Here is a 57,671-nt window from a genome sequence, read left to right as displayed (position 1 = left end):
CCTGCGCGCCGAGGGCCGTCAGGGTCTCGATCAGCACCGCGGTCTGCACCGTCATGTGGAGGGAGCCGGCGATGCGCGCCCCGGCGAGCGGCCGGGTGGCGCCGTAGCGCTCCCGGAGTGCCATCAAGCCGGGCATCTCCTGCTCGGCGAGGCGGATCTGGTGCCGCCCGGCCTCGGCGAGATCCAGGTCGGCGACCCGGTACTCGAGGGTCGGACTGTCGGGCTCCGTATCGAGGGACGTCTCCAGAAGACTCATGCGCTCGATTCTTCCATCCGCTGGCGACGCCGCTGTTGCGCATCCGCACCTCGCGGGGTGCACCGCCCGACCGCTGCGCGAACGACGGAGTTCCTGCGCCGAACCGGCCCGGGTCCGCACGGCCCGGTCCGCCAAGAACGGTTTCTCCGTCGATTGCGCAGTGACAGCAGCGAGGCGGAGGGGCGTCAGAGCCCGAAGAGGGTGCCCTTGCTGCGCTCGGGTTCGGGCGCCGGGGCGTCGTCCTCGTCGTCGGGCGCGGAGATCCGCATCACGGACCAGCCGTTCGGCGCCGAGAGCCGGTCGGCGTGGTCGCTGCAGAGGTCGTAGCTGTGCGGCTCGGCCTTCAGGCTGAGCGGCCCGAGCACGGCCATCGAGTCGGCGTAGACGTAGGTCAAGGTGGCGACGGCCGGCTTCTGGCAGGTCACCCGCGAGCAGAGCCGTTTCGTTGCCATGGCGCGGTCATGGTAGGCACGCCGCGCGCTCCCGGCCCCTCGACCCGCCCGGCGCGTCCCGGATCCTCAGCCTCAGCGGCTTCGCGTCGCGATTCGAGCCGCTTCGCGCGATCGGATGCGGCAGGAGTCGCGACACGACGGGATGCGGAGCCGCGCGGGTACCATTCCGGGATGGCTCGCTCGCGTCGCGTGTCGCACGCGCCGTCCGCTCGCGGCGGCTTCCGGAACCGCCACGGTCGCGGTCTGCGCTCCTCGGTCACCGGGCCGCACCTGCCCGTGCTGCGCACCCGTGCGGAGGCGTTCGAGTCGGTGGTCGCCGAGACAGCCGACTACCTGCGCGGGCTCTGGCCCGACGACCTCGGCGACGTCTCGTTCGAGATCGCCGGCATCCCGCGGTCCGTGACGCCGAGCGGCCTCGACCGCTGGTGGGTCGACAGCGGCGCCCGCCGCGTCGTGCTCTACCGGCTGCCGATCGAGCGGCTCTCCCACCTGCACGTGGACGACGAGGCGCACCAGCGGATGTACGTGGAGAGCTGCGTCTTCAAGGCCGTCGCCGAGCTGCTCGGCAAGGACCCGTGGGACCTCGCTCCCGACCGGTTCCACCACTTCTGATGCCGCCGCGCCTGCCCAGGACGCGCGGATGGCGGGCCCCCGTCGCCGAGGGCCCGCCATCCGGGTGATCAACCGAGGTTCAGCTCGAGGATCCGGTTGCCCCAGTTCTCGTTGCCGTCACCGTTGTTCGGGATGTACTGCGTCGCGAGCCACAGCGTGTTCGTCCCGGGGATGATCTGCCCGTTCGAGTAGTCACCCCAGCGCGCCACCCCGCCGAAGGGCGCGGTCCCGACGAACCCGTTGTCCGGCGCGACGCCGGCTCCGGCGAGATGCACGGACCCGAATCCGGCACCTGGCGCTGCCGCCGCGTACGCGGCCGACATGTAGGTGCTCGGGCCGCCGAGTCCGAAGACCACGGCCATCGCACCGTTCGGCGTCATGTTGATGTGCGGGAACAGCAGGTACTCGCCCTGCTGCGCGATGTAGCCCTGCCGCACCACGTGTGTGGCCGAGGACACGACGCCGCCGCTCACCGAGGGCTTCACCACGAACCACGCCACGCCGGCTCGCGCGCCGGCGTCGCCGGCCACGTTCACCGAGGTGTCCAGCGCACCGACGAGCTGGCCGTTGATGTACTGCACCTCCTGCATCGCGTCGTCGTTCGCCGAGACGACGCCGGTCGTGGGCTCGCCGCCGGCGGCGCAGATGTCACCGGTGCAGCGGCCCGCGGGCGTCCGCGCGTTCGGCGGCGGCGCGTACGCCTGCGAGGAGACGATCCGTGCCGACAGGTTCGGGATACCGCCGCGCGCGACCGCCGACGGGTTCGTCAGAGCCCAGACCGCGATCCGGTTGTCGTAGGTGCCGTTCGGGTCGAGCGAGCTCATCAGGTACTCGACCCCAGGGCTGCCGTACGTGTTCGCCGGCTGCACGTGGTAGCCGAGGACACCACCCGACGAGAGGTTCTCGTAGTCGACCATCCTCGGGCTCGAGGACCCGGCGATGAGCTGCGACTTCGCGATGGCGTACAGCTGTGCGCCGTTGAAGGTCGAGCTGTCCGCCGTGAACTCGTTCGTCGACACGTAGACGTTCGAGGCGTCGATGCCGAGGATCGGGTAGTCCGCGAGGCACGGGCAGCCGGCGTGGGTGCGGTTCGTGGTGTCGAACTTGTAGACGCTCCAGGCACCTCGCGGGTCGCTGGTGCGGCTCGTCGCGACGTCGACGTGCGACTCCGTGAAGAAGAGGTTCGAGTCGACCTGGTACTCCAGGATCGTCGCGAACCAGCGGTGCGACGAGGCGTCGTAGAAGACGCGCGGGTCGGACGTGTGCGCGGCGGCGGTCTCGCGGAAGAACGTGTTCAGGTAGAACGGCCTCACGAGGCGCGTACCCGACGTGCTCTGGATCAGACCGGTGACGTTGACGAAGTTGACGACGTAGCCGTTGCCCGCGGCGAGCCCCTCGTCCGGCGGCTCGAGATCGAATCCGGATGCGGCCCTGTTGTCGATGGCGTTGACGCCGTCGAAGGCGCGAACCGGCGAGGAGGCCACCCTCGGGCTCGAGGCGACGTGCGGTAGGGAGCCCGTCGCCGTGCGCGCTTGCGCGGCTGGGCGGGCGCCATGGCGGCCCAGGACGGGCAACGTGTATCGGTGCGCCACGGCCCCCTTGGCGGCCGGCACGGCGGATGCGGTGCTGCTGCCGACGTAGGTCACGTGGCCTGCGTGGACGGCGGACGCCGGTGTTGCGGCGACGGCCGGCACGGCGGACGCGGTCGCGCCGGCGGTCGCCAGCGTCACCGCCGTCACGAGGGTGAGGAGGCGCGCTCGTCGCGACGCCTTCCTGGAGAACGGCATGGATCTACTCCTTGAACGTCATCGATCAATCGGAGGGTGGGGCGACCGGCCGGTCTCGGATCGGCGCATCGAGTTATGAGGAACCTGAGCGCCGTGGTCGAACAGTACGGCCGGGCGCCGACCACGCGCCAGGGCGCGAACCTGAGAGATTGCAGACATACGTATATCTCGGGGGCCGCGATCGTGCCCGGCGGATGGGATATGCCGCGAGCCCGATGACGACGAGCGTCGTCAGCGGGCTCGCCTGCGGGGTCAGTGCGTGACGCGGACCGGGTGCGCGGCCTGATCGGCGGGCGCGACCGGGTAGGCCGACAGTGCATCGGCGCCGGCGTAGCTCACGGCGGCGCGGAGGCCGTTCGCCCCGCTGATCGTGCCGATGCCGGCCTTCACGGTCGTCGCTGCGGTGCCGCGCGCCGGCACCTTCACCGTCGAGCCGCTCACGCGGGCGAGCCGCACAGACACCTCGTGGTCCGTCGGGTTGGCGAAGGAGAGCGTCGCTCCGGGACCGCTCGCGACCGCCACCGTGGCGCTGCTGCCGAGCGGATCCCCCGCGGCGATCCAGGCCAGGTCGATCCCGCGGGCGGTCGCGGTCGTTGCGCCGGAGCCGCTTATGCCGCTCGAGGCATTCGTCGTGGTTCCGCCGGTGCCGAGCAACCCGGAGTCGGTGCCGGTGGATGTGCCGCCGGCCACGCTTCCGTCTGTCGCGCCGGTGGTGCCGCCCGTCGCGGTTCCGGCGGTGCCAGTGCCGGTGGTCGTCGTGCCGGTGCCGGTGCCGTTGCCGGTGTCCGTGGTGGAGCCCGACGCATCCGTCACCGTCGCGACCCGCGCACCGGCGACGACCGGGCGGCTGCTCCTGACGTCGAGCGAGTAGGTGCCGTCGGTGAGGCCGGGCAGGGTGATGTCGGTCACCTTGCCGCCCTCGATCCGGTGCGTGAGCACCCGCTTGCCGGAACCCGTCGTCCCGGTGATGCTGATGCGCACATCGGCGGCCGTCGTGCCGGGGGCGAGCAGGCGGAGCACCGGCTGGAGGTCCGCGTAGCCGGTTGCGGCCGACGCGGCGGCGACCGCCGAGGCGTTCGCGATGCGCAGGCCGGTGAGGACCTGCTCGGTCGCGGGCGCCGACGTGGGGCCGGTGAGGTCGAGGCCGCCGGACTCGAGCCCGCGCACCACGCGCTGCTCGAGTGCGACGCCGAGCTGACCGCCGGTGCTGACCACCCGCAGCGCCGTGCCGGCCGCGCCCGGGGCGACGCTCGCGAGCGACACCGCGAGCCGGCTGTGCGCACCGACGAGCAGCTGGCCGGGGCCCACCGCCGCGACGGGGCCGTTCTCGGTCCAGACGTCGAGCTCGACCTGTGCGGGCACGCTCGATGCGTTCGCGAGGGTGAGCACGCTGGTGCGGCCGGTGGTCGTGGCGCCGGCGGCGATCCACGCGATGTTGACCGGCACGGTGCAGGCGGTCGCGGTGAGGCCGGCCGCGTCGCCGGTGGTGACCACCTGGGACTCCGCACCCGCGATGGCCCCGTGCTTCGCATCCGCGGCCGGTGCCGTGAGGAGCCGGGGACGAGTGCCGCTGCCAGCCTTCACGGCGCCTCCGCCGAGCGTGGTGGTGGCCACCCGGCCGGCGGGCGAGACACCCACCTGGCGCGACGGGGATCCGTCGGCGGAGAGCGTGCTCGCCTTCTGCCCCGCCGCGCCGGCTGCGACCGGCGAGCCCGGGCACACGAGGCGCTGCGCCGCGGAGGCGGGCGTGGCGACGATGGCGTGGTCCTCGGCGCCGAGCGCCGGGATCTGGCCGAACACGGCGGCGGCGACGACGCCGACGATGACGACACCGGACGCGCCGAGGAGGCGGGAGGTCAGCGCCATGCGGGCACCTCCTCGCGCGGCTTCGGCCGTTCGATCGCGGATGCGGGGATCGCGCCGGTGCGCACCAGCTCCCGGGCCATCCGCTGCTCCGGCGTGAGCGCTCCCGCGGGAGCGCCGGTCCTGCGCGAGCCGATGCTCGCGACATCCGCGCGGGGTGCGCGCTGCAGCGGCTCGGGCCGGAGCCGCACCGCGAGGCGACGGGTCGGCAGCGCGAGCAGCGCGAAGGCGCCGAGCACGACGAGCTGGAGCAGGAGCACCGCGACGCCGATGGGGCGGGCCGTGTTCGATGGGCCGATGAAGTCGGGGGTGCGGCCGGCATCCGCAGGCAGGTCGACGTAGCGGTAGAGCGTGCCGGCGCTCGACCGCGACACCGCCGAGAACAGCGGGTTGCCGCCGAGGGCCGCGCGCGCATCCGTCGCGGCCGACACGCTCGAGGCGTCCCCCGCGCCGGGGCTGAGCAGGATGTAGCCGATCGCGAGGTGGTCGAGACGGGGGCGGAGGTTCTCGCCGTTCGGCTGCACGAGCGCGGCGGACAGGGCCGCGAGCTGCTCGCCCTCGCCGAAGTCCGCGGTGCTGTGCAGGGTGCTCTGCTGCTCGAGCGTCTGCCCCTGACCGCGGGAGAGCCGCTCGCGCACGCCGCCGTCGGGCTGCGGCGTGAGGGTCAGCAGCCCGAGGCCGGGTGCGGAGGCGGCCTCGGCGGCGACGAGCGCGGGCGCGGTGGCCGTACCGCTCGCCTGGACGGACGAGGTGCCGAGCAGCGTGCCGACCATCAGCGGAGAGACGGCGGCGGCGATCGCGGCGACCGCCGTGAGGCCGATCACGGCGGCGGATGCGGCACGGGCGTGAACGAGCAGCCGGGCGACCCGGTCGTTCACCGGCAGCTCCCCGGCGGCCGCGAGCCGGTCGAGCCCGCAGACGGCGGCTTCGAGCAGCCCGAGCCACGCGATGCTGAGCCCCGCGCCGGCCCAGCCGGGCACCGGCGTCGCGCCGCTCGCGGCGACCTCGATCCGGGTGGCGATCACGGCGGCGAGCAGCCCACCGACGCCGGCGATGCCGACCCGGATCGGCATGCTGCGGCGCGGCCAGAACAGGCCGACGGCGCCGAGCAGCAGGAGCGGGAGGCAGAGGGCGAGCACGAGGAGCGCGGAGCCCGTGGGGCCGAGACCGAGGGGCTGCGCGAGCGCTTCCCAGTCGGCGGCGTGCCAGTCGGGCCAGCCCGCGGCGAGCTGCAGCACGGCGGAGAGCGAGGACGGCAGCCCGAGCAGGCTGGGCGCGGCCGCGGACAGCTGCGGCAGCCCGGGATCGGCGAGCACGCCGAGCGGGTTCCCGTAGCGCAGCTGCTCGTAGGCGAGCGGCAGGAACAGCACGATCGTGGGCAGCGGGAGCGGGAGGATCCGGGTCAGGCGATGCTTCGCATCCGGGGTGCGGCGCACGGCCGCGACGACGATCGCGGCGACCCAGCCGGCCGCCAGCAGCGGCAGCAGCGACGGCGAGCAGGCCGCCATCAGCGCGCCGAGCAGGGCGAGCGACGCGGATGCGGACCACGACCGCCGCACCTGGAAGGCGGCGAGCAGCGCGAAGGGCGCCGCGAGGTGCACGAGCACGGGCCCGATGCGGCCGGTGTCGAGCGCCGCGAGGAAGGTCGGGGCGACGGTCCAGAGCAGTCCGCCGACGATGCGGAGGCTGCGCCGCCGCGTGAACCGTGTGGTGGCCAGCCATCCGCCGGCCGCGGCGACCGGCAGCGCGACGAGCCAGAGGCCGACGACCGCGGCGGACGGATGCCAGAAGGTCAGGGTGCCGAGCACGGCGAGCACGAGCGCGAACGGATCCGCGGGGCCCTCGAAGCCCTGCCCGAGGGCGTGCGGCCCCCAGCCGATCGCGCGCCAGAGGTCGTGGAGCCCGCCGAGGGGCAGCAGGCCGCCGCCCGACAGCGCGGTCGCGCCGATGAGCGGGAAGAAGAGGATCGCACCGACCGCCGCGACGGCGATCGTCAGGGCCAGTCCCCCGCTGCTGGCGAAGTGCACCGGCTCGCGCCTCGGGCCCCGGCCGTTGTCGCGGAGCAGGGCGCGGCGGTGCCGCACCTCCTTCCACGGCAGCCGGAGCGGCGCGATCGACGCCCAGCCGACCGTCCGAATCCGGGCGATGCGGGAGCGGGCGCGGATGACGCCGGGGAAGCACGTGAGGACCACGACGAGCGCGGCGAGCAGCTCGGCCGGCGCGGAACCGGGCCGCTTGCGGAGCAGCTGGCCGATCGCCCGCATCCCCCCGAGCGGCAGGATCGACAGCCAGTGCACCGGCACGAGCAGCAGGGGCGCGTAGGTGAGCCGCCGGTGCAGCTGGGCCTCGCGGCGGAGCCGCACGCGACGGGCCTCGGTGGTCGACGCCCCGAGCAGCCGGGTGCCGGGCGCCTCGATGCCGGCGGATCGCACGCGCGCCTTCGGCACGAGCTGCACGCGGTGGCCCGCGAGCCGGGTGCGGATGCAGAAGTCGAGCGCGTCGTCGACGGCGGGCAGCGCGGCGTCGAAGCCGCCGAGCTGTCGCCACAAGGTCTCGCGCACGAACATGCCGCCGGCCGCGACGGCCATGACGTCGCTGTGCCGGTCGTACTGCGCCTGGTCGAGCTCGGGCTCGGCGAGCTCGACGGCCGTGCCGAACGGCGTCATGGTCTCGCCGTAGGAGTGGAGGTAGTCGGGGGCGTCCCACTGCATCTGCTTGGGTCCCGCGACCGCGACCGACGGGGCGGCCTCGACGGCCTGGAGCAGCCGCTCGAGCGCGCGCGGCTCGGGGGCGTTGTCGGATGCCAGCAGCCAGAGCCACTCGTCGTCCGACGACTCGATGCCGGCCGATTTCACGCCGGTGGCGACCGCGAGGCCGAAGCCGGCGCGCGCGCTGACGTGCGCGTGGACGGTCGGCTCCACCGCCGCGATGATGTTGGCGGTCACGGGGCTGTTCCCGAGCTGCACCACCACCAACCGGTCGGGAAGGCGGCTCTGCAGCGTGATCGCGTCGAGCGTCTCACGGAGGTAGTCCGCACCGTCCGCCGCGACGAGGATCGCAGTGACAGAGAGCGGCACCGGATCACGGTAGGTGCGCGCCAGGCGACACGCCGTCCCGACCCGCCGGAGGCTCTCACCTTCATAAGGAGGACGGTTCAGCCGCCCCGCGTGCCATCCGCCGTTTTCAGGATCCGCCACCCGTATTCAGGACGATCGGCCCTCCGCGCCGGCGTGGCGCCGGAGAAGTCCTGAAAACGGCGGATGAGCCAGTCAGGCGGATGGGAAGGCCCGGGCAGCACGAAGGCCGCGCCCCTCGCGGGTGCGCGGCCTTCCGTGATGTGCGTGCTCGGCGGCTCAGCCGACCTTGCGGAGCTTCCGACGCTCGCGCTCGGAGAGCCCGCCCCAGATCCCGAAGCGCTCGTCGTTCGACAGTGCGTACTCGAGGCACTGGGACTTGACCTCGCAGGAGGCGCAGATCTTCTTCGCCTCGCGCGTCGATCCACCCTTCTCAGGGAAGAAGGCCTCAGGATCGGTCTGCGCGCAGAGCGAGTCGGCCTGCCAAGCCAGCGGGTCGTCGGTGTCCTCGGTGACACGACGCACGCTGGGAACGCCCAGGTTGATGGGGTCGACGAACCAGTCGCCGGGCACCGATGCCTGGTAGGGGGAAACGGTCATGACTGATCGTCCTCTCGAATGCATCCAGGGCCCCGCGCCCCGAAAGCGTGGGGTTAATTACACAGATGTGCTTCCGCCCCGTCAAGGCCGCGAACCTTGCCACCGCGTGTCGCATCCGACCGGATGGACGCGCCGAGGGATCGGGCTCCCGAGGGCAGATCGAAGGTTGAGAGGACCTGTGCGAACGCTGGTCGCCGCGGCGCTGACCAGGGATTCCATGATCATGTCGTCACAGGGATCGCGGCCCCGTCCTTAACTCTCAACCATGGGTCGAATGCTGACGACACGCCGATAACGACAGTCGCTGTGTAACATGTTGTTCACAAACCGGGTCGGAAAGATTTTTTCGAGCGTGGATGCGCGTTCGAATTCGTGTTCGAATCCTGCGAATTGCCGCACGGTTTCCCACCCCCCTGAACGAGGGGTACAGGAAATGCCGGCGACCCCTATTCGGGGGTATGGCTGATATCACAAGCAGATAACGCGTGTCCAATCGGACACGCCGATGGCGGCGTGCGCAGGCGACACCGCCCGGAGCGGCGTCGGCCGGGCCTGTCGAGCCGGTTCAGTCGCCCTTGGCGGCGGCGCGAGCGCGCCACGCGCTCGCCACCATGTCCCGCAGCGAGTGGCGCATCGCCCACTCGAGGTCCCGGGCCGCGAGGTCGCCGGAGGCGACGATGCGCGCGGGGTCGCCGGGCCGGCGCGGGGCGGCCTCCGGCGTGAAGTCGATGCCGGTGACCTCGCCGATCGCGCGCATGATCTCGCCCACGCTCACCCCGTCGCCCGACCCGAGGTTGTACACGGGCTCGAGCGGCTCGCCTGCCGCGAGCCGCTGCGCGGCGACGACATGGGAGTGGGCGAGGTCGGACACGTGCAGGTAGTCGCGCACGCAGGTGCCGTCGGGGGTCGGGTAGTCGGTCCCGTTGATCTGCGGCGTGCGGCCCTCGAGCAGCGCGTCGAAGACGAGGGGGAAGAGGTTGTGGGGGCTGGTGTCGTAGAGGTCGTCGCTGCCGGAGCCGACCACGTTGAAGTAGCGCAGCGACGTGTGGTGCAGGCCGACCGCCCGGGCCTGGTCGGCGAGCAGCCACTCGCCGATCAGCTTCGACTCCCCGTACGGGGACTCGGGGTGCTTCGGCGTCGTCTCGGTGACGAGGTCGACATCCGGCGTGCCGTAGACCGCGGCGGATGAGGAGAAGACGATCTTGTCGACGCCCGCGTCCGCCATCGCGCCGAGCAGGGTCGCGGTGCCCGTGACGTTCTGCGCGTAGGTGTGCAGGGGCCGCTGCACGGAGACGCCGGCGTACTTGAAGCCGGCGATGTGCATCACGCCTTCGACTTCGTGGCGCTGGAGGACGTCGGCGAGCAGCTCGCCGGAGAGGATGGAGCCCCGGACGAGCTCGACGTCCGACGGGACGAAGCCGCGGTGCCCGCTGGACAGATCGTCGATCACGACCGGGTCGAGGCCCGCCTGCTGGAGGGCGCGGACCACGTGCGCGCCGATGTAGCCGGCGCCGCCGGTGACCAACCACGTCATGGGGCCGAGCCTATGGCCGCGCCCCCTCGGGCGACCTTCGACAGGGCCGGGCACCGGCTCAGAACAGGAGCAGCTGGTACGCGCCGAGCATCGTGGCCGCGGCGACGGAGACCGTGGCGACGAAGGCGAGCGCGCCCCACGAGCGGGCCCGTCGCGCGGCGGCGCGAGCGGCGGAGCACTGCTTGCTCACCGCGCCCATGGCCTGCTCGAGGGAGCAGTAGGACCCGATCGGTTCCCCATCGGCGTCGGTGGCGACGTAGCGGCGGCCGTGCTCGACGGTGCCGAGGTGTCGGCCGTCGCGGCGGGCCACCCAGAGGTCCTTCTGCGTCGCGCGCCACTGCACCGCGGGGTCACCGAGGGGCGCGGAGGCGTACGCGGCGGGGAGGCTCGTCATGGGGCCCTCCTTCGCGAGTGCATTCGTCAGGGGTGCGGGAACGGACTGGTCGTCGCGGCCGCGGGCACCCGGGGTGGTGGTGCCGAGCGCTTCGCCTGATGGAGGCACGGTACCGCCCGTGTACCCCGCCGGAACAGCCCCTTGCGAAATGAACGACAGGTGAATACAGGGTTGGGCGGGGGACGAACCGACCGGTTGTACCCCGTTTCTCCCTACCTCCTCTTCTCTCTCCTGCTCATCCGGCGATCGCGGCAGGATGAGGGACATGTGCGGTCGCTACGTCGTCACCAAGGCCGTGAACGACCTCCTGCCCGATCTGCTCGGCGGCTTCGATCCGCTGCCCGACGACTTCAACGTCGCGCCGACCGCGCTCGTGCCGGTCGTGCGCGAGCGCGACGGCGAGCGCCGGATGCCCGAGGTGCAGTGGGGCTTCCTGCCGTCCTGGGCCAAGGACCTCAAGGCGAAGCCGCAGCCGATCAACGCGCGGATCGAGACGGTCGCGACGTCCGGCATGTTCCGGCGCGCGTTCGCCCAGGCCCGCTGCCTCGTGCCGGCGCTCGGCTACTACGAGTGGGTGGTGACCCCGACCGGGAAGCAGCCGCACTTCATCCACGACCCGGACACGGCGCTCGCGATGGCCGGCCTCGTGAGCGCGTGGGCGGATCCGTCCCGCGACCGCGACGACCCGGACCGCTGGCACCTGACCATGGCCGTCATCACCCGCGACGCCCACGTGGCGCCCGGGGAGGTGCACGACCGGATGCCCGCCTGCCTGACGCCCGCGGCGTACGACGACTGGCTGTCGGACCGCCTCGGGCCGGACGAGTTGGTGCGGCTGCTCGACCGGGAGTCGCTCGACGTGGCGCACGAGCTCACGCACTACGAGGTGAGCCGCGACGCCAACAGCGTGCGGAACAACGGGCCGGAGCTGATCCGGCCGCTGCCGGAGCCGGGCTCGACCCGCGGATGATCCCGGGCGACCGACACACTCCCCGAGGCCACCCTCGAGCGGGCGCCTCTCCCCCGACTGGCCCGCGCGTATCCGATACCCGGACGCGCTTCCCATCCGCCGTTTTCAGGATCGGCTGCAGGTATTCAGGACGATGAGGGTGCGAGCGCCGCGTGTCGGCGCAGAAGTCCTGAAAACGGCGGATGAAGGACGGACGGGGCGGGACCGGAGGGCGGCTCAGCGGAGGGCGGCCACCAGGTCGTTGATGACGCCGGCCGTCTCCTCCCAGCCGGTCACGGCCCGAGTCGGCACGCCGAGCGCCTTCACCGGGTAGTCGTTGCCATCCGGATCGAGCCGGTCACCGAGGAACAGCATCTCGTCGAACGGGACCGCGGTGAGCTGCGCGAGGCGCCGCATGCCGTACGCCTTGTCGATGCCCTTGCGGGTGATGTCGACGGACGTCGAGCCGCCGCTGCGCACCTCGAGGTCGGGGAGCTCGTCCTGCACGGCGGCGCGCAGACGGTTCTTCTTCTCCCCCGTCGGGTCCCAGGCCTTCTTCTCGTCGAGCGGCGCGGCCTGCCCGAGCGCGGAGAAGGTGATCTGCGACCCGCGGTCCTCGAGGGCCGGCCCCCACGTGCGCTCGGCCCAGAGGCCGAGGCGCTTCGCCTGCTCCTCGACCGCGCGCATCGCGCGCTGCTTCTCGTTGTCCGAGAGCTCCTCGGCGTACATGCAGGTGAGTCCGTCGCTCGTCAGCCGCCAGTACTGGGTGCCGCACGTGGGCATGAGGTGCAGGCGCACGGCCAGGGCGTCGGGCAGCGCGCCGAGCCGGTCGACGACCTGCGTGCGGAACTGCGCCACCTGGCCGCCGGAGATGATGCAGACCTCGGCGACGGCGAGGAGCTCTCGGAGCGCGTCGCGGACGGGATCGGGCAGGGGCGCCTTCGACGGGGCGAGGGTGTCGTCGAGGTCGAAGGCGACGAGGCGCGGACGTGCGGGCACGGGTGGGGTGTCCATGGTCGGACACGCTAAAGCAGGAGCGCCCCGGGCGACGAAGCGACGGTCGAAGCGGGGGCGAGACGCCGGCGCGCGAGTGATGCCGGACGGGCGATCAGCGTGCGGTGGGCCCATACTCCGGGAAGCATCGGTCTTGCCTCAGACTCGCCGACTCCTCTTGCCTGAGATTCCCTGGGAATTACAATCAGGTAACGAGCCACCTCAAACCGGCTTCCCCCTGAATCCCTGGTTGTGCTGCCGGTTCCCGGCCGCCCACGATGGGACCACCCCGAGCCTTGTAACGACGCCTGCGCTCTTCCACGCCACGCCGTCCCCACGGCACCCGAGCGACGAAGGAACCATGGAATCAGGCGCCCTCGGCGACGCCCTGCCCGACGGCAGGCTGAGCGGCAGCACGCCCTTCGCGTCGCTCTCCGCGATCGACCTCACCGTGCCGGTGCAGCGGATCGGCTGGCGGACGGGCTACCGACTGGCGCTCCTCGGCACCGACGCCGCGGTCATCGGGGGCGCCGTGCTGTTCGCCTACAACGCGAGGTTCGACCAGTCGCTCCCGTACGGCCTGCGGACGTTCGCGGCGAACAGCCTCATCGCCGCCGTGCTCGGCGTCCTGTGGCTCGCTTCGCTCGTCGCGTTCCGGTCGAGCGAGATCCGGCATCTCGGCGCCGGGAACACCGAGTACCAGCGCGTCGCGAAGGCGACGTTCGCCGCGTTCGGCCTCCTCGCGGTCGTCGCCGTGCTCTTCAACGTCCTCCCGTCCCGCGTGTACCTGCTCATCGCTCTGCCCGTCGGGCTGGTCGCCCTGCTCGCCGAGCGGTTCTTCTGGCGCTCGTGGCTGATCGCCCGGCGCCGCGAGGGCCTGTGCCTCACGAGCGCTTTCGTGGTCGGCAGCCACCTCGACGCCACGCGCGTCACGCACGAGCTGCTCAAGCACCACCACGCCGGGTACCGGCCCGCGGGCGTCGCCTTCACCGACGGTGCCTTCTCCGCTGCGGCGGCCACCGTGGACGGCACCACCGTTCCGCTCGTCGACTTCGCCCGCCTCGCCGACACCGTGCGCGCGACCCACACCAGGGCGGTCATCGTCGCCGGCGAGCTCCCCGGCGGCCGCGGGCAGATCCAGGACCTCGGCTGGCAGCTCGAGAACTCGAAGACCGAGCTGATCCTGGTCTCCCGACTCACCGACGTGGCCGGCCCGCGCATCCACATGCGTCCCGTCGAGGGGCTGCCGATGCTGCACGTCGACCTCCCGCAGTACGCGGGCGTCAACCACACGATCAAGCGCGGCCTCGACATCGGGCTGGCGGGCCTCGCGTTCCTGCTGCTCTCCCCGGTGCTGGCCCTCGTGGCGCTGGCGGTCCGGATCGACTCCCCAGGCCCCGTGCTGTTCCGGCAGGAGCGCATCGGCCTCGCCGGCGCCACCTTCACGATGTTCAAGTTCCGCAGCATGGTGGTCGACGCGGAGGCGCGGCTCGCGCAGCTGCAGCGGGCGAACGAGGGATCGGGCCTGCTGTTCAAGATGCGCGACGATCCGCGCATCACCCGCGTCGGCGCCTTCATCCGCCGCTACTCGCTCGACGAGCTCCCCCAGCTGTTCAACGTGCTGAACGGGAGCATGAGCCTCATCGGCCCTCGCCCGCCCCTGCCTCGGGAGGTGGCCGCATACGAGGGCCGTGTCAACCGGCGCCTGCTCATCAAACCGGGCATCACGGGGCTCTGGCAGGTGAGCGGCCGGTCCAACCTGTCGTGGGAGGAGAGCGTGAAGCTCGACCTCTACTACGTGGAGAACTGGTCGGTCACGACGGACTTCGTGATCCTCGCGAAGACCGTCCGGGCGGTGCTCAAGAAGGACGGGGCGTACTAGCCGTCTCGTCCGGCTCCTCGCGGGGCTCGTCGGACAGCATCGGCCTTCCTGTGCCGAAGAGCGGAAGCGCCGACGGCCGCGCCCGGTACGCGCCCGCCGCGAGCAGCACGCCCGCGAGCGCGATCACCAGGGCGGTCCAGCGACCGAGCGGCTGCCACGCCAGCACCGCGGCGACCCCGGTGACGAGCAGCACGGCGACGACGACGACGTCCCGGATGTGCGCTCGCATGACCGCTCCCCTGGCGGGGTCGGCATCCGGTCCCATACGGCAGCCTCGCCCGACGGGACAAGCGTGGGCCCGGACGGCTCGACGACTGCGCGACACGCGGCGAACCGTTATCGAATCTCGATAGCACGGGATACAGCGGTCGGCTGACCGGGGAGGCGACGACCTCGAACCCCTCGATGCCCCGGGTTCCGAGGGTCTTCGACAACGATCCTCTGGCAATTCCCGTGTCGGCATGTCAAGCCCTCCACGCCGCGGATCAGGATGCTGGCAGACGTTCGATACCCTTCGGACAGCATCCACCCCTTCAAGGGCGAGGAGTTCCCGCTTGTCACCCGCATCGATCAGCCCGCTTCGTGTGGGCCTCGTCGACGACCACGAGGTCATCGCCACCGCCGTCCGCGCAGCGCTGCGCACGACCAGGGAGCTGGAGCTCGTCGCCTCGGCGCCGACCGTCGACGGCCTCTTCGCGCGCGCCGCAGGCCGCCTGCATCTCGTGGTGCTCGACCTCCGGCTCGCAGACGGCTCGTCGCCCGCGAACAACGTGCAGCGGCTCACCGCCGCCGGCTGCAACGTGATCGCGTTCACGAGCGGCGAGAGCCCGTACCTGCTCCGCGCCGTGGCTCGCACGCCCGTGCTCGGCATCGTCCGCAAGAGCGAGCCGCTCCAGGCGCTCACGAGCGCGCTGCTCCGCGCTGCGTACGGCCAGCCGGTGATGACCGCCGAATGGGCCTCGACCGTGGAGAACGACCCGCTGATCTCGGATGCGAAGCTGAGCCGGCAGGAGCAGCGGATGCTCGCGCTCTTCGCCAACGGCAACACCGCGCAGACGGTGGCAGAGGAGGCCGGCATCGCGGTGAGCACGATCGAGGACTACGTGCGCCGCATCCGGGCGAAGTACGCGCGCGCCGGGCGCCCTGCCGTGACGAAGGTCGACCTGTACAAGCGGGCCGTCGAGGACGGCTTCCTGCCCGCGCCGAACGAGCAGTGACCGCCGAGGCCGAGGGCCCCCTCGGCACTCGGCCCGCGCCCGCCGCGCTGCCGCGGCAGCTGCGCATCCTGCGCCCCCTCGCCGATCGGACCGGCGAGGAGCGCGTGCTGCGGGTCACCGCGCTCGGGTTCCTGCCCGCCACGGTGATCTTCGGCCTGCTCGCCGTCGGCGACATCCGGACCCAGTCGCCTCACTACCCGGTCTGGTGGACGACGGCCGTCATCGCCGGTGTGCTCGCCGCCCCGATGGTGATGGGCGCGATCTCGTTCGCCGCGCCGATCCGGGTGCTGCGTCGCCTGGCGGCCGTCAGCGCTGCGACAGCACTGCTCGCCCAGCTCACGCTGCCGCTCTTCGACGGCGGGATGACCGTGCCGGGCGGCGGGGCACCGTGGATCGACGACGTCGCGTCGATGGCGGTGATCCTGTCCCTGCTCGCGGTGCGGCCGGTCTGGGCGGTGCTCATCGCCTTCTGCGCCGCCGGCCTGACCGTCGTCGACCGCTGGGCCGTGACGCCCGGTCATGGCCTGCTCACCGGCGTGCAGAACGGCCTCTATGTCTTCCTCTTCTGCATCACGTTCATCGCGCTCGGCGTGATGACCTTCCACGGCGTCCGTGAGGCGGACCTGGCGGAGGCTGCTGCCGCTGAAGCGGCCAGCAACGCTGCCGCCGATGCCGCCCGGGAACGCGAGCGGGGCCGCATCAACGCCCTCGTGCACGACCGGGTGCTGGCGACGCTCCTCGCGGCGGCCAGGTCGGTCCCGGGCAGCGAGACGCTGCGCCGCGCCGACGCTGCCCGCGCGCTCGAGGGGCTGCAGCGACTGCTGGTCGCCGGCGACGAGCCCGGCGACGAGCTCGACGGGGAGGCCTTCGCCTGGTCCATCCAGGCGACCACGACGGAGCTCGCCCCCGACGCCGTGTTCGGGTACGAGGTGAGCGGCACGCCGCTCATCCCCGCGGCCGCGGTCGAGGCCCTCACCGCCGCCACCGAGGAGGCGCTGCGCAACTCCGTCCGGCACGCGCGCGCCGGCAACTGCACGGTGCACGTGCAGGTCGGCGAGGGCGGCGCCCGGATCGACGTGCTCGACGACGGCGTCGGCTTCGAACCGGACCGCGTCCCGCCCTCCCGCCTCGGGATCTCTGAGAGCATCCGGGGCCGGATGGAGGCGCTTCCGGGCGGCTCGGCCGTCGTGGTCTCCACCCCCGGGGTCGGCACGAGGGTCCAGCTGCGCTACCGCCCGGAGGAGCGCTGATGGCCGCGGCGCCGGGCACGTGGCACCTGCCGGACGGCCGCTGGGGCCGGTTCCTGCGCTCGCTGCTGGACGGCCGACTCGCCTACTTCTCCCTGTTCGTGATCGTGCACGCCGTGCTCGCCTGCACCACGGCGGGCATGACCGGGCTGGACTTCGTCGAGCTCGCGCTGATCTGCGCCCCGCAAGGCGTGCTCGCACTGCATCGCACGATGTCCACGGCGACCCTGACGGTCTCGAGTGCGGCGCTCGTCCTCGCGGCTGCACTCGGCATCACCGCGCTGCCCACCGACGGCTCGCCTCCCGGGTACGAGGCGTGGCAGCTGGGAGCGATCACGATCAGCCTGCTGGGCTTCGCCCTGATCCGCCGCTACCTCGCCGCCTGGCTCTCCCTGCTCGCCATCGCCACCATCGCTGTGTGCTGGTCCGTCTTCACCGGACAGGGGTGGGTGCCTGGGGTCGCACTCGTCGACCGGCACGTGGGCACGCTGCTCGTCGGCACGGTCTTCGCCTGGAGCCTCGCCCGCGCGACCGCCACCTTCACGGCCTACCAGGCGCTCGAGCGCCGCACCCGGGCACAGGAGCGGGCAGCGAGCGCACGGGCCGGCGCCCGGCGCGCCGCAGCGGAAGCGGTGCTCGAGCAGGCCGGCCCGATGCTCCACGCGATCGCGGAGGGACACCCGCTCACGGACGCCGACCGACGCGAGCTGCTCGTGATCGAGGGAGCGCTGCGGGACCAGATCCGTGCACCGAACCTGGCCAAGCCGCCGCTGCTGGAGGCGATCGCCGATGCGCGGCGGCGCGGGGTGAACGTGCTGCTGCTCGACGAGGTCGACGGGCCCGCGCATCCCCGGATGCATGAGCAGGCCGCGGTCTGGCTGGCCGAGCGGGTGGCTGCGAGCCACGGCGAGCGATTCGTCGGTCGTGTCCGCAGCGCGGACGGCGGCCTCGCCGTGAGCGCGGTGACGGGTTCGGTGAGCGACTCGACCACCATCCCCGCGCTCGCGACCCGCTCCACGGTGCCGGCGGGAGCGGGCGACGTGGGCGTCCCCTCATGACCCCGGAGCCGCTTCCCCCGATCACCCGGCGCGCTGCCGTCACGGCGATCGCGCTCGGTGTCGGCGGGCTCGCCGGCTGCTCCCTCCTGCCCGGGCGCTCCGCGCCCGGGTCCCCGCGGCCGCAACCCGCTCCCGCGCCCATACCGACGCTGTCAGCAGCACCGGTGACATCGATCGTCGAGGGTGTGCGGATCCCGGGGTACTGGCGTCCGACCGCCGCGGGCCGCCCGTCCGGCTCCGGGGTCGTGCCGTACGAGCGCCTCGCCGTCCACGGACCGCTCCGGTCGGCCCTGGAGCTCGCGGACCGGCAGCAGGTGTCGTTCCTCCCCGGCCGGTACACGTTCCGGGACTTCGTGTCCGCGGGCTACACGAAGAACGGCCTCGATCTCGACGCCCAGGTCGGCGGGCTGCGGGGCAGCGGGGTCGGGCGCACCGTCTTCGCGATGGTCCCCCACACGTCGACCCACGCCGGCGACATCCCGCACGGGTTCCCGAACACGAACGCCCTCTCGCTGCTGCGACTCACGGGTGACGGCCTGCGTCTGAGCGGCTTCACCCTCGAGGGCACGGACCAGGGGCACCTCTACAACGGCATCCAGCTGCAGCGCTCGAGGAACCTCCGGATGAGCGACGTCCGAGTCGTCGCGGTCCCCGGCGACGACAGCAAGCCGCCCGGGGAGACCTTCGGCATCAACGACTACCTGACCGCCGGGTCGGTGTACGAGCGGGTCGAGGTCGACGGCGCGCACGTCGGCGCGACAGGCTTCGGTGCGAACGACTCCGTCGAGCTGACGCTGCAGCACTGCTGGTTCCACGACCAGCGCTTCAGCATGGGGGCCGCGTTCTGGCAGGTGCGCGACGTGACGATCATCGACTCCATCGCCACCGGCAACGGCGGCGCCGGGTTCAACTTCGAACGCGTCGACGGGACGGTCCGCCTGATGCGGCCGGTGACCGCCGGCAACAGATGGGCGGACATCCGCATCGCATCCGATCTCGGCTCGGTGTCGTGCACGATCATCGATCCCGTCTACGCCGGTCCGAAGCTCACGATCGCCGTGCCGCCGACCTACTACGGCCGGCGGAACCAGCAGCTCCTGACGGACGTCCGCGTGATGGTGCGCGGGGTCGACCGCACCGAGCAGGTCGTCCGCTTCCTGCAGTGACCCTCATCTGCTCTCAGAAGAAGCGAAGGCTGCTCACAGGTCACGTTTCAGAGGGCGCGGTTGTGTGATCGTCATGGTGCTCGCGATCGTGCTGACCGTCCTCACGCTGTGGGTGCTCGCGGCGCTCGTGCTCGCGTTCGTCACCGGCAGCGTCATCCATGAGCGTGAGGAGCACGACCGTCCGTTCGGCGGTGGCCGCTACAGCGAGCGCGCTGTGCGCAGGCACGTCCTCAACTGAGCCGAGTCGGCCGGGCGTCGCCTCACCCCGCGGTGGCTACTTCGACCTGACGTGCAGCACGACGGGACCGACGTCGGTGGTGTCGCCGTCTCGGAGGGGGAAACTGCCGGTCGGAGGCGCGAACCACCAGGGTCCGTCGCCCGTCGGGGCGAGCCCGATGAACGACTCCGCCGTGTACGTGTAGGTGCCGGGGCGAAGCCCGTCGACCGTGACGTGGCCCTTGCGACCCGGAGGAGTGATCTGCATGACGCCGCCGTCCGTGGAGGCAGCGGAGCCGACCACGCGAGGGATGCCGGCGCCGGATGAGATGAACCAGGCCTTGTAGGTGGCCGGCTTGGGGCCGGGCTGCAGGTCCTGGTCCTTCGACGTCGTCACGTCGACGGCGACGGGGGTCGAGGCGAGCCGTCCGGGGGACGTGACCGTGACGGGATACGCGGCGGGCACCAGGCCGCCGATCGTGTATCCACCGGTCGAATCGGCGACGGCGTTGCGAAGCAGGGTGGCCGAGTCGCCGACGATGACCGAACCCCCGGTCGCCCCGCTGATGCTGCCGGTGAGGGTCAATGCGGGGGTGGCGAGGGTCAGTGCGATCTTCGTACCGCCCTGCGTCGCGATGCCGGCGCCGGCGGCGTAGGTCGCCACCGCGGGATCCGAAGGCCGGCTGACCGCGTAGACCAGGTAGTTCGTCCCCGGCTCCAGTCCGCCGATCGAGTAGGACCCGGTGCTCGACGCAGCGGTGCTGCGGAGGATCTGCCGCGTGGTGGCGTCCTCGGCCACGACCTGCACCGGGATCTCCGAGCCCACGCCGCTCACGGTGCCGGTGATCCGTCCGGCCGCCTGCAGGGCGGCGTCGACCTCGACGGTGCCGAGCGTGTCCGGCATGTACGCCTGGGAGGTCGTCGGCAGGAACTCCTCCGAGGTCCTCGGAATGGGCTGGAGGGCGACGGTACCGCCGCCGGCCACCGAGGTGGTCGGGGACGGCGAGGACACCGGCGTCGGCGAGGCGGAGGGTGTGGTGCTCGGGGTCGCGCCTGGGCCGCCGATCGGGATCGGCTGCGCGGTGACCGACCGCGTGCTGCCGGAGTCCGGGTACCGGCCGATCGTCACCGTGTAGGTGCCGCTCGCGATCGCTCCGAAGGAGTACACGCCTGTCCTGGTCGAGGTCGTCGTGGCGAGCTGCTCCCCGTCCCGGCTGAGGATCACGGGGACCGGCTCGGTCACCGGCTTGCCCTCGGCGATGAGCACGCCGCGGATCGTGCCGCCGCGCTGCGGGCCGGGGACCGTCACGGTGGTGGTGGACGCGCCCGTGACGACGGCCTGCACCGCCTCGGGCAGATACGGCGCCTTCGGCACGACCGCGACCGCGTAGGTCCCCGGGGCCACCGGTCCGGACGTGAACCGGCCGGCCGAGTCGGGATGCAGCGTCTGCACCACCGACCCGTCGAGGCGGCGGAGCTGCGCGGCCTGGAGCGCCGAACCGTGCAGCGGGGTCGTACCGGTGATGCGCCCGGGCGCCTCCAGCAGGAAGTGGAGGTCCTTGCCCCCGCCGAGGCTCTTGCCGGTGGCAGCCGTCCGGCCCTGGTAGAGCGGCGCCGAGACGGGGGTGTCGACCGTCGCGCCGATCACCCCCCGCACGTAGTCGGCCCCGCCGACCTCGTCGATGACCTGGTAGGAGTCGGGGGCGCTGCCGGCGTACGCGTAGCCGTCCACGTTGGAGGGCACCTCGAGCGTGAATCGGCCGTTGGAGTCGGTGGCGGTCGTCGAGATGACGCCGTTCTGCGGCGACCAGAACCCGACGGTGATGAAGGAGACCGGGCGCGAGGACGCCGACACGTCACCGCGGATGGTCTCGGTGCCCCCGACGTTCGCCGTGATCGCGGGCACGAGGGCTGCGGCCACGACGACGAACCCGATCGCCAGCATCGCGATGAGGTCGAACGGCCGGCGCGCGCGGAAGCTCCGCCAGGCCGACCTGTTCCCGCTCACCGTACCTCTTCCCGGCGCACCCGATCCCCCGTCGAATGCGCGCCGGATGAGCAGTCAAGCAGGTTCGGCCGAGGGACGCGGATGGCGGACCTGAGGATCCGGTAGGGGTCAGCCCAGAAGTGCGGCCGCGAGCAGCGGCATCATCCTCGTCGCGACCGCGGCCTGACCCGCCGCGGTGAGATGCGCGGCGTCGGACACCGACGACGTGGGGCCGACGATCAGCACCGCGGCGTCGGGCGACTGCACCCTCAGGGTCCGGACCTCCTTCCCGACCGCCTGGACGAGGGCGATCCTGCGCGCGGCGGGGTCGGCACCGCCGGCGACGAGCACGACCACGTGGGCGCTCGACGGCACCTGAGCGAGGGCGGTCTGCGCGGAGGTGGGCTGCCGCCGATCGTGGCGCGGTGGGAGTATCCGAGGCCACCCGGGGCGATCCCCCACACCGACGGCAGCACGACCGCTGCCGGCGGCGTGATCGCACTTCCGCAGCGACGCCGGTCCCGACGCCGGACCGCGCGAGAACGCGCACACCGACGTGTCGCTTCCGGCTGCGGGGGCGGAGGTCCACTAGACAGATGGCATGACGTGGATCGCTCTGACGGCCGCCGTGATCCTGGGCTGGATCGTGCTGTCCGTCGCGGTGGCCGTGGCATTCGGTCAGGCGGTCCGGATCGCGAACCAGCGACGCCCCCGCCGTCCGTCGCCGAATCGGCGACGGCTCGCCACCTTCGACCGGGTGGTGGAGATCGCGACGGGCGCCATCCCGATCATCCGTCCCCGCGTCGTCGACGCGGTCACGGGCGCCATCCCGATCATCCGGCCGCGCGTCGACTGATCGGACAAGGGCCGCCGCCGGCGTTCACCGCTGAAGCGGCTCCACCGTCAGCTTCAGCTTCACCCGCGTGCCGAGGCCGAGGGTCGACTCCGGCGGCAGCCGCGACGGGCCCTGCAGCGGGCGGCCGTCGAGCAGCGTGCCGTTCTTCGCCTCCCGGGGTACCACCCACCAGCCGTCGCCCCGCAGCTCGAGGAGCGCGTGGTCCCGGGAGACGCCCGGTCGGTCGATGATCAGGTCCGAGTGCGAGGCGCGGCCGATGGTCGCGCGACCCTTCTCCCGGGGCACCATCCGCACGTCCGTGCCGTGGACGACGATCAGGTCGCCGTCGCCGAGCACCTCCGTGCGCGAGGCGGGGGGCGCCGCCAGGCCGTCGAGCACCTCGGTGCGGTCGGCCGGCAGCGCCTCGGTCGCGCCCGTGAACGGCCGCTCCTCCGGCTCGGGCACGGAGGGGAGCACATCGGTGCGCTGCTCGTCGACCGGCTGGGGCCGGCTCCGCGCCTCGGCCTCGCGCAGCTCCCCGGCCCGCAGGTCCTCGGTGACGGGATCGTCCTCCTGGTCGGGCGGATGCACCGTCCGCTGCGCATACGCCTGCCGGGCGCGCAACGAGATGTCACGCTTCAAGGTGATCACCGGATCGGCGACGAGGTGCCACTGGTTGTCGCGAGCGTGGGACACGTAGAAGTCCGTCAGGTCGCTCACGGCGGCCTCCGTGCCGATCGACGAGGTGATCAGCCTGAAGTCCTCCGGGCTCACGTGGATGTCGATCGCTGCAGCGGCCACTCGACGTCCGGACGCCATCACGGAGTAGGACTCCTTCAAGAGCTTGGCCAGGGATCGCTGCACGGCGATCCCGTCGTGCCGGGTGCCCGGCAGCAGCCCCGACCAGACGAAGCGGCCCAGCCCTCGGATGCTCGTGGTGTTCGTGACCCGCATCAGCGAGCGCCCGAGCGCGAAGGCGACGATCCCCGCGAGCACGAGCCCGATCAGGAACCCGAGCACTCCGCCGCCGGTCGCCCCCATGCGCCGACGATACCCAGGAGCGGCCCCGAGACCCCCGGACTCAGGACCTCCATACCCGCCGCGCAGGAAGCGCCCCCGCTTTCCTGGGGGAACGGGGCCCGAACGCGTCAGATCCCTGCACCTGTCCAAGGAGTTCTGGCAACGTCGGGGGTGAGCGACGTCGCTCGAGTCCCGAACCACGGCTCCGATGGCCGGTTCTTCCGTCCTCCAGCCCCAGGAGTCGCTCTGCTTCCCGCCCTGATCGTGGTCGTCGCCCTGCTCGTCGTCATCGTGGCGATGGTCGTCGCGAAGGTGCGTTCCACGCGGCGGAACAGGCCGGACGACGGGCGACGGGACTTCTCCGACCGGGGATGAGGAGTGGCTGCGCCGGCCGTCCACCACAGCCGACCGGTCGCGCCACGTCCACCATCACCGCCGCGGATGCTCCACCACGACCATCCGACGACCACCACCGACGGTAGCGATTCCTGCCCCCCGGCCGCGTCCCCCGCAGGATCACGATCCGGACACCGCCTCTGTGGAACCGGTCGCGTGACCCACTCAGGGCGCCCCTCGCACACCCCGTTCGGGGGCTGAACCCGAGGGGTGCCACGCCGTTATCGTGCGAGCACCCTGTCCCGTCGTACCCCGTCGGATCACCCAATCCGATCGGCGGGAGCTTTCCACCACCCCCGAAGGTGCCCTTCCTTGCCGACCCACCCCCGGCGACTGCGCGTGCTCGCGTTGCTCGCGACCTCGACCACCCTCTGCGCCGCGCTCGCGGTGCCGGCCGCGGCTTCCGCGGACAGCGCTCCGATCTCCGCGTCGACGCCCACCACAGTGACCGCTGACGCCCTGCCGACCGTGCAGGTCGACGGCGTCGTCTGGACCCAGGCGGTCTCCCGTGGCGTCGTGTTCGCGGGCGGCGCGTTCCAGAAGGCCTACCCCGCGGGCGTCAGCGTGAAGGCGGGCGCCGGCGGCACGCCGCGCAGCGACCTGCTCGCCTACGACCTCGCGACCGGCGAGCTGCAGCCGGGGTTCGCCCCGCGGCTCAACGGACAGGTGCGGGCGATCGCGACCTCGGCCGACGGATCGACCGTGTACGTGGGCGGTGAGTTCACCCAGGTGAACGGCCGCGCCGAGAGCCGCGTCGTCGCGCTCGATGCTGCGACCGGTGAGGTGCGCACCGCCTTCACCGCCCGCGCCAGCACCACCGTGAACGCGCTCGCCCTCAGCGGATCGACGCTCTACATCGGTGGCTCCTTCACCTCGGTGAACGGCACCGCGCGCAGCCGGGTCGCCGCGGTCGACGCGGCCACCGGCAAGGTGAAGTCCTGGAGGCCCACGATCAGCGACGGCCGGGTGGCGGCCCTCGCGATCTCGCCCGACGCGAAGAAGCTCGTGCTCGGCGGCAGCTTCTCGAAGGTCGACGGCACCCAGCAGCGCGGGCTCGCGATGGTCGACACGACCACGGGCGCCAAGGCGCTCCCGTTCGCGGTCAACGCCGTCGTGCAGGACTACGGGGTGAACGCCTCCATCCTGAGCCTCACCGGCACCAGCACCGGCGTGTACGGCACGGGGTACACCTACGGGAGCCCCGGCAACTTCGAGGGCACCTTCCGGGCGAGCTGGACGGACGGGAGGATCACCTGGCTCGAGGACTGCCACGGCGACACCTACTCGGTCGCGGTCGCGGGCGATGTCGCCTACACGGCCTCGCACGCCCACTACTGCGGGGACGTGCCGGGGGGCTTCCCGCAGTCGCGCCGCGATGGGAACCTCAGCATCCATCAGCGGGCACTCGCGTTCTCGAGCGCCGCGGCTGGGACCCTGTCGAAGAATCCGTTCGGCTCATACGCCGACTTCAGCGGGAGGCCTGCACCGAAGCTGCTCGCCTGGTACCCCGACCTGCAAGCCGGCGCGATCACCGGCATGAGCCAGGCCGCATGGTCGGTCACCGCTGCGGGCGCGTACGTGCTCTACGGCGGAGAGTTCCCGCGCGTGAACGGCAAGCGACAGGCCGGACTCGTCCGGTTCGCGCTCCCGTCGGTCGCCACGAATGCTCAGGGCCCGCAGGTGCGCGCCGACTGGGCGCCGACCGCGGTCTCGACGACCGACGCCGGCGTGCGGGTCGGCTGGGAGACCGCATGGGACAGCGACAACGAGACGCTCACCTACCGGGTGTACCGGGACGGCGACACGAGCCCCGTCTACACGACCTCCACGGCCTCCGACGGCTGGTGGAACCGGCCGTACCTCGGCTTCGTCGACTCGGGCCTGCCGGTGGGCAGCACCCCGAGCTATGTCGTCACGGTGACGGATCCGTTCGGCAACCACGTGACGAGCGCCCCGGTCTCGACCGTGGTCGGCGCCGCGGGCCCCTCTGCCTATGCGAAGGCCGTGCTGGCCGCGGGTGCCTCCCACTTCTGGCGGTTCGGCGAGCCCGAAGGCAACGGCCCGACGTACGACTGGGCCGGTTGGGTGCCCGGAACCGCCGGCACAGGCGTGAGGACCGGGACCGTCGGCGCCGTACCCGGTGACCGGAACGGCGCTGCGACGTTCAGCGGTGATCCGACCGGCATGGTGGTGCTCGACGGGTACACGCCTGGTCCGAACACGTACTCGGCACAGGCCTGGTTCAAGACGACCTCGAAGAAGGGCGGCTCGATCCTCGGCTTCAGCAACCTCACGACCGGGGATTCCGAGTGGTTCGACCGCGGCGTCTACATGGACACGACGGGCCAGGTGCACTTCGGCGTCTGGAACGGCGGGAAGCGGATCATCGGCAGTCCGAAGGCGTACAACGACGGCCGGTGGCATGAGGTGGTGTCCTCGCTCGGTTCGACCGGCATGAGGCTGTACATCGACGGCGCGCTCGTCGCCTCGAACACCGCGATCACCTCCGGCCAGAAGCTCTCGGGCTACTGGCATGTGGGCGGGAGCCCTGCATGGAACGGGACGGAGTACTTCGCCGGGTCGATCGACGAGGTCGCGCTCTACCCCACCGCGCTTCCCGCCGCGTCGATCGCGACCCAGTACAAGGTCGGCAAGACGGGCGTCGCGGCGGCTGCGGCCAAGTAGCCGCGGATGAGGAAGCGGCCCCCGGAACCTTCCGGGGGCAGCTTCCTCCTCACCGGTCGGCCGCCTACAGTGCCAGGACGACCGGCGCCGGCCGGTGGAAGGAGCGACCATGGCCCACCGTCCCCACTCACCCGCCCGCTGCGGGATCGTGCCGCCCTACATCCTCGAGGCCCTCGCGCAGCACGACGACGCCGTCGTCCGCGAGGCCGCCCACAGCACCCTCGCGCTGACCGCCGGATTCGGCGCGAGCCGGGCCGCCACCACGCCGCAGCCCTCCCCCGAGGGCGCCGCCGCGCCGCGGGAGCACCGCAGCGTCTACGACGCCCGCAACGCCGAGAACCTTCCCGGCCACCTCGTGCGCGATGAAGGAACGGCCGCGGCGCAGGACGTCGCGGTGAACGAGGCCTACGACGGGCTCGGCGACACGTGGACGCTCTACCAGGACGTCTACGGACGGAACTCGATCGACGACAACGGGCTCACCCTCATCGGCTCGGTGCACTTCGGGCAGCGCTACGACAACGCCTACTGGGACGGCCGGCAGATGGTCTTCGGCGACGGGGACGGGGTGCTGTTCAACCGCTTCACCATCTCGGTCGACGTGATCGGCCACGAGCTCACCCACGGCGTGACCGGTGCGACGGCGAACCTCGCCTACCAGGGCCAGTCGGGTGCGCTGAACGAGTCCGTCTCCGACGTGTTCGGCTCGATCGTGAAGCAGTACACCCTCAAGCAGACCGCCGAGGAGGCGGACTGGCTCATCGGCGCAGGACTGCTCGCGGCCGACATCAACGGGGTCGCGCTGCGCTCGATGAAGGCCCCGGGAACCGCGTACGACGATCCGCAGCTCGGCGGCAAGGACCCTCAGCCGGGCACCATGTCGGGCTATGTGCACACGACCGGCGACAACGGCGGCGTGCACACGAACTCGGGCATCCCCAACCACGCGTTCTACCTCGCCGCGGTCGGACTCGGGGGCAACAGCTGGGACAAGGCCGGGCACATCTGGTACGCCACGCTCACCGGCGGCGAGCTGCGCACGAGCGCGACGTTCTCTGAGTTCGCAGCCGTCACCGTGTCGACGGCGGCCCGGCTCTACGGAAGCGCGGAGCAGCAGGCGGTGACCGACGCATGGACGCAGGTGGGCGTCACCCTGCCGTGACCCGCATCGTCGTGACGCGCACCGGGGGCTTCGCCGGGATCGCCCGCACCACCGAGGTGACGGATGCGGATGCGGTGGAGCGGATCCTCGGCACGTTGCGGGGTCAGCCGGCCGCTGCCGCTCCCGCTCCCCCACGCCCGGACGGCTTCGTCTACGACTTCACCGTCGAGGGCGAAGCGGCCGCGGCGGAGACGTACACGGTTCCGGAGTCGGCGCTGCCGCCCGCGGTGCGGGCGCTGCTGGGCTGAGCTGCGCGGCCCGCTCTGAACAGCGGATCGTCGAGAAGGGCGGCTCGACGTCCTCTGCCCGCGTCGCATCGCCCCTTTCCGGGGCCTTGGATCGCGTCGGAATACGGCGCTATCGGACCATGCACCGACCGCGTATCGAATTCGTCATGCCGCAGTGGCGTGCGATTTGGCGTTCACCTGAGCACGGCTGACACCGGCGTGGGCGCACCGCTGCTTCTCGGTCCAAATGGTGCGCAGCACCCGAAAGCCGTCGGAGACGGCATTGAGATTGCTCCTGCCGTAGATCCGCATCCGCTCGACACTGCCGACCTCGATCACGCGCAATCCCGCGGATGCGATTCGACAGTTCAAGACCGTCTCGATCTCGAATCCGTCGCCCCACAGCATCTGCCCGCCGAGCCGCATCGGGGCATCGACCGCCGGCAGCTGCAGCAGCGGGAGGATGTCCGCCCAGAAGGCGTTGTAGCCGTAGCAGAGATCGGTGTACGTCGTCCCGAGGAGGAGGTTCGTCACGAAGTTCAGACCCGAGTTGCCGACCGACCGCAGGCGCGTGATGTCCTCACTGCCCCCACCCGGCGCGAACCGGGTCCCCTTGGCGACATCGGCACCCGCGACCAGAGCCGAGACGAACGCCGGGATCTCGAGCGGGTCCGCGGAGCCATCCGCGTCCAGCATGACGACGATGTCCCCTGTCACCTCGGCGAACCCGCAGGCCAGGGCGTTGCCCTTCCCCCGCCGGGTCTGCTGGACCACGTGGATCGAGGGCATCAACCGCACCGCCGTCTCCACCGTCCCATCGACCGAATGCCCGTCGACGAGGATCACCTCGTGCACCTCGGGCAGCTGAGGGAGGACCACCTCCAGATTGCGAGCCTCGTTCCTCGCCGGAACGACGATCGACACCTTGGGCTGAGCGACGGCACGCACCGACATAGCTCACTCTTCCTTGAGTAAGGCGGACACCTGAGGGAGACCGAAAGGTCGGACGCTCCAGAACGGGTCCAGATTCTGGAGGATGGAGTGATCGGGAAGGCCGGGATCAACTGGTCGTCAGCATAGGGGGTCCCCCGAAAGGGGGACAAGAGGCTTCACCCTTTTCGGAAGCCGCGCCTCGCATCCGAGAATGCTCGACCGGCCGTCTGTGTCGTCGGATCGCGAACGGCTGAGCACTGCCGCTGCAATGCGACTCACCCCATCGCTCCTTCCCCTGCACGTCGAGCTCGGCTGCTGATAGACCAGCGGCATGCTCCCGCTCACGCCTCGGCTCGGCATCGCGCTGACGGTCGCGCCCGCGCTGCTGACGGGCGTCGTGGTCGCCTGCGACGCCCTCATCCCCCTGGCGAAGCCGAACATCCCGCTGACCGCGATGCTCGACGAGCCCGCCCACCTCGCGACGTCGGCGCTCGTCCTCACCACGTTCGCCCCGGCGTCGTCATGGGGCCTCCTGCCGGGAACGATCGCGCTCGCCTCCTCCGTCCTCATCGATGTCGATCACGTCCCGCTGTATCTCGGCCTCACGGCCGTCGCGCCCTCCGGTAGGCCGGTCACGCATTCGGCGGTCGCCCCCCTCGCGCTGATGACCCTCGCGGCGCTGCTGCCACGACCAGCGCGACGTGCCGTGCGGTCCGCCGCGCTGGGAGTCGGCCTGCACCTCATCCGTGACCTCGCGACCGGCCCGGGGGTCAGCCTGTTCTGGCCCCTCGACGCGCGCAGCGTGCTCCTGCCGTACTCCTGGTACGCCGGCGCGGTGGCACTGCTGGGCGCCACGGGGACCATCCGGCTCGCCCTCCGGAGCTCGGGATGGAGGCGCCGGCAGTGAGGCGGCCCCGCCGCGGTTCCTCCACCCGCCGGCGGCGGTGCAGAGCTGTACCCATGCCCCCCGAAGGTTCAGGGGCGATACTCGCCGCGGACGGCTCCCTCTCCGACGAACGGTGAGCGGCACCGGCCACGGAGACGGAAGCAGCGGTCCGCGATCGCCGTCGGCGACAACGACGACGGGCGGGCCGTCCTCGAGGCGACGGATCTCGGCTCCGGCTACCGCCGGCTGGGCGCGCACGGCGCGTCGATCGGGATCATGCGGTCCGCCCCAGCGGTGCAGCGCACCGGTGGACGGCGACGCGGAGAGGAGGCTGGGGTGATGAGGAGCACGACGAGGTTCTTCGCGCTCGCGATCGCGGGACTGGTGGCCGTCGAGCTCGGCCGACTGGTCTGGGATCGGCTGGCAGCCCGGTCCGAACGCGGCTATCAGCAGTGGCGGGAACGCTGGCACTGAGCCCGCCGGCGCTCGGTGCTGACCGCAGGGCCCCCTCCTGATCGACTAGGCCCCGCGTCGGGCCGAGCGCCGCCGCATCACGAGCACGCTCACGACGTAGAGCACGGGGCCGGCGGCGATGCCGAGGCGCTCGCGCCGGGTGAGGTCCTTCGGGAAGTCGTTCCGCTTGCCGCGGTTCTTCCGGGACCCGGGACCGAACACGTGCCGGACTCCCGCAGGGAGACGCAGGGCGATCGCGACGGCGGTCGCCGGATCGCGGATGCACCACCGTGTGACCGTCGCGGACAGGCCGGCGCCGTACCGGTACATCTTCCGGCGCAGCGTCGGGTAGTCGGCGGGATGCTGATGCCAGACGAGCGCGGCCGGCTGGTAGACGAGCTGCAGCCCGGAGATGACGATCCGCCCCAGCATCTCCAGGTCCTCGCCGCTCCCCGCGGGCGTGCCGCCGCCCAGTTCCATCGCGAAGGGACCGATCGCCTTCAGGCGTCCCCGCCGGATGGACATGTTCGCTCCCGACCCGAACTGGCCCGCGTCATACGGATACAGCGGGGTGGGGCGAGCGTGCTCGTGCCGGTCGAAGACCTGTTCTGCGAAGCCCTTGTTGTAGCCGCCGTACTGCTCCAACCAGGCCTGGGCCGGAGTCTGCGTCGCGAACGGCAGGATGGCACCGGTCACGCAGGCGGCCTCGGGGTGCTCCGTGAACGTGCGCACGATCGCGGGGATCCAGGTCGGGTCCGGGATCACGTCGTCGTCGGTGAAGACGACGATCTCGCCGCGCGCCTCACGCGCCCCTCGGTTCCGCGCGAACGACACACCGGGCTGCGGCTCGTGGAAGTATCGAACGGGCCGGCCGGGGAACTCCGCGACCAGGGCGGATTCGAGGCCGCCGGCCCGGCGCGCGTTCTCCACGACGACGACCTCGAGGTTCGTGTACGGGCTGTCGAGGACGCGCCGCACGGTCTCCACGGTGTGCGCGACGGCGCCGATCGTGGGCAACGTCACGGTGACGAGGGGCCGGGGCCCCTCGTGCGCGTCCAGGGGGCGCCGGCAGGCCAGGGTGGAGGCCAGTGTGAGCAGGTCCTCGCCTTCGGTGGGGCCGTCCCCGGACAGGTGCTCGAGCAGCTCCTGGCGCAGGTGCGCTGACGCGAACTCCCGCGCCGACTCGAGCAGCTGCGCGCCGCCCCCGGCGTCGGCCCGGAACATGCCGATCGGGTACCCGTGGACCCTGAGGAGCACCTGGAGCGCTCCGTCCGGCAGAACCGGCTCGACGCCGCCCGGCCAGAACATCGTCCCGCTTCCGAGTTCCACCGAGACCGCGCTCGAGGGCGTCACGTCCCCGGAGCTCATCGATCGGCCTCCTGGACAGGATGCGGACCGTTGCCGGGGCCTGCCGGGGTCGTGGTTCGGGCCGCGGACGCGCGCCTCTCCGCGATGTGCGGTGAATCGCCCACAGTTTCCCCTCGCCTCACCCCTGCCGACGTGCCCCCGGTTACGATATGGCCATCTTGGCTGAATTCGAGGGGATCGAGAGCCGCGGAAGCCGCCTGCCGAACCGGGGCGTGCACGATCGCGGCGGAGGGCCCCTCCGGTCGGCGAGGTTCCAGCCGGCCGAAGCCCGGCGGGCGTCGGTGCCGCACCGTCGACGTGCGATGTGACGGGGGCACGGGGTCTCACGGGCCCGTTCCGGCGATGGCTGGACGAACCGCTGCTGCGGAACGGCTACGCCCTGGTCCTGAACGTCGGCCTGACCACCCTGCTCGGCGTCGCCTTCTGGGTCGTCGCGGCCCGGCTGTACCGCACCGAGGACGTGGGCCTCGGGTCCGCCCTGGTCTCGGCGCTCCTGCTCATCTCGTCCTTCGGCCAGCTCGGGATCGGACTGGGCCTGCCGCGATACCTCCCCGTCGCGGGGGCGCGGGCCGGCGGCATGCTGGCCCGCGCCTACCTCGTGACGGGGCTGGTCGCCGCGGTGGCCGGGCTCGCCTTCGCGTTCCTGGCGCCCGGCCTCTCCCCCGAGTTCGCCTTTCTGGGGCGCTCGCCGTGGTTCGTGCCGGCCTTCTGCGGCGCCGCCGTCGTCTGGACCGTGTTCGCCCTGCAGGACTCCGCGATCATCGGGCTGCGCCGCTCGGTGTGGATCCCCCTGGAGAACAGCGCGTACGGCGTGCTCAAGCTCGCGCTCATCGTGCCCTTCGCACTCGTGCTGCCGCAGCTGGGGGTCTTCGCCGGTTGGGTCCTCGCGGCGGCGGTGGTATCGATCCCCGTCAACATCGCCCTGTTCCGGCGCTGGGCACCGGCGCAGGTTCGCGTCGGCGTGGCGGAAGGCACGGGCGTGAGCGGTCTCTGGGAGATGCGGCGCTTCCTCGCCTTCAACTACGGCGGCCAGGTCTGCTACATCGCAAGCACCACCGTGCTTCCGCTGATCGTCGCGGCCCAGCTCGGCGCCACGGAGAACGGCTACTTCTACATCGTCTGGACGACCGCCACCTCGGCCGATCTCGTGTCGATCAACCTCGCGCAGGCGCTCACCGTCGAATCCGCGGTCGACTCCCGCCGCCTCGCCGAGCACCTGCGCCGTGTGGTGCCGCAGGTGCTGGCGTTGCAGGGCGCTGCGGCGCTGGTGGTGCTCGTGTTCGCCCACCTGCTGCTGTCGATCTACGGCCCCGCCTATGCGGACCACGCGGCCATGTGCATGCGCCTCGTGATGATCTCGCTGCTGCCGCGCGCCGTCATCGTCCTGAGCATCGCCGTCGCCCGGGTCCGCAACCGGCTCGGCCACATCCTCGTCGTCCAGGCGGTGTGCACGGCGGGGACGCTGGGTCTCGCGATCGTCGTCGCCCGCCCCTGGGGGCTCACCGGGGTCGCGCTGGCCTGGCTGGTGACGCAGTCGGTGGTGGCCGCCGTCCTGCTGCCGGGCCTCTTCCGCTCGATGCGCCTCCCCCGGCGTCGCGGACTCCGGTCAGGGCCGCAGTCGGACGTCGTCTAGCGTCGCCGGCCGGATCAGTCCCTGAACCGGAGAACCCGCTTCACCGCTCCCCGCAGCGCGGCGTCGGCACGGGCGAGCGGAAGGCGTTCGTGGCCGAGCGTGCCGTACGCGACCGGCACGGCCCCGAGCGACTCCTTGAAGCGCGCGAGCCCGCTGCCCGGCGCGCTGTCGCCGAGGTGGTACAGCCGCGCACCGTCGGCGATGGCCCACTCGATCGCCGTGCGATGGAGCAGCTCGTTCGCGCGCACCGGGGTGGCGCGATCCTTGTCCATGGCGCCGCGCCAGTAGACGACGTGCTCACCCAGCTGGAGCGTCACGATGCCCGCGACCGGCTCAGCACCGTCACGGGCGATCCAGAACCGGCAGGCGTCGCCCAGGAGCGCCGCGACGGTCGCGAACTTGCGCGCCGGGTCCCGGCGTCGGGCCCGGACCTGCGCCAGCCACACGGGCTCGTGCTGCTGCCCCGCCCATCGCTCGACCGAGCGCCGGTAGAGGTGGTCGAACTCGCCCACCAGTCGTCCGGTGGTGTCGCACTCGATCGTCACCGCCGCGTGCTCGGCCTTGCGGATCGCTCGGCGGGTCTTGCTCGTGAAGCGCTGCTCCCAGACCGTCTCGAGCCCGCCCGCGAGGTCGAGCACGTGAGCGGTGTGCGGGCTCACCACCCAGCCGTCGGCGGCGGTTCCAGCCCAGACCCGACCTCGTCGTGGTGTCGGATGCACCGAGAGCGACAGCGCGGGAAGGGTGACGAGATCGGCGAGCACCGCCGCCGCGTCGCCGTCGGTCTGCTCCCCCGCGGCGACGAGGCCGCCTGCGCCCCAGCCGTAGGGCTGGGACAGCAGCGCGAGGAACGCGCCCCCCGGGAGGCGGGTCGCGGGACGCGCGACGGCCGGGAGCACGGCGTGCCGCCCACCGGGCAGCTCGTACAGCCGGCTGGCGTCCCGTCCACCGGAGACGGCGATCGCGGCGTCCGTCCAGCTCGGATGCTGGAAGGGCAGCGCCTCCGGGTCGTGCTGGAGGAGGTCGAGCCACTCGCCTCGCGGCGCCGGCGTCGCGAGGAGCCGGGCTCGAGGAACGACGTCGGCTGCGATCGCTGTCATAGCGCGAGCAGCACCTGGGCGATGTTCCGCCAGCGCCAGACGAGCCGTGAGTGATCCATGTAGTCGCGCTGCTGGGCGGCGATCAGCCCGACGTGACGCAGCCAGTAGAGCAGCAGCAGGTCCTCGTCCTCGACGTCGCCCCATGCCGCCCGCTGGGGAGCGATGGCCGCCTCCACCTCCGACGGCCAGCGGTGGGTGCGCAGCACCTCGACGATCACCGTGCCGAGGTCGACGCCGCGATCGACGGCGAGCCCGTAGAGGACCAGGTGCAGCAGATCGTGGGCCGGCAGCTGCCGGGGTGCGGCGCAGTCCCAGTCGATGAGGCCGGTGACCGCGCCGGTCGCCGGGTCGACCCGCAGGTTCCCGCGCCAGAGGTCGCCGTGGGCCCAGCCGACGCGCACCTCGCGCCCGGCGAGTCCCCGCCGCAGCCGCACCTGGAGCGCGGCGAGGCGGTCCGCGGCACGCGGCACCGGCAAGCGCACCGACTGGAGCAGCTCGACGTGCTGGTCGACCCAGTCGTGCAGCTCGGCATCCCCGACCTGGATGGGGACCGCCGTGGCGCGGTGCAACATGGCGGCCGCTGCTGCGCCCGACCGCAGGACGGGCGCACGCAGCCGTGGGTCGACGGCGAGGGCGGTCGCCGCGTCGACGCCCTCGAGCCAGCTGTCGAGGCACCACCACCACCCGCCGTGCCAGCCCTCGGACCATCGGACGGGCAGGATGCGATCGAGGTCCTGCGCCGCCGCCGTCCGCCGGAGCTCCGCCACCACCGCGCCCTCGCTGCGCAGCCGGGCTGCGCCGGTCACCGACAGGCGCAGCAGGGCGCGCGGTGGCCCCTCCTGCGGCCCCACCGGCACGATCGCCACGCCGGTGGCGGTCCACCATCCCGGGCGCGCCGACCAGGCGCCGGCCTCAGCGGGTGCACCGTCCGAGGCGGCGGCACTGAGCGCCGGACCCGAGGCGGCGGTGGCCGAGGCGAGGAGTGTGGGGCGCGCGCCGGAGCGCCGCCTCGGCAGCCCGCGCCTCACCGCGCTCGGGTTCATCGCACGCATCAGGGCCGGGGCTCGACGGGCTCGCGAGCCGGGGCGGGAAGCTCCACCCTCGCGAAGCGGCTGCGGTACGCGCGCCACACCACCGCGAGCGCCTGACCGCGCACCTCGGCGGCAGGGCGAGACGCGTCGAGCACGTGCAGCGGCAGCTGCGCGCGCAGGGCGAGGTACTCCGTCCTCTCCACCTCGGTCTCCGCGAGGCTGTTCTCCGCCTTGCGGCCGTGCGCCACCGCAGCCGGCAGGTCGAGCAGCAGGCTCACGTCGGGCCGGGGCACGGCGCGTGAGAGCAGCCAGAAGTAGATGCGCTTGACGGCCCTCAGCGGGGGTGCGGCGGGGCGCCGGGCATCGTCCACATACCGGTCGAACACCACGAGGTGCCCTTGTGCCTGGTGCCCCATGGCGCGGGCCAGGCGCCCCCAGGCGCGGAACGGTCGCGCTGCGGCGTCGGCGAGCTGCCGCAGCGCCGTGGGTTCCGAGGCGCCGGTCTTCCACAACCCCATGTAGATCTGGGCGACCGGCAGCGGGAAGCTCTCGCCGATGCCGTGCGCGAGCGTGGACTTGCCGGCGCCGTTCGGCCCCAGCAGCGCGACCGTGATGCCCCGCCGACGGGGCAGCAGCGCGGGGCGGCCGAGCACCCGTCGCAGCCGCCTCCATCGCTGCGCGGCGCGCTCCATCCGGGGCACGGAGTGCGTCCAGGCGGCAGCCAGAGGGGCCGCCTGGGCGAGCAGCGCGGACCAGTCGCCCCGGGCTGCCGCCGAGCGCAGCGCATCCACGTCCACCTGGATCGCGGCCAGGAACTTCGGCAGCGCCGAGTCCGTGCTCGCGCTCCGCGCGCCGGCCTCCAGCCGATCCCTGTAGTGATCAGGAACGGTGCCCTTGTCGAGCAGGCAGTGCAGCAGGAGCAGCCAGAACTCGTCGTCCGGAGCCGGCCGGAACGCGTCACCGTCGGGCACCCGGCGGTCGAGGACGCCCGCGGCGACGGATGTGGGGTACTGGTCCCGGGCACCGAAGACGACGCGATCCGCGACATCGAGCACCACGAAGCGGCCGGCGTCCTCGTCCAGCGCGAAGTAGAGCAGGGACGGCGGCGCGTCCCAGCCGGGAAGGGCCACGAAGCCGGCGTCCCGGGCGACGGCGTCGAACGCCGTCAGGTCCTCCGGCCGGACGAGCAGATCCACGTCCCCGGGCGGCAGCTCGGGATTCCGGGGAACCCGGAGCAGCGTCCACACGACGCCGTGGCCGCTGAGTGCGGCGAAGAGGGCGATCAGGCGCGGATGCACGGCTGCCGGCCGGCCGTCGGCGCGGACCGAGGTCCGCTTGCGCTCAGGGGCACGGCACCAACCTTTCCGGGGATCGGCGGAGAGCACCCGGAAGGGACCGCGGAACGCCCGTCTCTCGCATCATCGTGAGGAATGTGTTGGACGGTTCCGGACGAAGAACGGGTCCCGATTCGGAGAATTCGAGCCCGTTCACCATTCAGTGCCGCTCATGGTAATGGGCCCGGCGAATCCGGGACAAGACCCGGCGAGCGGGGCTTCGAGGCGGGTACGGCACGCGTCCACCTCAGCCGACGGCCTGTGGAGGCGCACCCGGTGCGGTGTCCTGCACGCTGAGGCCCGAGGTCAGGGACCAGCTGATCCTCGATCCGGCCGTCGCGAGGGACCATCGCGATCCAGCCCGATCGGTCGACATCGTGATGCTCCTCGGATCGTCCGCGAGCGGCCCTTCCAGGTGATCGAGCATGCCGACGAGCGGCAGGGCACGGCCGCCGTCGGTCGACGCGGTGCTCGTGAACAGGGCCGGCGATCGCAGGTTCGGGCTCTCCTGCGGCTGCCAGATGAGCGCCACGGACGCGCCGGCCTGCGCGACGGTGACGAGGGCGTCCGTCAGCACGGCGGCGGCGCGTGGATCGGCGGAGCCGGTGGCGCCCGAGGCGTTGGCGTAGATCTCCGCCCACCAGATGGGCAGACGGGTGCGGGAGCGTACCCAGTGCGTCACCGCCGCCAGCTTCGCGACGGAGGCGAAGTCCGTGGTGATGAGACCGCGATCCCGGGTGGACGTGACGGCGTCGACGGCGATGAAGTCGGCACCGACGGCGTGCTTCAGCCAATAGGTCACCACGTCGAGCGGCCGCTGATCGAGCACGCCCCAGGGTCCGTGCACCGTCGAGGGGTGGCTGGAGGTCGAGGCGGACGACCAGGAGTCGAACACCACGTAGGGACCGCCGATCCGCGCATCCGGTCGCACGCGCTTCACGGCGCGGTAGACCTGGTTGTACAGGTCGGTGTAGGCCGCCACGTCCCAATCGTCGCGCGCGGCGTCGTAGAACCCTTTCAACTCGTTCCAGACGAGGAAGTCCCGCACCTGCGGATACCGTTGCGCGGCCGCGGCGGCGAGGCGCGCGAAGTCGGCGTAGTGGTCCGGCGTCGGCGCGACCCCCAGCCGTGTCCAGTCGGTGGATCCGGCCGGCCCGCCCTTCATCCAGTCGGGCGCGCAGCACAGGGTGAGCACGGGCCGCGCGCCCGTCGCGGTGATCAGCTGGATGCGGGCGTCCAGGCTGCTCCAGTCCCACGTTCCGGGACTGGGCTCGGGGTTCAGCGCCCCCCAGCCCATCAGGCTCTGGTTCTGCAGCGGAGCGACCGCCTTGAGCACGGTCCTGGCCCGCTCGACGCTCGCCGTCGGGTTCCATCCGTCCGCGGACTGCTCACCGTGCGTCACGCCGACCTGGAACGCCGGCCTTCCTGCGGATGCGTGCGGCAGCGCCTGGACCGCGGCGGCGACGGCGACGCAGACGGCCAGCACGAGCGCGATCGTCAGGACCTGCGTCGCCGGCGAGGCACCGCGGGCCCTGTCCACCCCCGGCCCGGCGTGCCTGGCGCGACGCTCGTGTGGCGGTGGCGGTGGCGGCGGTGGCGGTGGCGGTGGCGGCGGTGGCGGTGGCGGTGGCGGAGCGAGGTGACGAGGCATCGGTCAGCCCGCCAGCACGGCGATGCGGAACACGGCGTAGGCCACGGAGACGGCGACCAGTGCGAGCGTCGCCGCCTCCGGTACGCGTCCGTGGCGAGCGGCCGCCGGCCCCTTCGCGGCACCGTCCGGGGCACGCCCCGCGTCCCGGACCTCGAGCAGCAGAACGGCCACCGTTGCGGCGACGAGGAGCACCGCCCCTACGAGCCCGAGCAGCAGGACGGCGCTCACGGCCGGCCGGCCTTCGGGACCAGTTCGAGCAGCATCGTGTCGTTCCGCCGGAAGTCGACGGCATAGATGCCCCGGCTCACCAGATCCAGTGACACGGCGCTCGCCGTCCCCGGCCGGGCACCCTCGACGAGCTCCAGGGCCGCGTCCTGCTCCGGGCTGACCAGGATGAAGCGGGGCCGCAGTGTCAGCGCGCAGTCGAGGGGCCGCCGGTGGCAGGACACGGCGTCGAGGTCGACGGTGTGGATCTGACCGATGCGGTTCGAGCCGAGCGGCCCGGCATCGGCGAAGACGCCCACCGTGTCGCCCGGGCGGATCCGCGGGTAGAGGACCTGCACGGCCGACAGGTCCTGGGGTGTCACCTGTTCGAACGAGGCGTTGACCCCCCGGGTCGTCGTTCCCAGGAACGTGTAGGCGAACAGGACGAGGGCGAGCGGCAGCACCGACATCCGCCGTTCGGCCAGGAAGGCGAGGGCGAGCGCCGAGAGCGGGGCGAGCACGGGGGCCGCGAAGACGAAGATCCGGAGCACCACCTCGCCGCCGTAGCTCTGGAGCAGCACGATGCTGCCGGCGCCCACCACCAGCAGGGCGAGGAGGAGGGCGCCGGGGCGGTGCCGTATGCGCCACAGCCCGACCATGCCGAGCAGCAGGTACGCGAGCGAGTACCCGACGCGTACCCGTTGCATGAGCTGGTACGACTCGTTCACGCCGAGGCGGGCGTTCACCGCGCTGTTGAGGTTCGCTCCGACCCGGCCGAAGTCGCCGATGACGTCCTTGAGGTGCCCGACCCAGAACCCCTCCGCGCCGTAGGAGAACCAGCCGAGGAACAGCAGCGCGACGACGAGCCAGAGCCGCCGGTAGCGGGTCCGGCCCGTGACCGTGAACGCGAGCAGGGTCAGCACCAGCATCACCGGGGTGAGCTGGTGCGTGACCACGATCGCCGCGGCGATCAGGACCAAGGCGAACTCGTGCGCCATCGACCGGTGCGGCGAGACGCCGGGAGGCAGCGCCGGACGTCGCCGCCATCCGGATGAGAGGCGCTCGCGCAGGCGCCCCGGCGGGGGTGGTTCGCTCCACTGCGCGGCCTCGAACAGGTACGCGAGCATCGCGGTGTAGAGCAGGAAGGCCGTCGCCTGCGGCGAGAAGTAGTCCTGCTGGAACCAGTTGTTGCAGAGGTAGAGCAGCACGGCGAACCAGGCCAGCCGCTCCGACTGGGTCACCCGCCTGGCGATGACGAGCAGCGGCGCGATCACCGCGATGTTCGCGAACAGCGGGGCGCCGGCGAGGAGGACGCTCGCGTCGGGCGCGCCGGCCAGCTGCACGAGCTGGGCGCCCGCGGCGAAGAACGCCGGCCAGTCGCCGCGAGCGTCGAACGAGGAGAAGGTCGCGTGGTGCTCGGTGATGTACCGGATGAATCCCACGTGCGTCCAGCCCACGGGAACGCTCGCGACGCCGGACACCGCGTTCACGAACAGGAAGATCGTGACGGCGAGGACCACGGCGGCGCCGCCGAGCACGACGGCGTCGGGAACGGCTCGCCGCAGCTCGACCGCCGCGACGACGGCGACGATCCCGAGCGCGGCCAGGTACTGCCAACCGACGACGCTGATCAGCCCGAACGCCCCGGCGTCGGCGAGGCGCACCGACCGGGTCGCGATCCACCAGAGGAGGAGCGCGGCGGCGAGCAGGGCGAGCGAGCCGACTCGGCCGCGGCTCCACCGTCGCGGCACGGGCGGCGCCTCCCCGTCCGGCGCGCCGACGACCTCGGGGAGCCGCTGCAGCCGCCGCAGCGCGGCAGCGGCGGCCCCGACCGACAGCCCCGACATGCCGGCGGTCCACGCCACCGGATCCCACCAGCCGGTGATGACGGCGGTGTTGGCGCTCAGCAGCAGGCACGAGAGGCTCAGCGCTCCGGCCATCGAGGCCGCCACCAGCGGGTTCCGGATGCGCAGCAGCGAGACGAGCGGCACACCGGGCACGGCGAGCGCGTACAGCAGCACCAGGACGATCTGGCCGGGGAGCCGTGCCCCGATCGCCCCGAGGAGCGGCACGAGGACCGCCAGGACGATGCTCGAGCAGAGGGCCACCTGCTCCCAGCGGACCGTCGCCACCTCGCGGGAGCGGGGTGCGACGGGGGCCTGTGGTGCGTCGCCGGTGACCTCGGGCGTGGGCGCCTCGTCCTGAACGGCGAACGGCCGCTCAGGCATGGCCCGGCCGCCGGCGGCCCGACGCGGCGCCCGCCGGTCGGGGCGAGCTGAACGCCCCGACCCGCGGGATCCGCCTCATGAAGCGCGATCGTAGGGCGGGCGGCCCGGGCGCAGCGGGCTGAGGCGATCCCGTCGACAGCCGAGTGGTCCGGATCGTGACCGACCGCCGGATGCTCCCCGAGGGGTCGGCGGACGGCGCTCGCGGTCGGGTACCCGCCTCGGCGCGCCCGGCGGACTCGACCTGCGGCTCGTTCCGAGGCGAACGGAGCAGAATCACACGACGATGCAGAGGTTCGGTCTCCCGAGAGCCACCGCCCGCGCCCTCGGCCCTGTCGGCCGGGCACGGCGCCGATCGTCGCGCCCCGAGGAGCCCGCGCCGGATCTTGCGGCGCAGCGGTGCACCTGCGGGCATGGGCGGGAGGCGCACGAGCACTACCGTCGCGGAACCGACTGCGCGCTCTGTCCCGAGGGCGCCTGCCGTCGCTTCTCCCACCATTAGGCTGCCCGGCCCCTCATCGGGCGGCCGACGGCGGCCACCCGCCCACGGAGGTAGCCGGCGACGGTGGCGGCGAAGGTGACGACGACGCCGGCCGCCGCGACGAGCTCGCCGTGCAGCAGGGCGCGCACCACGGCCCGCGGCAGCACGACGGCGCTGTAGCGGCGCTCGCTGGCGAGGGCGTCGCCGGCACCGAGGCGGGTGCTGAGGACGGCCTTCGAGATCCCCTCGTAGTAGCTGCGACGCACGACGTACGACCAGCGGACCCGGTCGGGGCTCACACGGTGGTGCACGACGGAACGGGGCTCGAACAGGATACGGGCGCCGGGCCGGGCACGCCGGAGCCGGATGCAGAGGTCCGTCTCCTCGCCCCCGAGCGGGAGGGAGCCCACGCGCCCGGTATCGGTGCTGAATCCGCCGACCGCCAGCACGGGCAGCCGACGGAAGAGCATGCTGCAGCCCATCACGTTGCGCACCTCGGCGAGCGAGGTGGGCTGTCCGGTGAAGGTGCAGCCCACGATCCAGTTCAGCTCCGGCACGAGGAAGGGAGGGCGCCGGTCCGGCCACAGCGGGACCGCCCGGCCGCCGACGCCGACGACGTCGGGGGGCGCGATCGCGTCCGTCAGGAAATCGAGCCAGCGCGGCTCCGCGCGGGCGTCGTCGTCGAGGTAGGCGACGAGGTCGTGCTCCGCCGCCGCCGTGCCGGTGTTCCGGGCATCGGACAGGCCTCGCACGCCCGTGTTCGCGAGCACGCGGTGCACCGGCCAGCGGGCCCGGGCGCGGGCGAGCAGAGCCGGGTTGTGATCGATGACGAGCAGGACCTCCGCCGTGTCGCGCTGCGCCGCCGCGGACTCCACGGCGGCCACCACGTCGTCCCACCGGCGTTCGGTGTAGGCGCAGATGACGACGCTCACCCGCGGCTGGTGCCCCGTCACGAGGCCGGCACGATCCTCCCGCCCACCTTCGCCTTCACCGTCGCGGCGAAGGAGGCGTCGTCGACATGGATGATCCAGCCCGGCCCGATCACGTCGGCACCGACCGGCTTCGGCCCGGGGCCGGCCTGCACGTACTTCCTCGGCACGTGCGACCCGGTGAAGGTCTGCACATAGATGCGGTGGCCGCCGATGCCGCAGGACACCTGCGCGCCGACGCCCGGAGCGCGCTCCTGCGGCTCGAAGTCGGGACAGCCGAGGGTGCGGGCGAGCGCTGCCGCGGGGGTCCGGCCGAGCTTGCCCTCGGTCTCGTGGAAGGTCGTCGGGGTGGAGGCTGCGGGCGCCGCGCCCGCGAGCATCGCGGGCGTCCGGCTCGCGCACCCCGCCGTCAGCAGGACACCGAGCACGATCGTGCATGCGATGCCGGATCGAGTGAACATGGTCCCTCTCATCCGCAGGTCACTTGGAGTTGGGGTGCTTGGGCGGCCGTGGAGCCGTCCTTCGACCAGTAACGGACCCCGTCGCTGCTGGGATTGGCGACCTGCATGCTCACGGTCCCGTCACCCTTCACCAGGCTCGTCACGTCCGCGGTGTAGGCCGTGTTCAACGCCACCGCGCCGGTACCGACCCGCGCCACCGCCGTGGTCGACGCCGTCGGACGGGTGTTCCAGGTGACCGTCGACTCCGACCACGTGGTGCTCGTCACCGAGTACACGTTGCCGCCGTTGTCGGAGTTGTCGTCGGTCGAGGAGCCGACCGTCAGGCGGAGCACCGCCTTGCTCACCGTGCACCCGGAGGTGCCGGTCACCGCGAACTTCAGCAGGACGTCGTTCACGGGCGACGCGTCCGCCACCAATCGGCTCGCCGAACCGGCGTTCACCGTCGGATGCGATTCGTCGATCGTCGCGTCATCGGTGGGCCGGAAGGTGAGCGTCGTCGACCCCGCTGCAGGTGTCGTGACCGAGAGCGGGCTCGACCTGGCCGACTCGTTCCCCGCCGCATCCACCGCGGACACCGCGTACGTGTACGTCGTGCCCGCGGTCACGGCGGAATCGGTGTACGACGTCGACGTCACCGGGCTCGCGTTCACCGGGGTGCTCGCTCCGTTCCGGTACACCCGGTAGCCGGCGACCCCCACGTTGTCGGTGCTCGCCGACCAGGAGAGCGGCACACTCGACGCCGTCACCGTTCCGGCCGTCAGCCCCGCCGGCACCGACGGCGCGGTCGTGTCCGGGCCGCCCGAGGCGCCGCAGGTGACCTGCAGCTGCGGGGCCTGCGCCGCGGTGGAGCCGTCCTTCGACCAGTACTGCGCAGCGTCGGGGTTCGAGTTGGCGAGCAGCATGCTCACCGTGCCGTCGCCCGTGACGAGCGAGGTGACGTCGGCCGTGTAAGTCGTGTTCAGCGCCACCGCGCCGGTGCCGATCTCCCCCACCGACGTCGTCCCCGACGCCGGCCGGGTGTTCCAGGTGACCGTCGACTCCGACCAGCTGTTGCTCGACACCGGGTAGACGTCCCCGCCGTACGCGGAGTCGTCGTAGGTCGACGACCCCACAGTCAGCCGCAGCACCGCCTTGGTGACCGTGCAGCCGGCGGTCCCCGTCACCGTGAACTTCAGCAGCGAGTCGACCACCGGCGATCCGTCGGCGTCGAGCCGAGCCGAGGACCCGGCGTTGAACGACGGGCTGCTCGAATCGATCGTCGCGTCATCCGTCGGCGTGAAGGTCGCCGTGCCCGACCCCACCGCAGGCGTCGTCACGGAGACCGGGCTGGACCGCGCGGATTCGTTGCCGGCCTTGTCGACCGCGGTCACCGCGTAGCTGTACGTCGTGCCGGGGCTCACGGTCCCGTCCGTGTACGACCTCGACGTCACCAGGCTCGAGCCGAGGGGCGTGGTCGCGCCGTTCCGGTACACGCGGTAGCCGGCGACGCCGACGTTGTCGGTGCTCGCCGTCCAGCCGAGGCTCACCTGGCTGCTGCTCACCCCCGAGGCGGTGAGCCCGGTCGGGGTCGACGGCGGCGTCGTGTCGGCCGTGCTGCTGCCGCACGTGACCTGCAGCTGCGGCGCCTGTGCCGCGGTGGAGCCGTCCTTCGACCAGTACTGGGCGCCGTCGGAGTTCGAGTTGGCGAGCAGCATGCTCACCGTGCCGTCGCCTTGGACCAGCGGCGTGACATCGACGGTGTAGGTCGTGTTCAGCGCGACCGCGCCGGTACCGATCTCTCCGACGGACGTCGTTCCCGACGCGGGCCGGGTGTTCCAGGTGACCGTCGACTCCGACCAGCTGTTGCTCGTCACCGGATAGACGTCACCCCCGTAATCGGAGTTGTCGTCCGTGGAGGAGCCGACCGTCAGCCGCAGCACCGCCTTGCTGACGGTGCAGCCCGCCGTGCCCGACACCGTGAACTTCAGCAGCGAGTCGATCACCGGCGACCCGTCCGCATCGAGCCGGGCCGTCGATCCGAAGTTCACCGTCGGATTCGTCGAATCGATCATCGCGTCGTCCGTCGGCCCGAACGTGAGGGTTCCGGAGCCCGAGCCCGCGGGCGTCGTCACCGAGACGGGGCTCGACCGCGCGGACTCGTTGCCCGCCTTGTCGACCGCGGTCACGGCATAGCTGTAGGTCGTGCCGGCAGCGGCGGTCGCGTCGGTGTAGCTCGCCGAGGTGGCGAGAGCCGGGTTCAACGGCGTGGTGGCGCCGTTGCGGTACACCCGGTACCCGGCGAGCCCGCTCCCCCCGGCTTCGTCGGTGCTCGGCGACCAGGACAGCGGCACGCTCGACGGCGTCACGATGCCGGCCGCGAGTCCGCTCGGAACCGACGGCGGGGTGGTGTCGGCCGGCGCGCCCGACTGCGCGTGGCAGGTGGCCGAACCGGAATCGGAGTAGCTGCTGCCCGCGATCGGCATGAACGACCAGTCGTAGCTGCTCGAATGCAGCGTCATCTTCATGACGCCGAACGCGGTGTTCTGCCGGGCCTGCTCGTTCGGCAGCGCCGCCGTGAAGTCGTGCGTGTTCACGCCGCCCATCCCGACCACGAATTCACGGATCCCGTTCGTCGGATCCGCGACGGCGGTCGGGGTCTGCGGGGCGAATCGCTCATACACGTGGCTGTGCCCGTTGAACACGACGTCGGCGTGCGCGGCGTAGAGGTCCTGCCAGAACGCGCCGTAGATGCTGTTGCTGCCGCCGGCACCCGAGGAGAACCGGGGCTCATGCCAGTACGCGAGGATGCACTGGTTCGGGTGGGCGGCCAGGTCGGCCTTCAGCCACGTCTCCTGCGGTGACCCCGCGGCGCATCCGATCTGCGCGCCCTGGCTGCACTCCGAGTTCAGCGCGATCAGGTGCCAGGTCCCCAGGTCGTACGAGTAGTACCCCTTGGCGGCATCGCCCGCGGCCGTGCCGAAGTAGCCGAAGTAGCCGGCGGCGCCGGCCGTCTCGTACTCGTGGTTGCCCACGATGGGATGCGAGATCGACCTGAATCGGCCCCAGGTCGGGCCGTAGACCTGCTGGAACGAGGCCAGGTCGCCCGATTCGTACTGCTCGTCGCCGAGCGGCAGCACAGCGGCGGGGTTGATGCTGCCGATGACGTCCGCGGTCGCGGCCTGCTGACAGCTGTTGGCGGATGGCCCGACGCCGATCGGGCAGCCGACGTCGCCCCCGATCGCGATCACCGGATCGGCTGCGGCGACGGAAGCGGGAGGGTCGACCAATGCGCTCGACAGCAGCAGCACGGCGGCCGCCGACATGGTGAGCGCCGAATTCCGCGCCAGGCTTCGAATACGCACGAGCGTCCTCGATCCCCATTGATGAGGAGCCGGTCTCGCGTACTCACGAACCGGTCTGATTCGCCATGGTGGCCCCCTACGGGGGGACAAACAAGAGGCGTCGCAGAATTACTTCCGCGGTGTTCTTCGAACGGGGTCGATTCCGCCCATTCGGGCCGCGACCGCGTCCCCCCTATCCGGCTCCGCTCCGCTCACCAGGCGCGCCCGGGTCGACCGGTGGCCACGGCCTTGGAACGACGGTATGTCCGCCAGCCCATCCGCAGGCTCCAGCGGACCAGCGCCCTCGCGCCGCTCGCGGGCGGCGCCGACAGCAGCCGCCGGAGCTCCGCCACCGAGTCTTCCGGCCCGAGCATCAGCCGCGGTATCCGGAAGGCGTCGCCGTCGGAGGACGCGAGGCGGTTGTCCACCGCCGCCCCGCTCTCGTACCCGACCTCGTGTGCGATCCGCCGCACTCTCGGGTCGTTGTAGCCGTGCGGGTAGGCGACCGACACGACCGGCGCCGAGAGCGCGTCCTCGAGCATCGCCTTGCTGCCGCGGAGCTCCTCGAGGATCATCCGGCGCGACAGGGTGTCCAGCTGCGGATGGCTGTGGGTGTGGGCGCCGACCTCGATCCCCGCGTCGCGGATGGCCGGCAGCTCCGACCAGCTGAGGAAGGGATCGGGCGGCCCCGTCAGACGCTCCCGCCTTCCGTCGAGCCAGCCCGTCGTCACGTAGAGGCTCGCCGGGATCCCGCGCTCGAGAAGCCGAGGCAGTGCGTTTGACGCGAAGTCGGCGAAGCCGTCGTCGAAGGTGATGAGCGCGAGGCGGCGGCCTGCAGCCGTTCCAGCGGTGCGAGCCGCCATGAACGCCGACATCGTGACCGGCTCGAAGCCCTCGTCGAGCAGCAGATCGAGGTGGCCGGCGAACACGTCGGGCGCCACGGCGAAGGGCGCCATCGGACCGGACGGGGCGGTGGTGACGCCGTGATACAGCAGAACGGGCACGAAGCGGCCGATGCCGCTCACCGCATCTGCGCCCGCCTCGGCCGGCCTACCGCGGGCCGCCCGGAACGGGGCGTCGGCCGCCGCGTCCGGCTCACCGGGCCGCCCGGACTCGTCTTCGCCCATCCGCTCAGCCGACCTCGACCGCTCGCCTGCCGAGCAGCGACCCTCGTCCGACGGGAGCTCTCCGGCCGACGCCGGGGATCGCGACCCTCATGCGCACCCTCCTCGCCGTCGGCCCGGCATGCCGGACGGCGCCATTCTGCCGCTCCTCCGTCAGTCGGGCCCACGTCGACCCGTCGGGGTCGAGGCTCGACGCGGCAGGCGACTGAAGCGGAAACGCCCTCGACAGATGGCGGATCACTGCTGATCGCGTGGCCCCGAACGGCAGCGCCGATCTGACGGCGGAGCCGACGACCATCCACAGGCGCACGGACGGCCGCCCGCCTGCACGGCGAGCATGCTTCGATGGACGACAGCGAAGCCGCTCCCCGATCGACCGGAGGCCTGATGCCCGGATCCGCACGCCGCACCTTCGTGCTCGTCGACGGCGAGAACATCGACGCGACCCTCGGTTCGACGGTGCTCGGTCGGAAGCCGGAGCCGAACGAGCGGCCTCGCTGGGAGCGGGTGCTCGACTTCGCGCAGCGCCTCTGGAGCCAGGACGCGACGGGTCTCTTCTTCCTGAACGCGTCGAACGGCTACCTGCCGGGTCCGTTCGTCACAGCGCTGACGCAGATCGGCTTCCGGGTCGTGCCACTGTCCGGGAGCGCGAGCGAGAAGGTCGTCGACATCGGCATCCAGCGCACCCTCGAGGCGCTCGTCGATCGCGACGCCGACGTGCTGCTCGGCAGCCACGACCGCGACTACCTCGAGCAGGTCGAGGACCTCCTCGACGCCGGGCACAAGGTCGGCATCCTCGGCTTCCCCGAGCTCGTCAGCGGCGCCTACTCCGGCCTCGACGTGCACCTGTACGACCTCGAGGCGGATGTGCACGCCTTCAACTCGCCGCTCCCCCGCGTGCGGATCATCCCGCTCACCGAGTTCGACCCGGAGGCGTTCCTCCGCTGAGCCCGGGCGCTCGCCCGCCGCTCGCCCTCGTCTGCATCGGCCGGCCCGAATCGCCGTCTGCTGTCCGCACGGACAACTGCCGGCGCTGCAGCGGCCACAGTTGTCCGTGCGGACAGCACACTGCCTGAGTGCGCTCGCGCGGCGGCGGCCCTCGCCTGAGCCGCGCGATCAGGGCGAGGGCGACGGCGACGGGGAGGGCGACCGCGTCGGCCGCACGGCGAGGGCCTGGGCCTCGGTCAGCTGCGCCCACGGGGAGCCGTCGGGATTGACTGCCGCGGCGGCGGGAGACTCCCCCGTGTTCCACCACTTCGCCTCGAAGGGCACGCCGTTGAGGAGGACGTGCGCGCCGGTCTGGTAGTCCTTCGTGCCCGACCACTGGGGGAACAGGCCGACCGGAAGCGAGGGCCGCGGCGCCGGGCGGTCGCCGGGCAGCACGGGGCCGACCAGCTGCCAGGGCGTCTGGAACGACTGCAGCACGGGATCGTCGGGCACGTCGCCCCGGGTCCACCACTTCGCGACGAAGACCTCGTGGTGCCAGCTGACCTTGGTGCCGGCCAGATAGACCGAGGAGCGCGACCAGATCGGATAGGGGCTCGAGGAGGCCTGGTCGGGCGAGGGCGTCACGGTCGGTTGCGGTGTCGTGCGCCGCACCGCGGCACCCGCGATCCGTCCGGTGAACCCCTTGCCGAGCGTCCCCGCGAACGTCGTCGTGGACTCGTCCACGCCGCTGCACGCGACCGACACGATCCGCACGTCGACCCAGTTGCTGCCGCAGGTCGCGTCCCGGTTCGCGGACCACATCGACACCCTGCCGAGATGGTGGGCTCTCGCGAAGCCGTTCAGTGCCGCGGCCGCACCCGGGGTGAAGATCTCGCCCGCGATGTCGTTCTGGCCGATCATCGGCGTCGCGCCGATCCTCGTCCAGACGCCGGCGTCGGTCTGGTGCAGGTGGGCACGGTCGTAGAGGATGCCGAGCTGCCGGTGCGTCGCCTCGAGCGCCTGCTCGGATCCGGCGAGCATCGAGGTCCCGGAGGGCAGGCTCCCTCCGTAGTCCATGGTCATCACGTCGACGCCGGCGAGGTCGACGTGCGCGGCCAGCAGACGGGCGACCGCGTCGGTGCCTTCCGGCGTCAGGCCGGTCGGCGACACCGGAAGGGTGACCCAGACGGCGAGGGGCTTCCCCGCCCGCTGCCGCTCCTGCTGGAGGGCGGCGATCACGTGAGCGCGCCGCACCTCCGAGGCCGGGTCGGCGAGGGCCGCACCCTCGAGATCGAAGTCGACGGTGCTGATCGTGTAGCGCTCCACGACGGAGCGGTACGCGGCCATCAGCCGCGCGGGGTCGGTGCAGGTCAGGGCCAGCTCCTGGTTCGCCTGGCCGCCGAACGAGACCGCGACGTCGCCGGAGAGCTGCCGGAGGCGGGCGATCCGCCGATCGAGGTCGAGCTCACCTGCGGCCGCGGCGAGCGAGTACGCCGAGCCCCAGCTCGGCGTGCAGGGGCCCGAACGGGATGCGACGACGAACGAGAGCACGACGTTCCCCTTCGTGCCCGCGGACGGCTGCTCGAACGCGTACACCGGCTGCGCGGTGACGTCGACGTAGGCGCCGAACCAGGGCTTCGCGCCGCCGGGGAGCGCCTGGGCGGCCCACCACTGCGCTCCGAACAAGCCGGTCCCGACGACGACCGCCACGACGAGCAGCGCGAGCACGACCCGGAACGGGGACAGGCGGCGGCCGGACCGATCGCTCATCTCCGGACCTTCTCCCTGGCCTTCGCCTGGGCTTCCCTCGGGGCCGCGGCCCCCGGTGCGGTCAGCGACCCGTGGTACAGCATCGCCCTCCAGTCGAGCGGCCCGGTCGAGGGCGCCGGCTCCTGCCGCCTCGACGGTCCCTCGACGTAGAGCAGCCCGACCGCTCCTCGAGCGACGTCGGACAGCCCGGCCCCCACGCCGATGAACGCCACGATGGCGTACAGGGCGAGCACCGCGTTGAACCCGGCGAACGCCGCGTTGGCCCAGTTCGCGAGCCGTTCGTCGCGGACGGCGGTGAAGATCGAGAAGGCCACGATCGCCATCGGCGCGATGACGTAGAGGGCGGGGGCGGCGGTGCGATTGCGGACCTTCGGCGTCCTGGCGAACGGGATCTTGGTGCCGGTGAGCGCCTGCTCGAGCGACTTCAGCACGCCCGCCAGGTTGACGGGCAGCAGGATCAGGTTGAACGCGTAGATGCGCAGCACGTCGGTGCGCTTGTAGCCGGCGGCGTGCAGGTCGGAGGCCATCGCGAGGAAGTACGGCAGGGCCGCTCCCAGCACCACGGGACTGAGGAGGCGGCTGTCGTAGGGGTAGGCGAGCAGGAAGACGAGACCGAAGCTCGCCCACGCGATCGAGGCCATGTAGTTGAGTCGGAGGAGCATCTCCGGGACCCCTGCCGGCTCGCCATGACGGCGGCGTCGGCGGTACTCCTGGAACAGCTTCGGGAGGATCAGCAGTCCGCCGTTCGCCCATCGGCGCCGCTGCACGACCAGGGCACCGAAATCGGGCGGCGTCGCGCTGTAGCTGAGCCGCTCCGGATAGTTGACGAGCCCCCACCCGTGAGAGACCAGGTCGAGGCTGGACTCGGTGTCCTCGATGACCGTGCGGTCCTGCACGTAGCGGCGCACCTCGAAGCCACCGACGGTCTCGACCTCCACGATGTCGTCGATCGCCCGCTTGCGGATGACGGCGTTGGCACCGACCCAGAACGTGGCCCCGAAGCGCGTCATGCCCTGGTGCAGGAGGTGCTGGAGGTCGGTCGTCGCGGCGGCGAGGCGTTCGATGCGGGTCGCCGCGCCGCGGAACGCGGAGTAGGGCGTCTGCACCACGGCGACCTGCGCGTTCGAGGGCTGCTCCAGGAAGTGGACCAGCCGCAGGCAGTAGTCGCGCAGGAGGATGGAGTCGGCGTCGAGCGTGAGCAGGTAGTCGGCGTCCGGGACCACGAGGTCGCTGCTGCTGCCGGGTCCCGCGGGGACGAGGACCGGCCCGCGGGGGCTCGGCTCGGCGACGTACGACCCGCCCATCAACCCGATGTAGGCGTTCAGGTTCATCGCCTTGTTCGCGTCGTGCGGCAGCGAGGCGTACCGCTTGCGCTCGAAGGCGGAGAACCGGCCGCCGAAGATGTTGAGGAGACGTCGGTGCAGCTCGTACGCCCGCACCACGGGGAGGGATGCGTCCTCCGCGATCGCCCCGCGGAGCGCGTTGGCGGTGACCATGAGCTCGTCGCCGAGATCGCGGAGCACGTGCTGCGCGAAGAAGAGGTCCACGTGGTCGGCGATGCGCTCCCGGTCGGCGAGCTGCCACAGCCATCCGGCGCACCACTCGTAGACGCCGGCGAGCGGATCCAGCAGCTCCGCCCCGATCTGGTCGCGGTCATCGGGTCGGTTCAGCTCGAACCGGATGAGCGCCGCCGTGGCCTGTTCGTACGGCTCGGTCAGCAGCCCCTGGATCTCGCCGGGCAGGGCGCGGGTCCGCTCGAGGCGCTCCTGCACGACCGGGTCGACGGGGAACGGCGGGTCGTCGACGAGCAGCACGACGCGGAGGACGGGGTACTCCTGGAGCGCCGCGGACAGCAGCGTCGCCCGGACGACGTGCGGCTCCTCGCTGTAGCTCGGCACCAGGACGGTGACGGACGGCTGCCGGGCGGCGAAATGGCGGTCCAGCTCCGCCCGCGGTGCCCGCACGTGCCGCTGGAAGCGGTCGAGCGCCCCCTGCCGGGCGAGCAGGTACATCGCCGCCGAGAAGGTGAGGAGCGTCACCACGAGCACGTAGCCGACGCTCTCCATCGTGAACCGGAAGTCGTGCGGCCCGTTCAAGAAGTCGCGGAGCACGGTGGTCACGACGTAGACGGCCCAGAGCAGCACCGTGATCACGACGGCCACACGGCTCAGCGTGACCGCCCGGCGCGACGGGATGCCGTGCAGGATGGGGAGCGGTCTCGTCCGCCGTTCCGCGCCCCACTGCCGTCGGCGTCGCCCCTCGACCAAGGCCGTCCCCCTTATGGGGGACCCCTCCCCCAATGCGGCCAGACTGTATCGGCCAGGAGCACCCGGCCGTAACCCCGTAGCCAGGGGTCTTCTGATCACGATTCGTCGTCGGCCGTGCGGCGCACACGCCGCCGGCCTCCCACCGACCGGCTCCCGACGGCGGTATCCCTTGGTTCTGCGTTGCTGTGACCTGTTCGGGGGTAGCGGATGTTCCACTTCGGTCGACGAGCCGACCAGCCGCGAGCGGACGACGTGCTGCCCGCCGATCTCCCGCGCCCGGGTGTCGAGGACGCCGTCCGCGCGTTCGCCTACGACGCCGTCCGCACCGCGACGAACGCCTGCTGGACGGTCGTCCCGACCGCGCTCGTCGACGCGGTCGATCCGCTGCTCGAGGCGATGCCGGAGCTCGGCAGCCCGGGCGTCCGGTGGACCGGCGCGGGCGTGCTCCGGAGCAGCCGGGCGCAGTGGTGGGCGTTCGAGGGCGGCGACGAGCACCCCTCCGTGCTGCTGTTCACCGGCGACCCCCTCGAGATCGAGCGGGTCGCGCTGGTGCTGAAGCGAACGATGCCGGGCGCGACGGTGCACGAGACGTCGGCGACCGGAGGCGTCCCCCGACCGGTGTTCGAGGCTGCGGAAGCCGCGCGAGCCCTCCCGGTCTGGGAGGTCACGGGCTTCGCGCGCCTCGCCCCGCGCGCGCTGCTCGAGACCGGGTTCGCGACCGTCGCCGCCTGAACCCGGCCCGCATCCGGTCCCGGCGAGCACTCGGACGCCCGATCTACAGTGACGCGGTCCTGCCCGTCAGGCCCGCACGACGGGCGTCCGCGCGTTTCGAAGGAGTCGCCGTTGACCGATCCGGCACTCACGTTCCCGGACCAGCCGCGTGTCGAGCTCGACCGCCGCATCACCGACCTCGTCGGGGCCGCGCACGACGTGCTCACCGCACAGGGCCGGCTCCGCGCCCTGCTCGCGGCGAGCCATGCCATCACCGCGGAGCTGGAGCTCGACGCCGTGCTCCGCACCATCGTCGAGTCGGCACGGGACCTCACGGATGCGGACTCGGCCGTGCTCGAGGTCGTCGGCTGGAACGGCGAGGTCGAGCAGCGCATCCGATTCGGCGAGGGCGACGACGCGGAGGCGGCCGACGAGACGGCGGAGCGCATCCTCGCCGTGCCCGTCCGGGTCCGCGGCGCGGTCTTCGCGAACCTCCACCTCCGGCGCCGCAGCGGCTTCACCGAGGAGGACGAGCAGCTCCTCGGCTCGCTCGTCGCGACGGCCGGCTTCGCGGTCGAGCATGCCCGTCTCTACCTCGAGACGCAGCGCCGCGAGGAGTTCGCCGCCGCCTCGGCCGAGGTGACCGCCGCGCTGCTCGCCGGGCACGACGACGGCGGCCTCTCCCTCGTCGCCGACCGCGTCCGCTCCCTCCTCGAGGCCGACAGCGTCTTCGTCGCGCTGCTCGACGAGGGCGGCTCCACGCTGCACATCGTCGCGGTCGGCGGCGACGATCCCGACGGGTTCCGTGACTCCGACGTGCCGCTGAAGGGCTCGCTCGTGGAGTTCGTGCTGCACGAGAAGGCGCCCGCCCGGTTCGACGAGCCGGCGCTGCGGGCGCTGCGGATGCCCGACCTCGACCCCTACGGCGCGGTGCTCGCCCTGCCGCTCGACACCGCGGACGGCGTGCTCGGCTGCATCCTCGTCACCCGGGCCGCCGGCTCCCGGCCCTTCAGCGAGCCCGACCTCACGGTCGCCGGCGACTTCGCGACCCGCACCAGCCTCGCCCTCGAGCTGCGCCGCACCCGCACGGACCAGGAGCGGATGCTGCTCTTCGAGGACCGCGGACGGATCGCCCGCGACCTGCACGACCGTGTCATCCAGCAGCTGTTCGCCACCGGCATGCAACTGCAGGGCGTGCTCGGCACCCTGCCCGAGGGCCGCAACGCCGAGCGGGTCGACGCCGCGATCACGAACCTCGACGCCTCGATCGCTCAGATCCGCCGCATCATCTTCACGCTGTCGAGCCCGGAGCGCGTGGGCGGCCCACCGACGGGCCGGCACCGCATCCTCGACGTCATCGGCGAGCTCGGCGCCGCGCTCTCGGTCGAGCCGGGCATCACCTTCGCGGGCCCCGTGGATGCGGTGCTCGACGCCGACCTCACCGCCGATGTGCTCGCCGTCATGACGGAGGGCATCACCAATGCGGTGAAGCACGGCCGGGCGAGGGACATCACCGTGGAGGTCGCGGCGACGTCCGCGGGGATCACGGTCACCGTGACGAGCGACGGGCGGCCGATCGCGCAGTCGCCCCGCCGCAGCGGGCTCGCCAACCTGCAGGAGCGGGCCGAGCGCCGCGGCGGCGCGCTCACCCTCTCCACCATCGAGGGACGCACCGTGCTCGTCTGGACCGCCGCCCTCCGCAGCACCGCGGTCCCGGCCCGGGCCTGAGCTCGGGACGAAAGTCCCTTCCACCGAAGTCGCATCCCGGGCAGGTTGGGTTGTACACCTGTGCCCAGACCATCCGCATCGGAGCGCCATGACACGACCGACGACCGTCGTCCTCGTCGACGACCACGAGCTGGTGCGACGGGGCGTCGCGGAGCTGCTCGAGGCCGACCCGGGCATCCGTGTCGTCGGTGAGGCGAGCACGGTCGCGCAGGGGCGGCGCCGCATCCTCGCGACCAAGCCCGACGTCGCGCTGCTCGACGTGCGGCTGCCCGACGGCAGCGGCATCGACCTCTGCCGCGAGCTGCGCCAGGCCGCACCCGACGTGCGCTCGATCATCCTCACCGCCTACGACGACGACGAGGCGATGGTCGCGGCGGTGATCGCGGATGCCGCCGGCTACGTGCTGAAGGACATCCGCGGCAGCCGCCTCGTCGAGTGCGTGCGGACCGTCGCATCCGGACGCTCCGCGCTCGAGCCCGAGCTGGTGACCGCGGTGCGGCACCGGCTGCGCAGCGAGACCGACGGCGACCCCCGCCTCGCGCACCTCAACGCCCGCGAGCGCGAGGTGCTGTCGCTGATCGCGGACGGCTTGAGCAACCGGCAGATCGCCAATCGGCTCTCGCTCGCCGAGAAGACCGTGAAGAACTACGTCTCCGCGCTGCTGAGCAAGCTCGGGCTGCAGAGCCGCACCCAGGCTGCCGTGCTGCACCTCGCGTCGAGGACGCGACCGCCGGTGCTGCGCCGCTCGGGAGCCACCGAGTCCTGACCGGACCGGTCGGTCGGACCCGACGGGGCGCATCGCCCGAAGGTCGGGACCAAAGACCCTGTCCCCACGTGCCTCGAGAACCGAGGCTTGAGCGGAGTGCGGGTGGCGGCCGAAGCCGCCGCCCATCGGAAGCAGGGGGCATCACGTGGTGGACACCGTCATCGGGACCGAGGATGCCGAGCGGGCGGACATCCCCCAGACCGAGCGGGTGCTGCTCGCGGCGAAGGGCTCGTTCGCCGGCCTCGCCGCCGCGCGGTGGCTCATCGCCCGGGCTCGCACCCACGCGCTGTCCGTGCAGGTGAGCGTCGCGCCGGATGCCCTGCCGGGCATCGGCGACGAGGGACCGGATCCGGCCGCTGCCGCCCAGCGGGTGCGGGAGTACCTGCAGCTCGTGGAGCCGGCCATCGAGAGCGACGTCGTGCTGCTGTCCGCCGACCGGGAGGCGGATGTGCTCGACGCGACGCTCGAGACCGACCTCCTCGTGCTCACCACGACGGTCGCCGACCCGGAGCACGAGGTGCGCCCGGGCTCGTTCGCGTCGCGCGTCGCCATGCAGGCCGGCTGCGCCACGGTGATCGTGCCGCGCGCGTGGACGCCGGCCGACGGGCCGATCGTCGTCGGCGTGGGCGACGGCGTCGGCGAGTACGCGGCGCTCGACCGCGCGGCCGCCGAGGCGCAGCAGCAGGATCGGTGCCTGGTGCTCCTGCGGGCGTCGCGCCTCTCCGCCACCGTCGACCGCTTCGTCCCGGGCGACCTCGACGTGGAGTTCGCCGACAGCCTCGACAGCCAGAGCCTCGAGGATGCGCTGAACTACGTCGTCGACCGGTACCCGGCGGTGTCCGCTCGGCCGGTGCAGAGCGCATCCGCGCCCCTGGAGGCCCTGATCGAGCGGGGCCGCGACGCCGCGCTCATCGTGGTCGGCTCCGCCACTGCGGCGGATGCGGATGGCGCGGACGTGGTCGCTCGCGGTCTCGCCGAGCAGCCGCCGTGCGCGGTGATGGTGGTCCCGCCGGGGCAGGCCGCCGCGTCGTAGCCTCCATCCGCCGTTTTCAGGATCCGGCGGCGCAATTCAGGACCTTCAGGCCCTGAGCCCGGCGCGCCGCGCCGGAAGTCCTGACGCGAAAGTCTGGTGAGGCTATGCGGCTGCTGGGGTGATGATCACGTCGTAGCCGAGGTCGCGGAGTTTGCGGATGGCGTTGTTGCGGGCGCGTTCGGGGTTCAGGTGGTCGTAGTGGTCGGGGCCGAGGTCGTGGAAGCTCTGCCCGGTGGTGAGCATGTTCCAGGCCGCGATGAGGATGGTGTGTTCGATCGCGACGAGGGCTTTGAGGGAGCCGCGGCGGGTTGCGATGCGCCGGTATTTGGCGGCGAGGTAGCTGTTCTTGTTCCGGGTCGCGGCCATCGCGGCGATGCCGAGGGCGCCCTTCAAGTACGGGTTCCCGGGGCGAGTGTGGGTCGATTTGACCCGGCCGGCGGATTCGTTGCTGCCGGGACAGACGCCGGCCCAGGACGCCAGATGGCCACCGGTCGAAAAGACGCTCATATCGCCGCCGGTCTCGGCGATGATCACCTCGGCGATCTTCGCCGAGACGCCGGGGATCGTCGTCAGCGCGTCCCGGAGGTGACGAAACGGGGCGATCGCCGCCTCGATGCGGGTGTCGATCCGCTCGATCGTGCCGGTCATCTGATCGATCGCGGCGAGGTGCTCACCGATCATGAACGCGTGGTGGTCGGTGAAGCGTGACGTCCGTAACGCTTCGGCGAGCAGGACCGTCTTCTTCGACAACGACCCTCTGGCCAGACTCGCCAGCCGCTCGGGGTCGCGTTCCCCGGCCACGAGCGCGTCGAGCATCGCCCGCGCGGACACGCCGGTGAGTTCGGACACGACACCGGAGAGCTTGATCCCGGTCGATTCCAGGAACTTCTCCAACCGTTGGATCACGCGGGTGCGGTCCTGAACGGCCTGCTTGCGGGCCCGGGTCAGGTCCCGCAACTGGCGGATCGGTTCCGGCGGCACGAACGAGCCCCGCAACAGGCCATGCGCGCCGAGCTGCGCGAGCCAGGCGGCGTCGGACACGTCGGTCTTGCGGCCGGGGATGTTCTTGGCCTGCTTCGCGTTGACCAGCATCACCGGCAGGCCGGCCTCTTCCAGCAGGAAGTAGAACGGCTTCCAGTAGTCCCCGGTCGCTTCCATCACGACCACCGTCACCTGCTGCCGCCTCAGGTGGTCAGCCAACTCCGTGATCGGACCGACCGTCGCCCCCCAGGTCGTCACCGTCGTCGAGTACGTCCCCGCCCTGGCGCCCGGCACCCGGACTGCGACCTTCGCATCACGCTTGGAGATATCGATCCCCGCCGCACGTTCATGGACGACATCCATCGCCCCACCCTCCTCCGCACTGTCGGCGCGGGCCGCGGGAAGGGGCGGGGAGATCAGGAATCTGACGCTCGTGCTCGAAGCAACAATCCACGGTTCCCGTGGTGCCCCTCACGGTCACGCTGAAAAACGGGCTGAACCGCACCAAGGACAGCCGATCTGACCCGCGACCCACCCCGCCAGCGTCCACCCCACCACCGCGAGCCGACAAGAGGCGACCACACGAGACTTCCCCCACCCCACGGCGCGACAGCGCCCCCCAACCGCTGAAAACGGCGGATGTGGGGAGGCTGCGTCAGTCCGCGGGGCCGGCCGAGACGACCAGCCGCACGCGGGTGTGCCGCGGGAGCGCGGCGAGCCGGGGGAGTGCGGTGCCGTCGGTGGCG

Annotated in this window: 48 protein-coding genes (1 of these 48 running past the window's edge); 20 read left to right on the top strand and 28 right to left on the bottom strand. The window is 72.2% G+C overall.

Annotation, left to right across the window (positions count from 1 at the left end; all coding sequences use genetic code 11):
- Positions 1–256: the 5' portion of an adenosylhomocysteinase gene (ahcY, locus tag VIG76_RS05410; RefSeq protein WP_331951866.1), read on the bottom strand. The gene continues 1,247 nt to the left of window position 1, outside the view; the window shows 256 of its 1,503 coding nt (coding positions 1–256); it begins with the start codon at positions 254–256; its stop codon lies off the left edge, out of view.
- Positions 257–441: 185 nt separating this feature from the next.
- Positions 442–708 (bottom strand): DUF3499 family protein, encoded by a 267-nt coding sequence (locus VIG76_RS05405; protein ID WP_331951864.1) that lies wholly within the window; start codon positions 706–708, stop codon positions 442–444.
- Positions 709–879: 171 nt separating this feature from the next.
- Between VIG76_RS05405 and VIG76_RS05400 the strand changes: the two genes are divergently transcribed.
- A complete protein-coding gene (locus VIG76_RS05400) occupies positions 880–1,320 on the top strand; it encodes a metallopeptidase family protein (protein ID WP_331951862.1) in 441 nt (146 codons plus the stop codon).
- 68 nt (positions 1,321–1,388) lie between these two features.
- Here VIG76_RS05400 and VIG76_RS05395 read toward each other — a convergent pair whose 3' ends face one another.
- The 6 genes from VIG76_RS05395 to VIG76_RS05370 form a co-directional block, all read right to left on the bottom strand.
- Positions 1,389–3,107 carry a hypothetical protein gene (locus VIG76_RS05395; RefSeq protein ID WP_331951859.1) on the bottom strand — a complete coding sequence of 573 codons (1,719 nt, stop codon included), beginning with the start codon at positions 3,105–3,107 and terminating at the stop codon, positions 1,389–1,391.
- A 252-nt stretch (positions 3,108–3,359) separates the two neighbouring features.
- A complete protein-coding gene (locus tag VIG76_RS05390; protein WP_331951857.1) occupies positions 3,360–4,973 on the bottom strand; it encodes a DUF5719 family protein in 1,614 nt (537 codons plus the stop codon).
- On the bottom strand, positions 4,964–8,047 hold the full coding sequence (locus VIG76_RS05385; RefSeq protein ID WP_331951855.1) for a glycosyltransferase: 3,084 nt from the start codon (positions 8,045–8,047) through the stop codon (positions 4,964–4,966). Before VIG76_RS05385 ends, VIG76_RS05390 begins: the two co-directional genes overlap by 10 nt.
- Positions 8,048–8,323: 276 nt before the next feature.
- Complete coding sequence (locus VIG76_RS05380; RefSeq protein ID WP_331951853.1) at positions 8,324–8,644, bottom strand: WhiB family transcriptional regulator; 321 nt, start codon at positions 8,642–8,644, stop codon at positions 8,324–8,326.
- A 565-nt stretch (positions 8,645–9,209) separates the two neighbouring features.
- Positions 9,210–10,178: a UDP-glucose 4-epimerase GalE gene (gene galE / locus VIG76_RS05375; RefSeq protein ID WP_331951851.1), complete on the bottom strand. Its 969-nt coding sequence runs from the start codon at positions 10,176–10,178 to the stop codon at positions 9,210–9,212.
- Between the two features lie 58 nt (positions 10,179–10,236).
- Complete coding sequence (locus tag VIG76_RS05370) at positions 10,237–10,572, bottom strand: hypothetical protein (protein ID WP_331951849.1); 336 nt, start codon at positions 10,570–10,572, stop codon at positions 10,237–10,239.
- A 265-nt stretch (positions 10,573–10,837) separates the two neighbouring features.
- Here VIG76_RS05370 and VIG76_RS05365 point away from each other — a divergent pair, with 265 nt between their 5' ends.
- Positions 10,838–11,542, top strand: a complete 705-nt coding sequence (locus tag VIG76_RS05365; protein ID WP_331951847.1) for an SOS response-associated peptidase — start codon at positions 10,838–10,840, stop codon at positions 11,540–11,542.
- Between the two features lie 216 nt (positions 11,543–11,758).
- Here the strand turns inward: VIG76_RS05365 and VIG76_RS05360 are convergent, their stop codons facing one another.
- Complete coding sequence (locus VIG76_RS05360) at positions 11,759–12,535, bottom strand: HAD-IIB family hydrolase (protein WP_331951844.1); 777 nt, start codon at positions 12,533–12,535, stop codon at positions 11,759–11,761.
- A gap of 340 nt (positions 12,536–12,875) precedes the next feature.
- Here VIG76_RS05360 and VIG76_RS05355 point away from each other — a divergent pair, with 340 nt between their 5' ends.
- Complete coding sequence (locus tag VIG76_RS05355; protein ID WP_331951842.1) at positions 12,876–14,396, top strand: sugar transferase; 1,521 nt, start codon at positions 12,876–12,878, stop codon at positions 14,394–14,396.
- Here VIG76_RS05355 and VIG76_RS05350 read toward each other — a convergent pair.
- Entirely contained in the window at positions 14,374–14,625 is a 252-nt protein-coding gene (locus tag VIG76_RS05350; protein WP_331951840.1) for a hypothetical protein, read from the bottom strand. The two genes, VIG76_RS05355 and VIG76_RS05350, sit on opposite strands and share 23 nt — an antisense overlap.
- Positions 14,626–14,950: 325 nt before the next feature.
- Here VIG76_RS05350 and VIG76_RS05345 point away from each other — a divergent pair, with 325 nt between their 5' ends.
- The 5 genes from VIG76_RS05345 to VIG76_RS05325 all read left to right on the top strand — a co-directional run bounded on the left by VIG76_RS05345 (position 14,951) and on the right by VIG76_RS05325 (position 19,322).
- The gene (locus VIG76_RS05345) at positions 14,951–15,613 is read left to right on the top strand and encodes a response regulator transcription factor (protein ID WP_331951838.1); all 663 of its coding nucleotides are present in this window, start codon (positions 14,951–14,953) and stop codon (positions 15,611–15,613) included.
- Positions 15,610–16,863: a sensor histidine kinase gene (locus tag VIG76_RS05340; protein WP_331951836.1), complete on the top strand. Its 1,254-nt coding sequence runs from the start codon at positions 15,610–15,612 to the stop codon at positions 16,861–16,863. The genes VIG76_RS05345 and VIG76_RS05340 overlap by 4 nt, the downstream gene beginning before the upstream one ends.
- A complete protein-coding gene (locus VIG76_RS05335) occupies positions 16,863–17,918 on the top strand; it encodes a hypothetical protein (protein WP_331951834.1) in 1,056 nt (351 codons plus the stop codon). The genes VIG76_RS05340 and VIG76_RS05335 overlap by 1 nt, the downstream gene beginning before the upstream one ends.
- A 164-nt stretch (positions 17,919–18,082) precedes the next feature.
- Complete coding sequence (locus VIG76_RS05330) at positions 18,083–19,084, top strand: right-handed parallel beta-helix repeat-containing protein (protein WP_331951832.1); 1,002 nt, start codon at positions 18,083–18,085, stop codon at positions 19,082–19,084.
- Between the two features lie 73 nt (positions 19,085–19,157).
- Positions 19,158–19,322: a hypothetical protein gene (locus VIG76_RS05325; protein ID WP_331951830.1), complete on the top strand. Its 165-nt coding sequence runs from the start codon at positions 19,158–19,160 to the stop codon at positions 19,320–19,322.
- A 36-nt stretch (positions 19,323–19,358) separates the two neighbouring features.
- On the opposite strand, the gene VIG76_RS05320 is transcribed toward VIG76_RS05325, so the two are convergent.
- Positions 19,359–21,308: a carboxypeptidase-like regulatory domain-containing protein gene (locus VIG76_RS05320; RefSeq protein ID WP_331951828.1), complete on the bottom strand. Its 1,950-nt coding sequence runs from the start codon at positions 21,306–21,308 to the stop codon at positions 19,359–19,361.
- 108 nt (positions 21,309–21,416) lie between these two features.
- The gene (locus tag VIG76_RS05315; protein ID WP_331951826.1) at positions 21,417–21,662 is read right to left on the bottom strand and encodes a hypothetical protein; all 246 of its coding nucleotides are present in this window, start codon (positions 21,660–21,662) and stop codon (positions 21,417–21,419) included.
- Between the two features lie 226 nt (positions 21,663–21,888).
- Between VIG76_RS05315 and VIG76_RS05310 the strand changes: the two genes are divergently transcribed.
- Positions 21,889–22,143 (top strand): hypothetical protein, encoded by a 255-nt coding sequence (locus VIG76_RS05310; protein ID WP_331951824.1) that lies wholly within the window; start codon positions 21,889–21,891, stop codon positions 22,141–22,143.
- A 24-nt stretch (positions 22,144–22,167) separates the two neighbouring features.
- Here VIG76_RS05310 and VIG76_RS05305 read toward each other — a convergent pair whose 3' ends face one another.
- Positions 22,168–23,163, bottom strand: a complete 996-nt coding sequence (locus VIG76_RS05305) for an FhaA domain-containing protein (RefSeq protein WP_331951822.1) — start codon at positions 23,161–23,163, stop codon at positions 22,168–22,170.
- Between the two features lie 687 nt (positions 23,164–23,850).
- Here VIG76_RS05305 and VIG76_RS05300 point away from each other — a divergent pair.
- From VIG76_RS05300 to VIG76_RS05290, 3 genes are all read left to right on the top strand, one after another.
- The gene (locus VIG76_RS05300) at positions 23,851–26,223 is read left to right on the top strand and encodes a LamG-like jellyroll fold domain-containing protein (RefSeq protein ID WP_331951820.1); all 2,373 of its coding nucleotides are present in this window, start codon (positions 23,851–23,853) and stop codon (positions 26,221–26,223) included.
- 109 nt (positions 26,224–26,332) lie between these two features.
- Positions 26,333–27,385 carry a M4 family metallopeptidase gene (locus VIG76_RS05295; protein ID WP_331951818.1) on the top strand — a complete coding sequence of 351 codons (1,053 nt, stop codon included), beginning with the start codon at positions 26,333–26,335 and terminating at the stop codon, positions 27,383–27,385.
- Positions 27,382–27,633, top strand: a complete 252-nt coding sequence (locus VIG76_RS05290; protein WP_331951816.1) for a protealysin inhibitor emfourin — start codon at positions 27,382–27,384, stop codon at positions 27,631–27,633. The genes VIG76_RS05295 and VIG76_RS05290 overlap by 4 nt, the downstream gene beginning before the upstream one ends.
- A gap of 144 nt (positions 27,634–27,777) precedes the next feature.
- On the opposite strand, the gene VIG76_RS05285 is transcribed toward VIG76_RS05290, so the two are convergent.
- Positions 27,778–28,566: a glycosyltransferase family 2 protein gene (locus VIG76_RS05285; RefSeq protein ID WP_331951814.1), complete on the bottom strand. Its 789-nt coding sequence runs from the start codon at positions 28,564–28,566 to the stop codon at positions 27,778–27,780.
- A gap of 310 nt (positions 28,567–28,876) precedes the next feature.
- Between VIG76_RS05285 and VIG76_RS05280 the strand changes: the two genes are divergently transcribed.
- Positions 28,877–29,452: a metal-dependent hydrolase gene (locus VIG76_RS05280; protein ID WP_331951812.1), complete on the top strand. Its 576-nt coding sequence runs from the start codon at positions 28,877–28,879 to the stop codon at positions 29,450–29,452.
- A 318-nt stretch (positions 29,453–29,770) separates the two neighbouring features.
- Positions 29,771–29,905 (top strand): hypothetical protein, encoded by a 135-nt coding sequence (locus VIG76_RS05275; RefSeq protein ID WP_331951810.1) that lies wholly within the window; start codon positions 29,771–29,773, stop codon positions 29,903–29,905.
- 45 nt (positions 29,906–29,950) lie between these two features.
- On the opposite strand, the gene VIG76_RS05270 is transcribed toward VIG76_RS05275, so the two are convergent.
- Positions 29,951–31,252, bottom strand: a complete 1,302-nt coding sequence (locus VIG76_RS05270) for a glycosyltransferase family 2 protein (protein WP_331951808.1) — start codon at positions 31,250–31,252, stop codon at positions 29,951–29,953.
- Between the two features lie 304 nt (positions 31,253–31,556).
- Between VIG76_RS05270 and VIG76_RS05265 the strand changes: the two genes are divergently transcribed.
- Complete coding sequence (locus VIG76_RS05265) at positions 31,557–32,885, top strand: lipopolysaccharide biosynthesis protein (RefSeq protein WP_331951806.1); 1,329 nt, start codon at positions 31,557–31,559, stop codon at positions 32,883–32,885.
- A gap of 14 nt (positions 32,886–32,899) precedes the next feature.
- Here the strand turns inward: VIG76_RS05265 and VIG76_RS05260 are convergent, their stop codons facing one another.
- From VIG76_RS05260 to VIG76_RS05215, 10 genes are all read right to left on the bottom strand, one after another.
- Positions 32,900–33,982 carry a GNAT family N-acetyltransferase gene (locus tag VIG76_RS05260; protein WP_331951804.1) on the bottom strand — a complete coding sequence of 361 codons (1,083 nt, stop codon included), beginning with the start codon at positions 33,980–33,982 and terminating at the stop codon, positions 32,900–32,902.
- The gene (locus VIG76_RS05255) at positions 33,979–34,848 is read right to left on the bottom strand and encodes a phosphotransferase family protein (RefSeq protein ID WP_331951802.1); all 870 of its coding nucleotides are present in this window, start codon (positions 34,846–34,848) and stop codon (positions 33,979–33,981) included. Before VIG76_RS05255 ends, VIG76_RS05260 begins: the two co-directional genes overlap by 4 nt.
- A gap of 185 nt (positions 34,849–35,033) precedes the next feature.
- The gene (locus VIG76_RS05250) at positions 35,034–36,311 is read right to left on the bottom strand and encodes a nucleoside/nucleotide kinase family protein (protein ID WP_331951800.1); all 1,278 of its coding nucleotides are present in this window, start codon (positions 36,309–36,311) and stop codon (positions 35,034–35,036) included.
- Between the two features lie 283 nt (positions 36,312–36,594).
- Positions 36,595–37,887 carry a hypothetical protein gene (locus VIG76_RS05245; RefSeq protein WP_331951798.1) on the bottom strand — a complete coding sequence of 431 codons (1,293 nt, stop codon included), beginning with the start codon at positions 37,885–37,887 and terminating at the stop codon, positions 36,595–36,597.
- 114 nt (positions 37,888–38,001) lie between these two features.
- The gene (locus VIG76_RS05240) at positions 38,002–38,226 is read right to left on the bottom strand and encodes a hypothetical protein (RefSeq protein ID WP_331951796.1); all 225 of its coding nucleotides are present in this window, start codon (positions 38,224–38,226) and stop codon (positions 38,002–38,004) included.
- Positions 38,223–40,430, bottom strand: a complete 2,208-nt coding sequence (locus VIG76_RS05235; RefSeq protein ID WP_331951794.1) for a hypothetical protein — start codon at positions 40,428–40,430, stop codon at positions 38,223–38,225. The genes VIG76_RS05240 and VIG76_RS05235 overlap by 4 nt, the downstream gene beginning before the upstream one ends.
- A gap of 495 nt (positions 40,431–40,925) precedes the next feature.
- Positions 40,926–41,861: a glycosyltransferase family 2 protein gene (locus tag VIG76_RS05230; RefSeq protein ID WP_331951792.1), complete on the bottom strand. Its 936-nt coding sequence runs from the start codon at positions 41,859–41,861 to the stop codon at positions 40,926–40,928.
- Positions 41,858–42,298, bottom strand: coding sequence for a hypothetical protein (locus VIG76_RS05225; protein ID WP_331951790.1), 441 nt, complete (start codon positions 42,296–42,298; stop codon positions 41,858–41,860). Before VIG76_RS05225 ends, VIG76_RS05230 begins: the two co-directional genes overlap by 4 nt.
- An 8-nt stretch (positions 42,299–42,306) precedes the next feature.
- Complete coding sequence (locus VIG76_RS05220; protein ID WP_331951788.1) at positions 42,307–45,600, bottom strand: CBM96 family carbohydrate-binding protein; 3,294 nt, start codon at positions 45,598–45,600, stop codon at positions 42,307–42,309.
- A gap of 230 nt (positions 45,601–45,830) precedes the next feature.
- A complete protein-coding gene (locus VIG76_RS05215; protein ID WP_331951786.1) occupies positions 45,831–46,745 on the bottom strand; it encodes a polysaccharide deacetylase family protein in 915 nt (304 codons plus the stop codon).
- Positions 46,746–47,087: 342 nt separating this feature from the next.
- On the opposite strand from VIG76_RS05215, the gene VIG76_RS05210 reads away from it, so the two are divergent.
- Positions 47,088–47,690: an NYN domain-containing protein gene (locus VIG76_RS05210; RefSeq protein WP_331951784.1), complete on the top strand. Its 603-nt coding sequence runs from the start codon at positions 47,088–47,090 to the stop codon at positions 47,688–47,690.
- A gap of 168 nt (positions 47,691–47,858) precedes the next feature.
- Here VIG76_RS05210 and VIG76_RS05205 read toward each other — a convergent pair whose 3' ends face one another.
- Together VIG76_RS05205 and VIG76_RS05200 are read right to left on the bottom strand one after the other, a co-directional pair.
- Entirely contained in the window at positions 47,859–49,439 is a 1,581-nt protein-coding gene (locus tag VIG76_RS05205; RefSeq protein WP_331951782.1) for a chitinase, read from the bottom strand.
- Positions 49,436–51,601, bottom strand: coding sequence for a glycosyltransferase family 2 protein (locus VIG76_RS05200; protein ID WP_331951780.1), 2,166 nt, complete (start codon positions 51,599–51,601; stop codon positions 49,436–49,438). The genes VIG76_RS05205 and VIG76_RS05200 overlap by 4 nt, the downstream gene beginning before the upstream one ends.
- Positions 51,602–51,913: 312 nt before the next feature.
- Between VIG76_RS05200 and VIG76_RS05195 the strand changes: the two genes are divergently transcribed.
- The 4 genes from VIG76_RS05195 (at position 51,914) to VIG76_RS05180 (ending at position 55,944) form a co-directional block, all read left to right on the top strand.
- The gene (locus VIG76_RS05195; protein WP_331951778.1) at positions 51,914–52,438 is read left to right on the top strand and encodes a hypothetical protein; all 525 of its coding nucleotides are present in this window, start codon (positions 51,914–51,916) and stop codon (positions 52,436–52,438) included.
- Between the two features lie 111 nt (positions 52,439–52,549).
- Positions 52,550–54,145: a sensor histidine kinase gene (locus VIG76_RS05190; RefSeq protein WP_331951776.1), complete on the top strand. Its 1,596-nt coding sequence runs from the start codon at positions 52,550–52,552 to the stop codon at positions 54,143–54,145.
- A gap of 88 nt (positions 54,146–54,233) precedes the next feature.
- Positions 54,234–54,911: a response regulator transcription factor gene (locus VIG76_RS05185; RefSeq protein WP_331951774.1), complete on the top strand. Its 678-nt coding sequence runs from the start codon at positions 54,234–54,236 to the stop codon at positions 54,909–54,911.
- Between the two features lie 145 nt (positions 54,912–55,056).
- Positions 55,057–55,944 (top strand): universal stress protein, encoded by an 888-nt coding sequence (locus VIG76_RS05180; RefSeq protein WP_331951772.1) that lies wholly within the window; start codon positions 55,057–55,059, stop codon positions 55,942–55,944.
- Between the two features lie 102 nt (positions 55,945–56,046).
- Here VIG76_RS05180 and VIG76_RS05175 read toward each other — a convergent pair whose 3' ends face one another.
- A complete protein-coding gene (locus VIG76_RS05175; protein ID WP_331951770.1) occupies positions 56,047–57,288 on the bottom strand; it encodes an IS110 family RNA-guided transposase in 1,242 nt (413 codons plus the stop codon).
- Between the last annotated feature and the right edge of the window lie 383 nt (positions 57,289–57,671).

This window comes from Amnibacterium sp. (genome assembly GCF_036559085.1).
Classification (GTDB): domain Bacteria; phylum Actinomycetota; class Actinomycetes; order Actinomycetales; family Microbacteriaceae; genus Amnibacterium.
Note: the sequence above shows the minus strand (reverse complement) of the source record. Positions and strands in the feature narration are given on the sequence as shown.

Bases quoted from the DNA above. Each gene is read 5' to 3' on its own strand.
- VIG76_RS05215 (WP_331951786.1), bottom strand. From the start codon at position 46,745: ATGGGCGAAGACGAGTCCGGGCGGCCCGGTGAGCCGGACGCGGCGGCC.
- VIG76_RS05275 (WP_331951810.1), top strand. From the start codon at position 29,771: ATGAGGAGCACGACGAGGTTCTTCGCGCTCGCGATCGCGGGACTGGTG.
- VIG76_RS05175 (WP_331951770.1), bottom strand. From the start codon at position 57,288: ATGGATGTCGTCCATGAACGTGCGGCGGGGATCGATATCTCCAAGCGT.
- VIG76_RS05285 (WP_331951814.1), bottom strand. From the start codon at position 28,566: ATGTCGGTGCGTGCCGTCGCTCAGCCCAAGGTGTCGATCGTCGTTCCG.
- VIG76_RS05400 (WP_331951862.1), top strand. From the start codon at position 880: ATGGCTCGCTCGCGTCGCGTGTCGCACGCGCCGTCCGCTCGCGGCGGC.
- VIG76_RS05405 (WP_331951864.1), bottom strand. From the start codon at position 708: ATGGCAACGAAACGGCTCTGCTCGCGGGTGACCTGCCAGAAGCCGGCC.
- VIG76_RS05295 (WP_331951818.1), top strand. From the start codon at position 26,333: ATGGCCCACCGTCCCCACTCACCCGCCCGCTGCGGGATCGTGCCGCCC.
- VIG76_RS05380 (WP_331951853.1), bottom strand. From the start codon at position 8,644: ATGACCGTTTCCCCCTACCAGGCATCGGTGCCCGGCGACTGGTTCGTC.
- VIG76_RS05360 (WP_331951844.1), bottom strand. From the start codon at position 12,535: ATGGACACCCCACCCGTGCCCGCACGTCCGCGCCTCGTCGCCTTCGAC.
- VIG76_RS05365 (WP_331951847.1), top strand. From the start codon at position 10,838: ATGTGCGGTCGCTACGTCGTCACCAAGGCCGTGAACGACCTCCTGCCC.
- VIG76_RS05210 (WP_331951784.1), top strand. From the start codon at position 47,088: ATGGACGACAGCGAAGCCGCTCCCCGATCGACCGGAGGCCTGATGCCC.
- VIG76_RS05280 (WP_331951812.1), top strand. From the start codon at position 28,877: ATGCTCCCGCTCACGCCTCGGCTCGGCATCGCGCTGACGGTCGCGCCC.
- VIG76_RS05325 (WP_331951830.1), top strand. From the start codon at position 19,158: ATGGTGCTCGCGATCGTGCTGACCGTCCTCACGCTGTGGGTGCTCGCG.
- VIG76_RS05350 (WP_331951840.1), bottom strand. From the start codon at position 14,625: ATGCGAGCGCACATCCGGGACGTCGTCGTCGTCGCCGTGCTGCTCGTC.
- VIG76_RS05220 (WP_331951788.1), bottom strand. From the start codon at position 45,600: ATGTCGGCGGCCGCCGTGCTGCTGCTGTCGAGCGCATTGGTCGACCCT.
- VIG76_RS05205 (WP_331951782.1), bottom strand. From the start codon at position 49,439: ATGAGCGATCGGTCCGGCCGCCGCCTGTCCCCGTTCCGGGTCGTGCTC.
- VIG76_RS05260 (WP_331951804.1), bottom strand. From the start codon at position 33,982: ATGACAGCGATCGCAGCCGACGTCGTTCCTCGAGCCCGGCTCCTCGCG.
- VIG76_RS05235 (WP_331951794.1), bottom strand. From the start codon at position 40,430: ATGCCTGAGCGGCCGTTCGCCGTTCAGGACGAGGCGCCCACGCCCGAG.
- VIG76_RS05270 (WP_331951808.1), bottom strand. From the start codon at position 31,252: ATGAGCTCCGGGGACGTGACGCCCTCGAGCGCGGTCTCGGTGGAACTC.
- VIG76_RS05355 (WP_331951842.1), top strand. From the start codon at position 12,876: ATGGAATCAGGCGCCCTCGGCGACGCCCTGCCCGACGGCAGGCTGAGC.
- VIG76_RS05225 (WP_331951790.1), bottom strand. From the start codon at position 42,298: ATGTTCACTCGATCCGGCATCGCATGCACGATCGTGCTCGGTGTCCTG.
- VIG76_RS05335 (WP_331951834.1), top strand. From the start codon at position 16,863: ATGGCCGCGGCGCCGGGCACGTGGCACCTGCCGGACGGCCGCTGGGGC.
- galE (WP_331951851.1), bottom strand. From the start codon at position 10,178: ATGACGTGGTTGGTCACCGGCGGCGCCGGCTACATCGGCGCGCACGTG.
- VIG76_RS05370 (WP_331951849.1), bottom strand. From the start codon at position 10,572: ATGACGAGCCTCCCCGCCGCGTACGCCTCCGCGCCCCTCGGTGACCCC.
- VIG76_RS05390 (WP_331951857.1), bottom strand. From the start codon at position 4,973: ATGGCGCTGACCTCCCGCCTCCTCGGCGCGTCCGGTGTCGTCATCGTC.
- VIG76_RS05310 (WP_331951824.1), top strand. From the start codon at position 21,889: ATGACGTGGATCGCTCTGACGGCCGCCGTGATCCTGGGCTGGATCGTG.
- VIG76_RS05305 (WP_331951822.1), bottom strand. From the start codon at position 23,163: ATGGGGGCGACCGGCGGCGGAGTGCTCGGGTTCCTGATCGGGCTCGTG.
- VIG76_RS05195 (WP_331951778.1), top strand. From the start codon at position 51,914: ATGTTCCACTTCGGTCGACGAGCCGACCAGCCGCGAGCGGACGACGTG.
- VIG76_RS05185 (WP_331951774.1), top strand. From the start codon at position 54,234: ATGACACGACCGACGACCGTCGTCCTCGTCGACGACCACGAGCTGGTG.
- VIG76_RS05395 (WP_331951859.1), bottom strand. From the start codon at position 3,107: ATGCCGTTCTCCAGGAAGGCGTCGCGACGAGCGCGCCTCCTCACCCTC.